Source organism: Vibrio sp. T3Y01 (genome assembly GCF_013114525.1).
In the GTDB taxonomy this organism is placed as follows: Bacteria; Pseudomonadota; Gammaproteobacteria; order Enterobacterales; family Vibrionaceae; genus Vibrio; species Vibrio chagasii_B.
In genome coordinates this window covers 1-57,671 of record NZ_VTXJ01000010.1, presented here as the reverse complement: position 1 = coordinate 57,671, position 57,671 = coordinate 1, and the positions used below count along the sequence as shown (strand labels likewise).

Here is a 57,671-nt window from a genome sequence, read left to right as displayed (position 1 = left end):
GATTCATATGTTAATCAATAAGTTATTTGAGAAGCGCACCCAAGCTTGGCGCAAGCGCTAGCGAACCATTGTAGATTGCAGTTGGCCAAGGAGTGGCTGACGACAAGAATAAGAATGAAGGAAATTAAGTGCAGTACGTAAAAATCAAAGATGTCATCGTAGAGCAGATAGAGTCTGGGATGTTAACACCGCGACAAAAGCTGCCTGCGGAACGTAAGCTTGCTGAGTCGTTTGATACAACACGCGTTACGTTACGTGAAGCGTTATCTTCGCTCGAAGCGGAAGGGCGCATTTATCGAGAAGATCGACGAGGTTGGTTTATCTCGCCAGCACCACTTCGTTACGATCCAACACAAACATTGAACTTCACTAATATGGCTCTGGCGCAGAATCGTAAGCCGAAAACTGAGCTGATCTCTGCCAAGGGAATGCTCGCCACGAAGGAGGCGACTAAGCTCCTTGAACTGCCTCCTTTCTCGGATGTTTATCGCGTAGATAGAGTTCGTTATCTTGAAGATAGGCCTGTTGTGTATGTGACAAACTACATTCGACCAGAGCTATTTCCTAACTTGCTCGATTATGACCTGTCTAAATCACTAACGGACATCTACCGTGAGCACTTTGGTGTGGTGTATCAGAAGATTCGTTACCGTGTGAGTACAACGTCTTTGCTGGGTGAAACCGCGCAAGCACTGCGTGCAACTTCTGGCTCTCCTGCAATGGTGGTAGAGCGTGTTAACTACAATCAAAACGGCGATTTGATTGACTGTGATATTGAGTATTGGCGTCATGATGCAATCAGTATTGAATCGATAGCTCAACTCGAACGCTAATCACTTTGACACTGTGTTAGTTAACTAACGGGTCCCTGATAATTCTGTAGGGGCGTCCGGTTTCAATGATTTAAGGTCTCTCATCCAGAGACCTTTTTTATCACTTCAATTAAGCTGTTGCTTTTATTTTATATTTACTAATGATTTAGGAACGAAATGGAATTCTCTGCCATCATCATCGTGATTATTTCGGCTCTACTGCATGCGGGCTGGAATGTTCTAGGTAAATCAAACCAAGGCTCTGGCTCATCCTTCTTCTTAGCGTCTGGCTTTGCCGCTGCTGCTATATTGACTCCTTATCTTATCTGGTATGTCGATAATGTTGGCTTTGCAAATATCTCTCTTCCATTTTGGCAATTAGTTTTGCTGAGTGGGATCTGCCAAATTATTTATCTAATTGGTTTAGGTGCTGCCTATAAACAAGCTGATATTGGTGTTATTTATCCAATGGCTCGAGCATTGCCTGTGTTGATGGTTGGTTTGGGAACCGTATTAATTGGCTACGATCTTTCCGTTAATCAATGGGTTGGATTTGCACTGATTACATTAGGTTGTTTGTTTGTTCCATTGAAACAGTTCTCTGAGCTGAGGCTGAAAGCTTACCTGAACCTTGGCGTGTTGTGGGCTCTCATCGCGGCTATTGGTACTACGGGTTACTCCATTATTGATAAAGAAGCGCTTTTGTTATTGGAGCCATTAAGCACGTCTAACATTACTAATAAACATACGGCGATTTTCTACCTAGGCATTCAATTTTGGGCGATCGTGATTCCGCTGAGTATTTGGTTATTGGTGACCAATCAAAGAGTCGAGTTTAACAACGCGTGGATACTACGTAAGAAAGCCACGGTTGCAGGCATTATGATGGCATCGACCTATGGCTTAGTGTTATTTGCGATGACCATGACAGAGAACGTCAGCCTGGTTGTGGCACTTAGGCAAGTCAGTATCATCTTCGGTGTCGTGATGGGGATCTACTTTTTAAAGGAAAAGTGGCACATGACTCGCGGTGTAGGCGTTGTTTTGATTCTTATAGGTCTAGTTACCTCACTGATTTAAAAAGCGCCTACTAGGCTATCTTGCTTTGAGAGATAGAAAATGCTCTCTGGCATTAGAAAGTAAAACGCCCTGAACGATGGATTGATCGTTAAGGGCGTTTTCTTATTTGGTCTTGAGGCAGGCTACGTGGTGATTGACCTAGTCTGCGAGAGCTTGAGCATCTTGTTGCTTGATTACCTTATGCCCATCTTCACTGACGCCACGTTTCCAGTAGCTACTGATGTAGATGTTCTCTTTTGCGACTTCTTTTTCGTTTCTGAAGTACTGTCTGAGTTCACGCATGCTTTCAAATTCACACGCTGTCCATACTGAAACCTGACCGTCTAACCACGTTAAGCTGCGAACCGTTTGGGATAGTGTTTCTGATGTTTCATCTTCAATTAGCCAAGTGATCTTGATGCCTTCAGGGGCTTCTAGCTCTTGCTTGTCTGCTGCTGAATTGATCTGGATAACAGCGTGCCCTGTTGCGTCTTCTGGCAGTGTTTTTACTTTTGCGGAGAGCGCAGGGAGTGAAGTCATATCTGCCACTAAGAAGAACCAATCTGACTCTAGGTTCAGCCCCTGAATTAAACCTGGGCCAGCCACTGAAATAGTATCACCAACTTGTGCGCTCATTGCCCATCTCGCAGCAAAGCCACATTGAAGATCTTTAGTGATATGGCGAACGAAATCGACTTCGATGAACTTCTCTACAGGATTGTAGTGGCGAATGGTGTAGGTGCGCATGGTTGGACGCTCACCTTCATTTAATTGACTCAAGTCGGTGGTGCCTAGTGGCGAGAATAGTAGCTTGATGTAGCCGCCTACACATTCAGCAGGGTACTTACTTAATCCCTCACCGCTAAACGTAATACGCTGCATGTTTGGAGTAATGGTTGAGGTTTGAGTAACGGTTAATGTGATAGGGCTAGGCTTGCTCATATAAGGCTCTCTTAGATTTTGATGCCCACATAATAATCTCGAACCAGAAAACACTCAATACTAATAATTATCATTTACTATAATTTACATAATGAAAATCCAAAGGTGAGATTTTTTATAAATCATTAAAAATATAGACAAAAAAGCCCTTCAGAAAACTGAAGGGCTTGATGGGTTAGGTCGGTTGAACGTGAGAGTAGTTAGCTGTTAGCTTGTTCTAGTTCAATCGTTTCATCAGCGGCTTTTGCTGCTTCTAGCATCTTACGAATAATGAAAGATGCACCCATTGCAATACCTACCATTACTACCGCAAGAACAGTCAGCATTTGGAAGTAGTCGCCGTAAACTGTTTGAACGATCTCTTGTGTGATCTCTTGACCTTTCTCTAGTGCAATTGACGTTGAGAATACCGCGCCAACGATACCTGATAGTGCGATTGCTACAGAGAATAAGCTTACAGAGAAGTTCTCGATGTGCTTAGGTGCCACAGACAGGATGAACGCCACTACCATAGAGCCCACAATTACTTCACCGAATGCTAGGAAGAAATGGATCGCTAGGAATACTTCAGGACGAATCAGAACGTCTTCACCAACGGTAGTCACTGCCATCGTCAGGATACCAAAAGCGATAGCCGTCAGGATGAAAGAGAAACCTACTTTCGTTGCTGTAGAGAAGTTGATGTTTTTCTTTTCTAGGCTAGAGAAGATACCGGCGATGATAGGGCCAGCCACCATACACCATAGTGGGTTCATTGCCATTGATGCTTCTGGTGCAACAGGAATGAAGCCAAATAGATCACCACGCATGGTGTTGATTGCCACCATTGTCATCGATGTCATCATTTGGCCGTAGTACACGAAGAAACATGTAGTCAGGAATGTGATGATTAAGATCGTGCCCATTTTCAGCATGTCTGATTTCTTTGATTTCACCATCAAAGAGACAAAGTAGATAATGGCTGCAGCACCGATCGCGTAAACGATGTTTTGGCCAATATCCATGTTAGAGAACATGAAAAATACTAAGCCGATCATTGCTGCAGATAAGCCTAGGAAAGCGGCCCAGTTTTTAGTGCTTACTGGTTGCTGGTCGATCTCAGCACTTGCTTCAACAAGGCCTTTACGGACAAACAACATCATCAGTAGTGCCGCGCCTGCTAGAACAGCAGACAGAAGGAAGCCACCGTGGAAGCCAACAACAAGCACTAGCATTGGGAACAGATATTGACCTAGTAGAGCACCAATATTGTTTACTGAGTAGTTGATAGGGTAGCAGTTTTCAAAATCTTCTTGTGTTTTGAACGTGCGTTTGTAGAGACTTGGGTAAGAAGGAGACATCAAACCACGTGCATAACTTGCTAACGCAATACCACACAATGCCATAGGAACATTGGTTGCTGCTGCGCCGAGTACCAGTAAAACGTAACCACTCGCGAATCCTAGGAAAGCGATAGTTAGAGATCGGTAAGCACCTAAGAATTTGTCGGCGATGAAACCACCAGCAATAGCAAACAGCGGTCCGATTGCAGAGAAAGCACCAACCACCATCATGGTGTCGGCTTCGTTGTAGTTCAGGTCCTCAAGGAAGAAACGAGTCAAGATCACCATGACGCCATAGAACGAAAGTCCAAACATCATTTGGCAGAACATCATTGATTTGTTTAATCTATTCCACATTATTTTATTCTCACATTAGTATTAATATGTAGTGTAATTACCCAATTATAATACCATTGATAGTAATACATAAACTGAAACATCTCTCCCAAACCGGACTTTGCTCGATATATCTTTTCTTATGAGTACATTCATATTTTTCATGAATGAAATTTGCAATGTTAGATTTTGCTAGTGGATGTATGATTGTGTGAAAATTAGTCGGTTTCATTTGTGGCTAAGTAATGAACTATTAAAGGAAAAATTAGCGAGATTCATTCGGTAAATGCTTTTAAGTGAGTATCACTTTCAATTGCCGGTTGGGTTCGAGCCAATAAAAAAGCCAGCTTGGTGGCTGGCTTTGTTTTGATATTGAAAACTAAGTTTACATGAATGACCCTTCTACAAGGGCATTGTGAACTCGTGTTCTTGTCTGCTATTCACACGGTGGCGCCATGTGTATCACCGCTAAGCCGCCTAACGACGTTTCTCGGTACTTCTTGTTCATGTCTTTACCTGTTTGGTACATGGTCTCGATAACTTTGTCTAACGAGATAAGACATTTACTCGTACGTTTTAGTGCCATACGTGATGCGTTGATCGCCTTCATTGCGCCCATCGCATTACGCTCAATGCATGGTACTTGAACCAGTCCGCCAATTGGGTCACAGGTCATACCCAGTGAGTGCTCCATCGCGATCTCAGCGGCAATACAGATTTGCTCGTTACTGCCACCACGAAGGGCCGTTAAGCCAGCCGCTGCCATTGAAGAAGATACGCCAACTTCACCTTGGCAGCCTACCTCTGCACCTGAAATAGACGCATTGGTTTTGTATAGAATACCGATGGCGCCAGATACCGCTAAAAAGTCTTTGAGCTGTTTGGTATCCAGTTCTTTGATGAAACGATGGTAGTACATTAATACTGCAGGAATAACGCCAGCCGCACCGTTGGTTGGCGATGTGACCACTTGGCCACCAGCTGCATTTTCTTCACTTACGGCAAAGGCAAATAGGTTAATCCAATCCATGATCTCCATTGGATCGTTCTCAATCGAGGCATTCGCTTCAAGTTTTTTCAAGAGAGCGGGTGCTCGACGTGTGACTTCAAGGCCACCATCTAGGATACCTTCAGTATCAAAACCACGCTGCATACACAGTGACATCACCTTCCAGATTTGATCTGCTTTTTGGTCAATGGCTTCCATATCTTGGAAGGATACTTCGTTGCGTAGGATTAATCCGCCAAGGCTCATTCCATTCTTATCAGCGAGCTCAAGGAGTTGGTCAGCAGATGAGAAAGGGAATTCAACTTGGGTTTCAGACTCTTGTTTGCCGTTTTGCAGCTCATCTGCAGTTGCGATGAAACCACCACCTATCGAGTAGTAGGTTTCCATATCCAAAAGTTTACCGCTCGCATCAAACGCAGAGATTGTCATACCGTTTTCATGAAGCGGCAGATTGGTTTTGTGAAAGAGCAAGTCGCTCTCTACATCGAAGTGAATCTCATGGTGACCACTCACCATAAGAGACTTGTCTTCAATCGCTTTGCGCATTGCTAGATTAGCACTGGTTATTTTGATGGTATCAGGGCGGTTGCCAAGTAGACCTAACAGGGTTGCTCGGTCAGTGTGGTGGCCGATACCTGTTAATGATAGTGAGCCGTATAAGTCGATTTGAATACGGGTAACTTGGTCAAGTACAGATTCAATCTTTTGGGTAAAATTAAACCCTGCGATCATTGGTCCATTTGTATGGGAGCTAGAAGGCCCAACCCCAATTTTATAGATATCAAAAATAGACAGCATAGTAACTTCCTGTGAAGACGGTTCGATGGACGAACTCTGTGTAAAATTTGTATTTTGTTCGTTTCACTTATATGTGTGAAAGCGTTCTCTGTTTAAAACTAAAACTAACGCTAACCAGCGTAGCCCTGTGGACCCTATGATCGTGCTATTGTGCTATTAAGCTGCACTTTGATTGTCGAGTCCTTATTGTGTTGCTCTGCAATAGTGAGCATTATTGCGAGTAACTTATAAGAATTTCAAAATACTTTTGTTCACAAGTATTGTATACATAATTCACTCCATCTAATCCCCAAAACGAGACTTGAACATAAAATGAGCATTAATAACCTCCTTATTGTGCTGGGTAAACGGCTTAATGAGAATGAATTGACTGAGGAAGGAATCAGTCGAGTTGATGCTTTGGTGAAGTATCTGGCGGAGTTCTTGAACGCAGAGCGTCGCTCGTCTACAGCGGTCGCTTTTTGTGGTGGGGTAACCAAAGGGCAGAGTGTTTCGGAAGCCGATGCGATGCACCGATACTTTCGAGAGTTGGAAAGCCTCCGCGAAGTCCCGTTTACTCTGGGAGCGATTTTATTAGAACAGCATTCAACCAATACTGTAGAAAACATCCAAAATTTAGCTGCTGAGATGATAGAGAGTGGTCTGTTTACTCGTGGGCAAGGTGTAAAGATAACGTTTGTGTCGAATGACTATCACTTGCAACGAATCTTTGAGATTCAAACGCTAATGGACGAGCAAGGTTTGCTCAAAGTTCTCATTGAAAAGTGTTCGGCGCTTGGCGTAGAACTGCAGATAGATCGCAAGTTGGAGGCTCATGTTGCAGTCCCATATCCTCACCAAACGACTCAAGGTCAGCTGTTTTTATTGATGGATGTGCTTACAACGTACCGAGTGTATCTCGAAGGAGTATGTGCCGGAGCGTTTAAGCGAGATTTGAAGATGGTGAGGTCGGAGCCAGAAAGGCTTTCCTTGGAAGCCTTGGCGAAAGCAAAAGGCTTAGTCGGAAGTTCACCTAAGTTTAGTATTGTGGAAAGTCTGCTTCCGGTATTGGAAGGCTGTATTCGAGGTACTCCAATAGGTACGGATATAAAAAAAGTCAGGGAGTACCTAGCGTTACTAGATACCAACCTAACTTTTCTGAATCGATTGTTAGACCCTGAATCGGATCATACGCATCGCTGGTGGCGATAAATCGTTATTTTTTTCTGGTGATGGCAAGAACTGTTTTTAGGCTAGCAAACGCAATTAAGCAGTAGGCGAGTAGTTCTGTGCCTTCTTCTGCAATGTTTTTAACGGCGCGAACGTAATCATCGCCCATCACATTGTGCCAAAAGCTACCCATACCGAATAGGCGGGAGAATACTAACAGTAACATTACGCCTGTCACTAACAGGTTCATGTGCGGAGAAGCCAAAATAAGGGCAAGTTGATCGATAGTGCGCTTGCCGTTTTTTACAGCATAAAAAATAGCGCTACCAGCAACTAGCGCAGCAGGAACAACCCATGCACCGTGTGCGATCTTATCGAACCAAAAATCCATTTCACGAATGAACAGTACAGCGAAGAAGGCGCTAATGAGAGCCGCAGCGTGTTTTACTTCACTTCTCTTTCTCGCTAGGTAAGCAAAAGAACCTGAACTTACGATAAGTAGCAGCTGCTGCAACATTTCTGTCACTGAGATCTCACCAACATTTCCGTTCAACAATACAAAATCAATTCTTAGCGCTAAGTTAGCAATAATACCAATAGCGAGAACGACTAAAGCGGTTTGGCAACGCTTGTAGATCACTTGAGAGGTCGATTGAGAAAGGGTGAACTCAGGGAGTTCAAAAGACATGTGAGTTTGCTCTTCCGTTTTAGAATGGTTCTTCATTTCAATTCAACCTGTAAATATTTGTAACAGGCCGGCATTCTATCCGCTTGGAATTTGACAATGTCAGGGAAATGTCAGCAATAAAACAGTGTACAATTGGTGTGTATATACGGTAAACCGCTGCCAATTGGCAGCCAGTTTACGTAATTGGTTGAATTAAAGAGGGGAAGGGATTGGTGGGTATCAGAGTGGAGCGCTATTCACTTTTAGCTTCTGAGTCTTGCTCATGATTATTTCGGTAATATTCCCATTGCTCAATACGTTCACCGTCATCAAAAACACAATAAGTGGTGCGTTGATTGTTTTCTGTGACCGTGTCTAATTCGCCATCCTGTTGAACACAATAAACGGCCGCTGGATTAGCGACTGAAACACGTTGGCCTTCGCTATACTCTGCATAGTCGTTTGCACAACCACCTAATACAACGGCAAATACAGCCATCAAACCAATTTTCTTCATGTTTATCTCCTACGTGATAACTCTATAGTTGAATACGTTAAGTTCTACAGAACCCAATTAGAAGCTCTATCAAATGAGTATATTTTAGATTTCAGAAAAGGTTGTTCTAATTTGGTCAAGATATTGAAATAGGTTGATATTTCGCCATGTTTAGCTGCTTTTTGAGGGCTAGATCAAGCTAAGCTAGTCGGGTTATAGAAGGGCATTAATTGTTGATTGAAGGCTTTTCAGAGGCTATGTGATGTTTTCTTGCTATATCGGCTATGAGGTACAAAGTTAGAAGGCGTGTTGATGTGAATCGCTATGAACCTCGAATCTATGATTGATTATGATATGATGCCGCCAAATTCAGTTGAGCAGTCAGAGCCATGAGACATCTAAAAACCACCATTCACCCAGATATCGATCACCTAGATAACAAAACAGTTTATAAGCGTAATGCCGCCAGAGCGATTGTCTTAGATGGTGAAGATATTCTGATGCTTTATACCGAGCGTTACCACGACTACACCATCCCTGGTGGTGGTTTAGATGAAGGCGAAGATGTGATTGCGGGCATGGTCCGAGAGCTTGAAGAAGAGACGGGTGCAAAGAACATTCATGGCATTAAGCCGTTTGGAATTTTTGAAGAGTTTCGCCCTTGGTACAAAGATGATGCAGATATCATGCATATGATTTCTTACTGCTATTCCTGCAAGATCGATCGTGAACTTGGTGAGACGGCTTACGAAGATTACGAAGTTAAAAACGGAATGAAGCCTGTGTGGATGAACATCCATGAAGCGATTGCTCATAATGAAAAGACGATGGCCGAAAGTCCTAAAAAGGGCATGAGCATTGAGCGCGAGACGTTTTTGTTGCATTTGATCGCAAAAGAAATGCTTTAATCTCACTCAAGCTTATATTGCAGTAATAGCACAGCAGTAATTGTTCAGCTGTAACTGCACTGCAGCCGACATTGATCTTTGAACTGTTTAATTTCACCCCGCATTTAAGCAGTTCATCGTTAGCGCTTTCAGTCCCCCCAACTTTGCTTACAGCCAATAGTCATTATTTCTCCAGTTTCACGCAGCTCCCTGCTGTTTGAGCGACATGTTTATTTGCTTGGAGTCTACTTATCACACTCCTTTCAATGACAAGTTGTCAAGTTGACTCATTCCCTCATCAAATTGATTCCTATTTTGAAGAAAGTGTTTGTTTATTTTTGATCTTAATAAGTCTACAGAAAAATAAAGACATATTTTCAATGGCTTAGGTTTATTTTCTAAGTGTTCAAAAACTTGGCTCTTCTCTTGCTTCTTTGTCTTATGCAGCTCGTTGTGTCGGCACCAAAATAAAAAAGTAGACATCCTTTGTCTCGTAGCATCAGATTTTAGGGAGACATTTATTTAGCTTTGCCGTTCAGAGTTTACGTACTTTTCAAGGAAATCGCCCAAGCGAAGAAGAAGTCGAGGTTTACTATGAAATACAAGCAAATTATCTATCTCATTGGCGCAATAGTTAGCGTCCCAGTCCACGCAACCATCGTGGATTTGGATTTTTCAAACCACATAGAGTCAACGAACGGAAGTAGTGGTTGGGCGGGGCCAACCTACGATGGCGCCTCCATGCACTTCCTCAATGTCGGTACACACAATGGAAAGACCATTGATGCTAAGGTATCCAGTAGCGTATTTGGTGATGCGACATTTGTGTTTCATGCACCTAATTACAAAGTCGGCGCAACACAACCGTCAGGCGATATTGGTTTCCTCTATCAAACTAACTCAGCCGGTTCTGCAGGTTTGATTTATACCTTTGAGTTCTTTGACGGAACAGATGGTCTATCAGGTACTTTCTCGGTCCCTTACACCATTCCTGAATTTGAAATGATCGGTTATGACATTGATGGTGAGCCCGTTCAGTCAGAGCAAGTTCGTGTATTTAAAAGCGAAGGTTTTTACAGTTATCAGCTAGGGAGCGCGAGTGCCAGTTTGACTGCTGAAGAGAGTGCTGATGGCAATTCAGTTCTCTTCACCGGACCAGGTACTAATTATTCTGAAACCGATACGTCAGGTGCGGTTAAATTTACCTACAAAAATACCTCTATAGTTACCCTCCAGTTTGAAACTGTTACTACCAGTGGCAGTGGTTTCCCTAATCCAATCTTTTCAGCGTTTGATGGTAACTGGGATTTAAGTGGTTTTACTAATCCGATAGAGAGTTCCGACGAGTCTGATTTCGGCGATGCGCCGGATACCTATGGAACATTACAAGCAAGCAACGGTGCGGAGCATGCTGTTTCTTCAACGCTCTATCTCGGGGCTAATATCGATGCTGATTCTGACGGACAACCGGGCGCCTTATCAAACGGTGATGACTTGGATGTTGACGGGAATGATGACGACGGTATTACGCTACTAACTAACTTAGAAATTGGGTTGGATAGTCTCATTAACGTTAACGTTGTGGGTAATGGTTACCTACAAGCTTGGGCTGACTGGGACTTGAGTGGTACTTTCGATGATGATGAACAAATCTTGAAAAACCATTCGGTTGTTGAAGGGGGCCAAGTGGTTCCAATTCGAGTGGCTGATGATGCGAGTGTGGGAACTGTACAAACACGTTTCCGTCTAGCGAGCAGCCCTAACATTCCAAGTGATGGTTACGTTGGTGACGGGGAAGTCGAGGATTACGTGTTCAACGTGACTGATCCGGGAACCACAATTCAACACTCTAACTACTACACTGCAGCGTTCGAAGATAACTGGCCTGAAGTGGGTGACTTCGATTTAAACGATGTTGTTGTTTATTACCGAACCACCATTCTGAGTAAAGACGATGCTGTATTGCGTATGGATATCAGCGGTAGCATCATGGCCTACGGTGCCTCTTATGGTAACGGCTTAGGTTGGAAATTGAGTGGCTTTGATGAGTCGGATGTCGACTTACAGACCGCCAGAGTGCAGAAAAACGGCGCAACTCGTGTGAATATCTCACCGTTTACGGGCGAAGATAAATCGGTTGCATCGCCAGGAGGTGACCTTGTTGTTGTCGCTTCGTTGAACTTGAAAAACGATATCCCGATTAACGATGAGTGTATGTTCCACCGTACGAATCCATCTTGTAATCCGTCTCTTGAGTCTGACCAAATGACGTTCAGTATCTCACTACCGTTTAACGACGACGATCAACCAACGGTAAGTTCACTTCTACCATTGAGTGGTTTCGACCCGTTCATCTTTGGTCCAGGTGAAGGCTATTACCATGGCTCTAGTTTTACTGGCTCTCCGGGTAAAGATCTTGAAATTCACACAGCGGATCTTCCACCAACGTCACGTGGTACGTTAGTAAGCGACTTTTACGGTGTGGCACAAGATGATTCAGACCCAAGTAGTGGAAAATACTACAGAACTACGCAAAACATGCCTTGGGGTATTTTGATTTCATCTCCTTGGAATCACCCATCCGAGTACATTGATATCAGTGAAGCGTTCCCAGACTTTGCAGAATGGGCGACGTCTGGCGGTTCTTCTAAACCGACTTGGTATCTAAACCCTAACTCAGACAAAACTTGGTCTACTGAAGATTAATCAAGGAGGATTTATGAAACTATCAAAACTAATGCTAAGTAGTGTGACTCTTGTCTTCCTTGCTGCGTGTGGCGGAGGCGGCGGTGGTGGTGGCTCTACCACATCAGCTCCAAGCTCTGTCCCACCAGCGGATGATTCTTCATCAGGCAACTCGTCATCTGCTAATAACACAGTGACGTCTAGCGTCGCGCCTGCGGCACAAGTGTTGAGATCGGTCGAGCTGACCATACCGGAAGACTTTGATTTCTCAACTGAGAGGGAAGTCGCTGTGACGGTCGATGTCGCAAGTTCACAAAGTTCGCGGGGCTTTATGAGCTTGTACACTGAGTTTGATGGGGACGTTGTCGACTACACCTCACAAGTGTTAAGAATGCCTATTAATGAAGACACTGACTTTTCAACAACGCTATTGTTGCCCAACCATGTTGATAAAGTTTGGGTCGAAGTGTGGTACCCATCAGCATTGGGTAGCGAGGTTAGAAACTCATATAGCATAGAAAATGACCAAGTCGATGTGATTCTCTAACATGGTATGAGTGTTAGTTAGCGCTTCATATTCGAACCATTAATATCTTTGCCGCCATATTGGCGGCAAAGTTGTTTCTGCAATACAAAAAATGAATAGGACTGACGAATAATGGAATGTGGTTGATATTGTCAACTAAGTGTTTTTGGTGTATCTTTACCATCGTGATACAACCCTAATTAAAGAGTATCACTATGTCGCTTTATGCCTGCCCTCAACAAAGAACGTTATGAATAAAAGACAGTTTATTGCCCATTACTTGCGCATGAATCGCACCTCGTACTTACTTGCGGTTGTGTTCATTTTTCTCGTTAACTGGTTACAAGTAGAAATCCCTCGTTATATTCAATTGGCAATAGATCTGATTGATGACGCCTCTTCAAGTGGACATCAACAGTTGCAGTCCTATGTGTGGATCGTTGTTGGTATGTCGGTTGCTATGGTCGTTGTTAGGATTCTGTCTCGCATTTACGCGCTTAACCCCGGGCGAATTACAGAAGCTTCACTTAAGACCACTCTTCTACAAAAACTGAATCGCTTGCCAAACAGCTTTCACGAGCGCTTTGCTTCTGGCCGTTTAATCTCAATCATTAACAATGACCTAAGTGGTATTCGTTTGATGTTTGGTGTTGGCTTTCTGCAATTCTTTAATGCGTTGCTCGCTCTATCGCTAACGCCGCTATACATGTGGCGTATATCGCCAGAACTAACCCTGTATTCGATCATTCCGATTTCAATCGCTTTCGTGATTTTCCGAGTGGGCTTTAAGCGCATGAAAACGCTCCATCTAGAGCATATGAAGCGACTGCAAAACTTGTCTGCACAACTGATGAGTTATCTGTCTGGGATTGATCTGATTAAAAGCCAGCAGATGTCACCTTGGGTAAAAGCGGAGACTGAGAAGCTGAATCAGTTGTTGCTTGAATGTCGCCTTAAAATCACGCGTATCCAAGTCTTCTTTATGCCGGTTCTCGATTACGCCAATGACCTAATGAAAATCATTATTTTAGGTTTAGGTGGTTTTATGTTGATGAGACAGGAACTGACCCTAGGTGAAATCACAGCATTCTTAACTTATTCAGTCTTGCTTGCCATGCCGCTGATGCAATTAGGACGAATCGCGACTATTTATCAGCGCGGTATGGTCGGTATTCAAAGCGCACAAACTATTCTTAATGCCCAAATCCCAGAGCTTGATGAGCAGAAGCTTTCTGAGCTCGATGTGAAATCGCTCAAAGGAAAAACGTTCTCCGTGCGTAACCTAAGCTTTAGCTACCTGGGGGAAGAGCGTCTGATTCTCGATGACATCAGTTTTGATATTCCAGCAGGGAAGAAAGTCGGAGTGTTAGGCGGAATCGGTGCGGGCAAAACGACGTTGGTGAACTGTTTGAACCATCACTTAGACACTCCACAAGGTTCAGTACTGCTTGGTGAGAGAGATATCACTAGCTTCTCGCGTAGCGATTTACGTCGTTACGTTAAAACCGTCACCCAAGACCCGTATTTGTTTTCTGCAACTGTTGAAGCGAATATTCGTTTTGGTAGCGCCGATACCGAGCTAGCAAAAAGCCAGGTTGATGAAGTGTTAGAGCTTAGCCAATTAGCCGGTGATGTGACACGCTTTGAGCAAGGTGACCAAACCTTAGTCGGTGAGAAGGGCATTATGTTGTCAGGGGGACAAAAACAGCGCCTGAGCATTGCTCGTGCTCTATTGCAACCAACCGATCTCATCATTATGGATAACGTTCTGTCTGCCGTTGACTACGAGACAGAGAGAAAAATCTTAGAAGGCCTATTCAAACGATTGGAAAATCAGTCGGTTCTTGTCGTCTCGCATCGTGTTAATGCACTTGAATATATGGATGAAGTTATCGTGTTGAATGAAGGAAAAGTGATTGCTAAGGGCGACCATAAAACCCTACTGAAAACTTGCGCTTACTACTACGAGACATGGCTACTACAGCAAAATGAAACGGAGGCAGCAGCATGTTAAAAGGTGTTGACCTCAAGTACCTCAAGCATTTCTTTAAGTTTGCTAAGAAATACAAAGGATCGGCGATTTTGGGCATTGCGATGCTTCCGCTTTCTGTCATCACAAGCTTGTTGTTCCCTTGGTTGATTATTCAAGTGATCGACGTTCAGTTGAGTCATGGTGATATGGACGGGCTATTAGAATACGTTTTCTACCTCGTTGCTGTACTAATCGTCAGTTATGTCGTGGATACCACTTACGCATATAACCTACGTAAAACAGGTCAATACACGATTACTGACATGCGCTCAGTTCTGTTTGCTCGTGTTTTGAAATTGCCACGCAGCTACTTTGACAATACACCAATCGGTGTCACGCTCTCGCGTCTAACCAGTGATTTAGAAACCATCGGTGAGACGTTTGTTCAGTCGGTTGTCGGTTTGGTAAAAGACAGTATTAACACCATTGCGCTGCTGGTCATGATGTTCTTAATTGATTGGAAGCTGACGCTGATCGTATTGATCATCATGCCTCCGGTCATGTATCTGACTGTACATGTTAGAAATCGACTTCGTGCTCTGTATAAGGTGACTCGTTCGTCACTGGCTCAAGGTATTGGCTTCTTGCAAGAAGTGCTGTTTGGTATGAAAACCGTACAGATGTACCGAGCAGAAGAGCAAGTCGAACAACGTTACCAAGGCTATACCGACGAGTTTTTGAGAGCGCAGAAAAAGATCAATAAATACGACGCTATTCTGTTCTCATTCATTTCTGGTATCACATCCATCACCATCGCGGTAATGATTTGGTACGGTTCTGAGCAAGTGATAGAAGGGGCGCTCACCTTGGGTGTGCTGATTGCGTTCATCAACACCTTAGAAAAAGTGTTCGTGCCGATCCGAGATTTTACTTCGCAAATTGCATCAATTCAGAGCTCATTTGCCGCGTTCGACCATATCGAAGAGTTGTTTGTTGAACCGACCGAAGAAGAGGGGCGTAACTTACTGCCATCAGAGCAGGTTGCTAAACCGTTAGAGCAGTTTGAAAGCCTTGAGTTTAAGAACGTAAGCTTCCGCTACAAAGGCGATGCTCCGCACGTTCTAAAGAACGTCTCATTTGTATTGGAGAAAGGGCATCAAATCGCACTGGTGGGCTCTACAGGCTCAGGTAAGTCAACGATTCTGCGTTTGATCTCGAAAACCTACCAAGACTATGAAGGCAGTATACTGCTGAATGGCATTGAGCTGTCGCAGATCTCTAGTGAAGACTCGGCACATTTGTTCTCGATGATGATGCAAGATGTGCATTTATTCGAAGAGACGATTGCTTTCAATATAGCACTAGGTAAAGAACATCTATCAAGTTCCGAGATTGAGCAGGCGGCGCGTTATGTTTATGCCGATAAATTTATTGAACAGCTGCCTCAAGGCTATGGCTTCCAACTAGATAAGAACGGGGCAAATCTATCGGTTGGACAAACTCAGCTTATCTCGTTTGCAAGAGCCGTTGCTCAAGGGGGACAACTGATGATGCTGGATGAGGCAACCAGTTCGGTAGATTCGATTACCGAGGATCTCATTCAAAAAGCGATGCAGCGTCTGTTCAAAGAGAAAACCGTGATTGCGATTGCCCACCGTTTGAGTACTGTTCGTCACTCAGACACCATTTTGGTGTTGGAAAAGGGTGAAATTGTTGAGCAAGGTAATCATCAACAGCTGGTGGCGCACAATGGTATTTATGCTGGCTTGTTACAAGAATCGATTGTAGAAACGGGTGATTCTCAAGCTACGGTAGCCTAATTGCCTAAAATCAGGCTGTTGCTTTCAATAAGACGAATTGGTCTTGTCTATGCTTCACCAATTTGTTTTCTAATATTCCCAGTAGGTTAGGGAAATTAAACATATTTTTCGATTATTAATATGTTATGATCTCCCTACTACTAAAGGGGTGTCTTTGGGCATCGGGATGTATGCGAGCAAATTTACGTGCTTGTGTCAGTCACTTTCTGGCGAATATGGAATCGAAAATGTTGTTGGAAGAAGTTGTAGAAATCATTGAATTAACCGACTCAGACCATTTATCTCATGCAATGGACCTGTTTAACGAGCATGGCTTTGTTTCCGCAGAGCATTTACCTTTCATGTCGGTGGTTTTTGAAACCGCACCTGAGCATCTAGCGAAGAAACTGTCGCAAATTGGCTTCAAAGGTTTAGTACAAGTAGAGAAAAGTGAAGACGCAACTGGCTTCGTGATCGTTGACGCTGAACGAGCTCAGCTTAGCAAAAGCGCGTAATCAGAAACGCTCAATAATATCCGTTATGACAATTTGAGGTTAACACAGTGACAACAGCTACCGTTTCAGCAACAGAGCAACAGATCTCCAATGAACATGCACTTTTGGGTGCATCGTTACTAGCGGCCCAAAAAGTAGAGTTGGCGCTGTTTAATGTGATCTCTAAATTAGCGAAAACCTTGTCAAAAGATGCTCAGAAAGAGCTCGGTTTAGACCTAGATACTTTTTTGAGAGAGAAGGCGAGCCACCAAGAAGCAACGCTCAGCTTGTATGAGAAGACGTTCGGTGAACAACTACCGCTGAAAAAAAACGAACTTAGCGATTTTATTTATCATAGAAACGTAGTGACTCGCAGTTTCTGGCGAGTGACTGGTGCTGATGTTAAGGGCGGCGAGAAGCTAGCTAACCCTGAACTCTACCTAAAAGAGTTTCTTGCTAAATGTGAATACTGGCAAGTGATGCTGGATAACCAATCCAATTAATCACGCCGAAAAAGAAAGCCATAGCAGAAGTGCTATGGCTTTTTTGTTGGTCGAGCTTTAAGTCCAAAGTCTCACAGTATTATTTAAATCATCATTTTTAATACGTAGTTCTTAGAGACGAAGTGGTGTTTAAGTGCTGCGCTAATATGTAAAACAATCAAACAAGCTAGGGCAATACAACTGGCACGATGTAAATAAAAGAAGAAGCTGTTGATTACTGGGTTGCTAATTAGGTTTTCGACTGTGGTTAGCCAGAATAATGAGTATGGCTGTTCCAGCATCAAATAACCTGTACTGAACACCATAAACATGGCGAGGTACATTAAAGAGTGAGCTAGCTTAGCCACACACTTTTGCCCCTCTGGTATTGATGTCGGCATGCTTGGAGAAGAGCGAAAGTGGCTCCAGATATAACGAACCATGAGCAATGGTGTCGCAACGGTCGCCAATGACATGTTAAGCACAGATAAGAATGAAAACAGCTCTGGATGACTGGTCACATAGTGCATCACATAACCTGCGATTGTGGCATAAATGATTACAGAAGCCATTACCCAGTGCAGTACACGGCTTACTAAATCGTATCTTGGATTATTCAAATTAACCTCGCTCTGATCGTTATTAATATAAGTTTCATCTCGATGCAATAAATCAAATGACTCTATATTCGCATCGCGAATTAATTATATAGAACAGTATTACTTGGTATTTTTATAATTTAGAAATTAATGATGTTGCTTCAGGTGTTTTATAATTATCAATGATGTTTTAGAGTGTTAATTCCAATATAGATAAGGCAAACTTGCCGACTTCCTAGCTTGTATGCCTATAACGAGATACAGTTAGGTTAAAGCTAAATATATAAGGATTGTATAATGCTTCGAATCTTATTGATTGCAGTTATCTCAGTGTTCAGCACGATGAGTTTTGCAAGCGAAGAAAATAAATACTCGGATCAAGAGTATTTGGATAGACCCTTGATGGAACGTTATATCTTGGATGAGTTGAAGCAGCTGAGAATCGAACAGCAGGATCTTGAAAGACGTCTCACTATTCAGATGACCGATCGCGAGCTCGCAGTAGCAGATAAGTCGCTCAACTACGCCAATGTTACCGTAACGTATTTCTTCTATATCATTGCTGGTGTTGCTTCGTTAATTGCACTGGTTGGTTGGCAGTCGCTCAAAGAGTTAAAACACACCACTAAAGAGATGGCAGATCGACGACTCAACGACATTGCCCAAGACTATGAGAAGAAGTTTAATGTTCTAGAGAGGGATCTTAAACGCAAAACCAGAATCATTTCAGAGAACAACCGAGAAATCGAAATCATCAATGAGATCCACAATCTATGGTTAAGGGCGCAAAATGCGCAAACCGCGGAACAGAAAATTGAAATTTATGATGAGATTTTGAAGGTTCGTCCCGGGGATTTGGAAGCATTAACCTACAAAGCGGACGCAGCAATGGATATTCAAGAGTACCATTGGGCGATGAGCTTATGTAATCGCGTGTTAGAGGTGGATGACCAGAACGCTCATGCTCTGTATCAGCGGGCGTGTGCTTACGCAAGGTTAGGGGCGGAAGGACAAGCTATTGACGACCTAGAACGCTCTGTCGAAGCCAGTGGCTCAATGCGAGAGTTGTTGGCTGAAGAACCGGACTTCGAAATGCTTCGAGGCTTAGAGCGTTTTGAGGCGCTTCGTGAAGAATAAAGCTTTGATGCTATGGTGGGTTTCTTAAGCCCACCATATTTTTATGCTTCCAAAAGAACGGTTTCTTACATTTCGTTTGTTTTTTTGATTTGATTGTTATGTTATAACACTTTTTAAGTTCCTTGTTATAACTGCTAATTTTTATGAAGTACCTCCGCATTATCCTGATTGTTGTTGCGATCAGTGCATTTTCACTTGCCGCTTTGCTCTCTTTCCATCCGGAACCGGGAAAAGAAATTTCAATAAAAGTAACGCCTTATCAAGAACTACACACGGACGGTGAGGAACAGGCGCACCCACAAGCTAATTCGAGCTCATTGATCAAAATTCACTACTTTGTAAAAGTAGGGGACACACTGAGTAACATATTCGAATCGTGGAATCTGCCTTATGAAACGGTTCATAAAGTAATGGAAGCGGATCTTGAATCCTTGAAACTCGATACAATAAAACCCGGTGACCACTTAGAGTTGCTTTTAGATAGTGACTCCAAACAGCTTGTTGAGTTGGTGTTCCACGAAAGTCTGGTTGAGCAAGCTGCCTTTACTCGAAATGATGATGGGAGCTTCACCTATAAATTCCACGAGATACCAGGCGAATGGAAAGAAAAACTCTATGCGGGCAGTGTTCATGGTAGCTTTTCAACATCGGCATACAAAGCGGGGCTTACAACGGCTCAGATAGCCAATATTACTCGTACGCTGAAAGATAAAGTTAACTTCGCTCGTGAGCTTAGAGCCGGTGACAGCTTCAATGTATTGGTCAAAGAGCAGTACACAGACAATCACTTAACGGGAAAAACAGAAGTTCAAGGCATCTCCATTCAATTAAGAAACCGAGAAGTAGCAGCGTTTTTAGCGCCAGATGGCCTTTTTTATGACAGAGAGGGTAACAGTCTAGAGCAAGCCTTCGATAGATACCCTGTCGACAGAAAGTTCCGAAGAATTACCTCATCGTTCAACCCGAAACGAAGACACCCTGTGACAGGCCGAATCTCGCCGCACAATGGTACTGACTTTGCGACGCCAGTGGGCGCTCCGGTATATTCAACGGGTGACGGCCGGGTTGTAGCGCTTCGTGACCACCCTTATGCCGGGAAATACTTGGTGATTGAACACAACAGCGTATACACGACGCGTTATCTTCACTTGAGCCGCTTTTTAGTTAAGAAAGGGCAGCAAATTAAACGAGGTCAGAAAATTGCGCTATCGGGTGCAACGGGGCGTATCACTGGTCCTCACTTGCATTTTGAGGTGTTGGTTCGTGGTCGAGCCGTGGATGCGATGAAGGCGAATTTACCGATGGCAAGTTCGATTATGCCTAAAGATAGAAAAGAGTTTTTGGCTCGAATCGCTTCTTTTGATGCCATGATCTCTGAGCCAGCAGGCCGTGCGAGTTAGAGATATTCAAACCTAACCTAGCAACGCATACAAAAACGCCCTTTAGCTAGTGATTTAGCTAAGGGGCGTTTTTATAGGTAATCACGACTTAGCGAGTAATTAAGCCACTACTACCGCTGTGCCGCTGGCTGATACCATTAGCATGCCGTTACCTGTTCCAAGTACTTCGTAATCAATATCGACACCGACCACTGCATTTGCACCAGCTTCAATGGCTTTCTGTTCCAGCTCTTTGAATGCATAGTTACGGGCTTTTTCGAGTTCCTTTTCGTAGGTGCCAGAGCGCCCACCAACAAAATCACGAATGCCAGAAAACATATCCTTGAATACGTTCACCCCTAAGATAGCTTCTCCGGCAATAACTCCTTTGTAGTCGACAATGCGTTTACCTTCGACAGATTGTGTGGTGGTAATGATCATAATGGCCTCTTGTAAGTAACGGTTCTATTGGACGTTGTCGTTATTCTATTCTTGTGTTGTATCGCTAAGTGTCATGTCTGAATTGGCAAATTCATGCCTTAACCATGTTCTCAGTTGTAGCACACTTTCTTGTTTTAACTTGTTTTTTGGGCAAACAAAATAGAAATCTTGATGTGGGTTAGCAACGGGGGCACCAAGCTCAACCAGCATGCCGTGGCTAATGTCATCTTTTACAAACAAGCGATGGGTGACTAATACACCTAGTGAACGAATCGCGGCTTGTACCGCTTGAATCGACACATCAAACGTTAGGTTGCTGTGAAAATTTGGCATCGGGATTTGGTAATGATCACACCACACTTGCCAGTCGTGTTTTCGCCTCGGGTTAAAGACACCAATCGTGGAGTTTTGCTCAACAAGCTTTTTGACGCTTAAATTCTCATTACTTTTGAGGAGCGCAGGGCTACACACCAACACCAGATCATCATCGCCCAGTTTTTCGCTGTAATACCGCTCCCACTCATTGGGCTTGCCATGTACAAGAGCAATATCAACCCCTTCTTGTTCAATATCGAAAGGGCCTGTTAGTGTCGAAATTCGAATATCAAGTGATGGAGCAAAAGATTGAAAGTCAGAGACTCGAGGGATCCACCAGTGCATGGCGAGCGAATTTACCATGTTGAGTGTGATGCGATGGTCATTAGGCGTCTTTGCTAGCTCTTCAGTGGCTTCTATCACTTGCTCCAGTGCGGGAGCAACTTTGCGATAGTAGCGTTTACCTGCGGCATTTAGAACAACACGACGACCTACTCGCTGAAATAGAGGCTTATTGACCTGCTGTTCTAAGGACTTGATGGCTTGGCTTACCGCAGAGTGGCTGACATACAACACACGAGCGGCATCGGTCATGCTGCCTGTCTCTGCAACAGCAATGAAAGCGTAAACGGATTTTAGCGGAACGAGCTTTTTCATTGGTAAGTTTTCCTTACAGTTATGGTTAATATTACTCGCTATTTTTAATGACGTCACGCTTCTAAAATAGACAGCATAGGAGGTGATAATTATGTCTGATATTACCAAGGCGACGACTTTCATGTTGTTGTCGACATTCAGTTTGTCTTTAAGCGGTTTAGTGGCGAAGTATCTATCGGAAGCGATGCCTATTTCGTTACTGAGCTTTGTTCGTTTTTTGTTACCTAGCCTGCTCTTATTCTTGTTTCTTATCTTTTCTAAAATTAGTAGGCCGACGGGGCGTATGTGGAAGCCATTGGTGATGCGGGCGATATTTATGGTGGCATGTCAGTGGTGTTTTCTTACGTCGTTACAAACCTTAACGTTGGTAGAAGGTGTGGTGCTATTCAGTACTGGCCCTTTGTTTATACCGTTGTTAGAAAAGTTAATGTTTGGAACCAAAATTCATACAACAACCATATTTTGTTTAGCGATAACCTTTGTTGGTGTTGTGATGATGGCAGGGGATTGGTCGCAGTTTAAATTTGGCTCTGAGTTCTTGAGGCCTGAATTGCTGCTTGGTTTGCTGGCTGGAGTATTCAACTCAGCGTCACAGGTGAGTTTGTATCGTGCCTCTAAAACTAGTCTCACGCCGGCAGAACTTAACGCTTGGACGTTTTTAGTTGCAGCAATATTGGTTATCCCGATGTTGGTATTCACCTCAGTACAAGGCGTTTCTGGAGTGCAGGCTGACTCAGGCATTCTTAATACTTTAAAGGCGGTTGACCAAATCGGCTGGATTGGAATCGGGGCATTTGGATTAGCGCTATGTACTGTTAATACACAGATCTTCCGCTCAAAGGCTTATAAGCTTGCAGAGAGTGGCTCTCAACTGGCGCCACTAATTTTCACTAACATGTTGTTTAGCGCATTGTGGCAAGGTGTGTTCTTTGATGATGTATTTTCTACTCAGCAGTTGGTTGGTATTAACCTGATTGTTGCTGCGAGCATCACTAATACCTTGTTAGCTAAAAAGCGTAGTAAAGACGGGCAAGCAGCCAAGCCAACGAGCAACTCCAAAGAGAGCTCGGTGTTGGGTTTACAGCCAATAGTTAAGCGCTAAACCTTGTCAGTAACGGTTTAAAAAAGTGAGCGAATATACTCTTTTACTTTTTCGATGTGTTTCGTTTCATCGATATCGCATCGTTGGCTTAACTCAAGGAATCGCTCTGCGTATTTGTCATAGATTTTATTTTCTAAAAACAGTAAATAGAGTTTGGGATCAATATGACCGCTCGTCGCCATGTTGGTCATGATATTGAGCGATTCACTGAGCAGCTTTCCTTTTTTATACGGACGGTCGCTGGAAGTCAGGGCTTCAAACACGTCAGCAATCGCCATGGCTCGGGACGGCAAAGGTAATTGATCTTCACTCAACCCACGAGGGTAGCCCTTACCATCAATGCGTTCATGATGCCCACTGGCAATTTCGGGAATATTTTGCAGGTAAGGTGGGTATGGGAGCTTGTTTAACATGGTGAAGGTCTGAATGATATGGTCATTGATCATGAAGCGTTCTTCTTCGTTGAGAGTGCCACGATTGACTTTCAAATTGTGCAGCTCGCCTTGGTTGTATTTGACCTCTCCAGGCTTAAGGACGAACTCTTCTTGCCACAATTCTGCTGGGTTAAAGCCATTATCCCATGGGATCTTGTGCTCTGGCTTGTCCGCAAGGAGTGGTTCCATCACTGGTAATGTCTGTTCACTGTGATCTGGTTTAGCGCCGGCAGATTGCGACGATTTCTGCCACGAGTTGTACCTCTCTTTTTCAGCCCAAGATATTCCAAGTTGATCATCTAACGTTCGTTTCCATTGACGCTTGGCTATTTGGTCCAATCGTTCTAACTGTTCTTGTGTCATTGATTCTCCGCCAAGGTTGCACTGAGCAACAAAGGCAAACTCTTCATCGAGGTCGGAAAGGGTTTGTCCTAGGGTCTGTAGCTGCTCTTCTTGAAGTCCACCATTCGCCATCGCTTTCCAGTAGTCAGTTTCGGCTTGTTGTTTGAGTAGTTCAAATCGCATACGAACTTCGTGGATTCGGTCGTAAATGGTCTCAAGTTTGGTTGCTTTGTCTACCACATACTCTGGGGTGGTGACTTTCCCACAGTCATGTAGCCACGCGGCTAACATCAACTCTTCCCACTGTTTGTTGTCCAGAGAGAACTGAGGGTAATAACGGTCGTCATCGATAGTCGCTTGAGTTAACCATTTGGTCAGCTCGGGTACTCGTTGGCAGTGACCTCCAGTGTATGGGGATTTGGTATCAATCGCAGAGGCGATCAGTTCAATAAAGGCGTTGAGCATGTCTTTCTGTTGCTGCATTTGGTCGATGTTGTCTTTGGCTATTTCCGCGAAGCTCAATAACTCTCTTAAAAAGGCGTGTTTATCTGCTTGAGCTTTAGTAATCGGCCTTTCATAGCCAATCGCCACAATACCAACCAACAGCTTTTCGCGGTTCAATAATGGGAACAGGTACAGGTCTGAGTTGAAGATAGAGTCTTGATAGTAGTTGAGTACATTGTCTTCTCGATTTAAGTGGATGGTCTCTCCTGACTTGAGTTTGCACAGTAACCAAGGTGTATGTTTGATGAAGTCATTGATGTCTGCTTTAAAGGGAATGATCGCTAGGTTGGCGGCGGTATCAAATACATCTTTCTCTTCTGATTGAGTAAACAGCACAATGGTTTCGGCTTTGGTTATCAAATAGCTTTGGTGAGCGATGTTCTTGGCAAGTATCGAGAACTCCTGATTCCCTGCTGTGTCTCGCAGCAAGTTGATGAGGTCATGAAGCGTGTGTTCCATTAATTCAATGGAGTGGGCGAGGTTTGCGACCTCTTTAATCATGCTCTTCGGATAATGGGTACGACGGAAATCGAACCGAGCGATGTTATCGGTAAGCTGCATCAAGGTATTGAGTGGTTGGGATAGACGATTAGCAACCAACCACACGATACCAAAGCAGATAAACAACATCCCAATCGCGACGGCGACCTGTTTGTCACGCATTGAAATGAGGTCAGAAAGCAGTTCATTGTGTGGTGTAGCTTCAGCCAAATAGAGGGTCATGTTTTGGGTGAGCTCAACCGGAGTTAAGGTCAGTGCCCATGTGTTCAGGTTGTACTCGACGTTTTTGAGATTGAGGTTAAACTTTTCCTCATCTGAGATTAGCGGCCCCAATACTGAAGATTTTAACGCTTCCATTTGCTCTCGTTTGGGGATGTTGAAAAAGCTCTGCTCCTGCTCACTACCAGAGAGTTTTCCTGCGCCATTTACATTATTAGTACCGTCATGGTTAGCTTGGAAGGTGAGGTTAGAGGTCGTTAAATCCAGTTGATGCTGACCCAGAAGGTTAAAGTGTTGGTCAAATAGAGCCAGTCTGGTCTGCGGAGAGTAGGCCAGCTCACTGATCTGAGAAGAGAGAGAACTCAGCGTGAAGTCGGCGCCTACCACGTGCTTGCCATCAGCTGAACGCCTAGACAGTGTAATGCCATTGGTTTTAAGGAAATAAAAAAGATAGGGCTCGGATAGGTGGATTGAACCATCGGGCTTTGCATTGCGATACCAAGTACGAGTCGTTGGGTTAAATTTACTCTCGCTTTGCACCGTGCTGATGACCTGATGCGCACCATCGAGGTAGGTAATAAAGTTCTCACCATCCAAATTAGTGCTACTGACCATCATGGTCGCTTTGGCAGGGGCATTATTTTCGGCCCTTTGTTTATTGGTGCTCAAGGGGCGGAATATTCTAAAGTCGCCATCCTCCGAGCCATAGAAGAGCGCGACTAAATTAGCATTCTGTTTGAAGATGATATCGACTGATGCTAGCCAAGACTCCTTCTCGGTAGAGGAGCTTTGTTGATTAACAAACGGACTGACCGCCATCACATTCAATGTGGTAATGACCGGGGCTATCGCTTGTTTGAACACCGACTCTAGCTTGTCACGGTGCTCATTACTAACCTCACGAACGGTTCCCAGTAGCAACTCTTGAGAATGCCGATAGCTTATTGATATCAAAACTGCACCGACAAACGTTGTCAAAATTAGGAAAAGGCTAGTGATGTGGATACTCAGCGGATAACGTCTTCGTCTCATCTAACACTCCAGCGTGTGAACTGGTTTAAGTATTGACGAACTTGGGTAGGTTGCAAAAAAATTGGCTCAATTACCAGGCTTGCACGTAGCCATGATTATGAAGCCGACCGATAGAAAATTGGGTGAAGGTAGAGGTGACATATGCCCTATAGCAACTGGGCAATTAGTTACAAGAAAGCGTTAGGTTAAGGTGCTAATTGTCACTTTGTGCTGATAAACTGGTTCTATTGATAACATAAGGTACTCAATTCCAAGCAGAGGCTTTAGGTTTATTTTCTGGAAAGTTTAGATATCAAGAGAGGGCATTGATTTATGGAATTAAAGGTAGACACTCACACCCATACATACGCCAGTGGCCATGCCTACAGTACATTGATTGAAAACGCTAAATCGGCAAAACAAAACGGCCTTGCTATGTTCTGTACCACTGACCATTCAGAGTCAATGCCGGGCGCGCCACACTACTGGTTCTTTAGCAATCAGCGTGTACTTCCTCGTTTTATCGAAGGCGTTGCGATTATTCGCGGTGTTGAATCAAACATTATGAACACTCAGGGGGAAATCGATATACACCCTAGTGTTGATAAGAACTTAGATTGGGTGATTGCGAGCTTTCATGAGCCTGTATTTCGCCCGTTAGACTCCGAAGCTCATACTGAGGCTCTTTTAAATGTCATCAAAGGTGGACGAGTCGATGCACTCGGTCATTTGGGGAATCCTAATTTTGATTTCGACTTTGAAGCGGTCATCCAATGTGCGGTAGAACACAATGTCGCCATCGAGATTAATAACACGACACTTAAAGGCAATAGCCGCGTGGGCAGTGTTGATCGTTGCTACGAAATAGCAAGAATTGCGAGAGAAAAAGGGGCATTTATTACCACAGGGAGTGATGCACATTTCTGCCAAGATGTAGGCGGTTTAAATCTTGTTGCTTCATTACTTGATGAGGTGGGCGTAGATTCGAGTAAGGTGATCACCCATTCACCGCAGCAATTCTTGTCATTTTTGGCACTACGTGGTCGCAACGAGATCCCAGAATACTCTGCACTTGTTTAAGAGAATGTCGGCAGGTTTGCATTTCGACACAATCAATTTTTGTGCCTGACGGATTTTTGTATACACTAGCCGGAAAATAATAAAGTCGAAGCGCTGCAATAATGACGGCGCTATCTTCAAAGTCACAGTTTCACTTGGAGAAACAATGAAAACTCGCTCAATCCTTTTATCTGGCCTAATCGCTGCAGCAGTAATGTCTGGCAACGCATTTGCTAACGTTGACCTTAAGAAAAACATGCAAGAAATGAAGCTTGCATTCAAACAAGCGGCAGAAGCTCAAAGCATTGAAGAGATGCAAAAACCTATCGTTCGTTTAGATACGCTAGTGGCAGAACTAAAAACGGGTGTGTACCCAGTAGAGAAAGAAGAAAACTTCATGGAAGGCTTCAAGAAGATCAGTCTATCGATCGATAGCATTGAACAGAAGCTAGACCAAGGTGATTTCGAGGCAGCAAAACAAGAGCTGCGCACGATTGATGGCCTTCGTGAAGAGTACCACGACAAGCGTAACCCAAGTATCTGGAGCAAGATCTTCGGTTAATGGGTTAATCAGGAGCGTTTGCATGTTAGACGTTTAACAAAGCCCAAACCTCAAGATTCGATTTCTAAAACGCCGCCTATATTTACCTTTATTGGAAAATGTAGGCGGCGTTTTTTATTGGTGGCTTTCTGACCGGGATCTGTGCGCGTAGATGAATAATATGGGTTATGTTCTATTCGCGTAACCAGTTTTTAACTAAAAAGAGTGTGCGTTGGCTTCAACTTTTTAACCTGATGTTAATCTTTACGTTTACCTATATAACAAGTGCCTCATAATAAGGGAAATTTATAAAGATTTGGAATAATGCGCCGAACCTCGTTCAACCTCTCTATGTTACTTGCCACAGCGTTAAGCTGGGCTTTAGTGACATTAATGCCTGTTATCAATGCTCATGGTAATAGTGCGGGAGTGTGGGCGTCGTTGTGTACGGTCAATGGCTTTGAACTGGTTCAAATCGAAGAGGGTGAACCGAATACTCATAAAGGTAAGCCGTGCCCGTTTAGCCATTTTTCCACATTTCACCAAGATGAACTTCCAACTACACTACTCACAACTCGACTGAGTTTTATTGTCTCAGACAGCTACGCTTTTTTGGCTCTAAGCGAACGCTATTCGAGGCAAGCCCCCCGCGGCCCTCCCTTTGTTACTGCTTAAACCTAACTCATTAAAATAATTAAAAAATATAGTATTAAGTAAAGTTAAACATGCCTTAGCGACTTTCTGATTTTCAGAAGGTTCGTTTGCGCATGTCAAAGGAAATAATAATGTTGAGAAATGAATCTCAAACTACTGCGAAGGCACAAGCGACTTCGCAGTCTACAAGCAGTGCAACAAGCGGTTCGAGAACCAATATTAAAACCAAAGAGCGCAATAAAACTCTCTACTTCCTCACCTGGCGCTGGCACTTTTACGCTGGTCTATTCGTTATCCCATTCATGCTGATGCTAAGTATTACTGGCTTAGTGATGTTGTTTGACGATGAGATCGAACTGGCTTTTCATCAAGAGGCGATTGAAATTGCAGCATCCGGTGAACCAATCAAGGTTTCGCAGCAGTTAGCTGCAGTGCAAAATCACTATCCACAAGGTTCAGTGACACAGTTCGTACCGAGCAAATTGCCTGATATGGCCAACCGATTTTCAGTATCACTGGAAGATGGCACATCTGTTTTCGCCACCGTGAATCAATACACAGGTAAAGTCGTCGGTGAAGTACCACGCAGCGACAGCCTGTACCAGTTGGCAAACGACATCCACGGCACGTTATTAATTGGTGATTGGGGGGACTATCTGATTGAAGTCGCAATCAGCTTGTCGATTCTGTTGCTCGTCAGTGGAATTTACCTATGGTTGCCACGAGACAACGCGAGCCGCGCAGGCTTTCTTAAGCTGAGAGTGTCATCTGGCCCACGCGTACTGATGCGTGATCTGCATGCGAACATCGGTGGCACGCTATCTCTTATTCTGCTGCTCTTTATCCTGTCTGGTTTGGCGTGGACAGGTTTCTGGGGCGGTAAGCTCGTCCAAGCATGGAGCACTTTCCCTGCTCAAATGTGGGATGATATTCCGCTGTCTGATAAGACACACGCATCGCTTAACCATGGCTCAGAAGAAGAACTGCCATGGAATCTGGAACAGACACCACTGCCGTTGTCTCAAGATAAGCCAGCAGAACACGTTCATCATGTGGAAGAGGCGTCCGAACCTCATGATCATTCTAAGATGGGTGATGACCACTCTATGCATGTCATGTCTGTGAGTAGCTTTGCCATTGATGATGTCATTGAGAAAGCACGAGCTCTTGGCTTCACGCAGTACAAGGTGAATTTCCCACGTTCTGAGACGGGTGTTTACACCGTGACAGCAAACACGATGGGCGGCGATATCATCGATCCCACTCAAGATCGTACCACGCACCTCGACCAGTATTCAGGTCGTATCCTTGGTGAAGTGACCTGGCAAGATTATAACTTTATCGCCAAGACATTAGCGGTCGGTATCTCTCTGCACCAAGGTGATATAAGTATTATCAACAAGCTTTTAAATGCCTTGTTCTGCTTGGCGTTCATCGTGGTGTCAGTCACGGGCGGTGTGATGTGGTGGATGCGTAGACCATCAGGTCAACGTAAGCTTGGCGCGCCACCTAAGTTTGGTGATGCTGGCTTATGGAAAGCTGGTTTGGTGAGTGTTGTGCTGATTTCAGTACTATTCCCTCTCGCAGGAGCAACGATTGTGACGGCCATGATATTGGATTGGCTACTGTTCTCACGTGTTGAGAAGTTCAAAATGGCGTTGAGCTAATTGAACCAAAAACGGACATTTTCGGCTTGAGAAGGTCCGTTTTTTATTCTGGCGGGAAGCTGATTTTTCAAGAAAGTTTAGATTTGATAAAGCCTATTTTTGATAAAGCTCTATATTTGATAAAGCTCTAGCGGCAGGCCGTCTGGGTCTGCGAAAAACGTGAATGACTTCCCTGTAAACTCATCAACTCGAATCGGTTCAACGTCGATTCCTTGTCCTTCTAAATAGCTTTTTACTTGTTGAACGTCCTCAACACAAAAGGCTAAGTGTCTCAATCCTTGAGCTTCTGGAAAGCTCGGTCTTTCAGGTGCATCAGGGAAACTAAACAACTCTATTTGAGCACCATTAGGGAGTGCTAGGTCAAGTTTGTAAGACTGGCGCGCTGCTCGGTAATTCTCTGCAATAATTTCTAGCTTTAAAATCTCAGTGTAAAAGCGTTTTGAGGCTTTGTAGTCTGAGCAAATAATGGCGGCGTGGTGGATTCCTTTTAGCATCAGTTTATTTCTCCTGCCAACTTTTCACCCAAGTGTTCCATCGCGTAGTCAATGAACACGCGTAGGCGAGCGGGCATATACTTGGTTTGTGCAAACTGCATAGCGATGGCACCGTGGTAGTTACTCTTGATGGTCCAGTCATTCAGTACTTGAACAACGCTGCCTTCTGTTAACGCATCTTGAATCACAAAGTCATGGAAGATGCCAATCCCCAAACCTTCTTTCACACCTTTTAGTCGCATTTGAGAGTGGTTCACGGCGTATCGACCACTGACGGAAACGGTGTGAAACTCATCATCTTTGAGAAAGTCCCAAATGTGGTCTTTGTCCGTTTCTGCAAGGTACAGGCAATCGTGCTGACTAAGATCGGTCGGGTGAGAAGGGATGCCTTTGTGACTCAAATAATCAGGGCTCGCACACAGTACTAAGTTAGTCTTGCCTAACTCTTTTAGCACTAAGCTCTCATCGGGCTTATCGGTAAGGCGAAACGCAATATCGATGCCTTGGCGTAGTATGTCGATATCACCATCAGCAGCGCGTAACTTAAGTTGGATCTCTGGATACTGATTGAGAAATGGCACCACAAAAGGCTGAAGTACAGAGTTCAAAAACGCTTCTGGCGCGGCTACAGTAAGTGAGCCAGAGGGCTCGGTATGATCAGACGTCGATAACTCAACCGCTTGCTGTGCTGCGTTAATCATGACAACGCTCTGATCGTAAACCAGTTGACCTGCCTGAGTGATAATAAGCGTACGAGTAGTTCGCTCAAAAAGCTTTACTGACAGTGCCTTCTCTAAACGCGTAATGAGCTTACTGAGTGCAGAGGGCGTTACCCCTAATTGCTTGGCTGCCGCAGTAAAACTGCCTTCGTTTACCACTAGGATAAACGAGGCTAGATCTGGAAGTAGGGCGATGAGTTTGGGATTGACCATAAGTATCCATGAGAGTCAGCGATGAGCGTAATAGTAATTGTGAGTGATCTAACTTAATTTGTGAATCAGTTTCATTAATTGGCTAAAGTAAAATGAGTCGTGATGATGTTTAACCATCGATTGTTTAATTACCGATTTGCCTCTTCTTCAGCTCAATGCATTTGAGCAAACCATCCAACGCCGGCAATATTTAGACTCATGCTACTAAGTGGATTATCCATCTAACTTACTGTCAATAGCTATCTGACATAGCCATACCAAATATTACAAACTCGCGACATTAAAGCCGATATGATTCAAGAACTTTATGTTCATAAGATGGTCACAAGACTACACAAAAATAATCGGTATCAATAATGGCAAAAATTTGGCTAGTCTCTGCTGTGAGCGTTACATTGCTCGGCGGCGGTGCGTATTTTTATCTGCAATCTTCCACTCAACCAGAGGCGTTTCCAACGCTGGCGGTGGAAAAGGGAACCATTGAAAAACAAGCGGTAGCGGTCGGCAATATTGTTCCTGCGCACTCAGTGTCCATTAAGTCGCAAATCGATGGCATTGTGGGTGAGATGTACGTGCAGGTCGGTGAAAAGGTTAAGCAAGGCCAACCATTGATTAAGGTTCGTCCGAACCCGACGCCTCAAGCGCTTACTGATGCTTCAACAGACTTAATGCGCAGTGAAGCGGACCTCGAATCAGCCAAACAAAAGCTCGCCAACCTAGAAAGCTTGGTGAAGCAAGACATCATTCCAAAGAATTACGATGAATACGTTAGTGCGCGTTCAAGCGTGAAATCGGCTCAAGCGAACGTACTGCAAAAACGCCAAAACCTCGAATTAATTCGCAGCGGTGAAGCTTCCATTGGTGATGCCCGTTTAACCTCAACCATTTATGCACCAATTGATGGCACAGTATTAAACCGCAAAGTCGAAGTGGGTGAGCCAATCATCTCGACTGAATCTAGCCAAGCCGCGACAGAAATGATGTCTCTGGCGGACATGAACAGCCTGATCTTCAAAGGCAGCGTCAGTGAGCACGATGCCGCGCAGCTCTCTCCGGGCATGCCTGTATTACTTACCGTTGCGCCTTATCCTGATATGGAAATTTCCGGTGTGTTAACCAAAGTTGCAATCCAATCAGAGAACCTTAACTCGCCAGAAGGTAACGCGACGGCAAAAAGCTTTGATAACGGGTTTGAAGTGGAAGTTGGTGAACTGAAGATCCCGAAAGAGACCTTACTGCGTTCAGGCTTCTCATCCACTGCACAAATCACACTGAAGAAATCTGAGAATGTCTTAACCTTGCCAGAACGAGCACTGCAATTTGATGGCGATACACCAAACGTATTGATTCCAGATAGCTCAGAGCAAGGTTTCCACAAACAAAAAGTGCAGCTTGGTTTGTCGGATGGCATCAACGTAGAAGTATTAGACGGCGTTAAGCTAGACGAAGAAATCATCGATAACAGCATGATGATGGGAGCCGCGCATGGCTAAACGAAACCTATCTAAAATCGGATGCGCGATCCTGGCCGCCACACTCAGCTTACCCAGCTATGCTATCTCGATTGAACAAGCGTGGCAGCAGGCGAAACAAAGTGACCCAAACTACGAGAAAGCCAAAATTGGTGTTCAACTTGGCGAAGTGGGTGTGGATGCAAGCCGCAGTTCACTCTTACCCGATTTAAGTGCGACGGCTTCGGCGAATTGGAATGAATCCACTGACAATACCAACAGTTATGGTGCATCGCTTTCTCAAACTATTTGGGACAGCAGCTTGTGGTCAGATTTGGATCAAGCTAATGCCAACTACATCAAAGCTCAGCTCGAACTGGCTCAATCACATAATGAATTAGCACAAAGGTTGCTTTCATCGTATTTGGATGTCGCAAGTGCACAAGGTGATTTGCAGTTGGCGCAGTCCAAGTTGGAAGAAGGCAATAAACTGCTGAAGATCATCGAGAAGCGTTACCTCGCGGGTAAAGTGAAATCCGTTGACGTTGAAGAGATCCGTGCGACCCAAGTTGCTGATAAAGCCGGTATTTTGAATGCGCGCTCAGATTTAGAAGTCAAACGAGCAGAGCTGTCGGCCTTGATTAACCAAGTTCCACAAGACGTTGACCAAATTCGCACTGATTCCCTTGTTCAACCGCCAATGATGGTGGAATCGCAAGAACAATGGCTAAAGCTTGCTAAAGACAGCAGCCCAGAATTGCTGGTGGCAACACAGAACGTCAAAGCCAGCGAGTTTGCCAAAGATTCAGCCCAAGGCGGTTACTACCCAACGGTGAAAGGTAATGTTGGATATAACGATGATGACCGACGTAAAGACGGTGAGTTCAGCGCTGGCATCACACTAAGCGTACCGATTGACTTGAATGGCGCAACGCGTGCCAGAGTGGACGAAGCGTCACTCAATACTTTCAGCGCAAAACAAGACTTACGTAAAGTTGAAATCGACATCCAAAAGCGCGTGATCCAGCAATTTACTCAAGTAGACATCAACTGGAATCAAGTCTTAATGGCGAACGAGCTGGTGACTTCTCGTGAGAAAGTGTTGCGCAGCAAAGAGAAACTTTACGATGCGGGCTTGTTAGAAGTCTCGGAAGTGATTAGTGCGCACAACAGTTTGTTTGAAGCCAAAAACAGCCTGCAAAACAACCTGTATAACTACTGGCGTCAGCGTATCGGCTTGTTGCAAACCGCAGGTAAGTTAGATGACGACACCATGGTACTGATCTCCCGAGCATTTAATTCATGATCCGTCTATTGCAGCAAACTTTATTACAGCAAACCTTATTGCAGCAAACTTGGCAAACACTGATGGCGCATCGCATGAAGAGCATGCTGGCCATCGTGGCTATTGCTTGGGGTGTGATTTCGGTTGTGGTTTTGATTGCATTGGGTGAAGGTTTTTATCGCCATCAAACTCAGCAGTTGTCATTTATGGTCAACAATGTGCAAGTCGCCTTTCCGTCGAGCACCAGCAAACCTTGGCATGGCTTACCCCTGAGACGCCAGATCCAGATCCCACAGGATAAGGTCGATATGATCGAACAATCGGGTTTTGTGAAACAAGCATCTAGCGTTTATGCCAAGTGGGATGCGAACGTCACCAATGAAAAAGGGCAGAACCTGACAAGCTTCGTCAGTGGCATTGATTCCCATTACTTCTCGTTGATTCAACGTAAGTTGGAGTCGGGTTCGCGGAACCTTTCACCCAATGATATTGCCAACCATACCCGCGTTGCGATTTTGGGGGATCAAGTCGCAAGAATGGGGGGAATTCACGTTGGGCAAACCACCAAAGTCAATGGTATTCCATTTTTGGTAATCGGCATTATGAAAGATGAAGATGCGGGCATTTCATTTGGTGATAGCCGTAAAGTCTTCATCCCTCAAACTACCTACCTTGATTTGTGGGATGCCAAACCTTGGATGGTGCTACTCAAGCCTGCCGACGGTATGGATAGCAATGCATTCCGACAAGCCATCGTTAACTTTTACGCTAAACAATTGCACTTTGACCCGACCGATAAAGAAGCGATTAACTTGCCAGACTTTAGCGAGGGAGCGGCGGTAATCACGGGTATTTTCCGCGGCATTCAAATATTCCTGGGAGCAAGCGGCGCAATGACCATGGCCGTTGGTGCGCTTGGCGTTGCAAATATTATGTTCCTCTCTGTGACAGAGCGAACTCGAGAAATCGGCGTACGCTTGGCGATTGGTGCAACGCAAAAATCCATACTCAACCAGTTCATCCTTGAAGGACTTATTTTGGTGGCGGTCGGTACAGCTCTCGGCTTAATGGTTGCTTATTTAGTGGTCGCGTTGCTTGGTTCCATTACCTTACCGGAGTGGTTAGGTTTTCCTGTGATTACGGGAGATTCGATTACTTTGTCATTGTTGGTGACTCTCGTTCTAGCGCTGTTGGCGTCTTACTTTCCGGCAAGGCGAGCATCTCGTCTCCCCCCCGTAATAGCATTAAGTGCGAGGGCGTAAATATGTTGCTACCAATGAGACAAATCTTTCAAGAAATGGCAGCAGAAAAACTGCGTTTGGGATTGACCATTCTTGCCGTTGCATGGGCAACCCTATGTATCGCAGCCATGCTGGCGGTGGGCGAGGGCATTCGTCAAGGCGTATTAAGAACCGCGCAAGATGGCAACGGGAACCTGATTTACTTAACCGGGGGCATGGCGACCGTCGATTATGGCGTGTTCCACCAAGGTAAGTTTTTAACCTTAAAAGCCGACGATACCGAGGTAATTAAAGCCCTACCAGAGGTGAAAAGCGTTGCGCCAACCGCCGTTTGGGATGAGCGCATTACAGTCGGTGATCGAGGAATATGGCAAAAACCACTAGCCGTCACGACTGACTTTGCATCTATGACCAACTTAATCCCAATGGATGGCGGACGTTGGCTCAATCCACTTGATCAAAAAGAGATGCGTAAAGTCGTTGTGTTGGGCTATTCACTTGCTGCGGATCTGTTTAACCCTATTGAAGATTTCAGCTGGTTTACCCCTGTGACACTGCAGACCAACCCTGTCGGTGAAAAGGTCAAGATTGGCAGTGAAGAGTTCACCGTAATTGGTGTGTTGAAGAAGAACAGTGCTGAAATCGAACAGGGCGACCAAATCAACTACGCCAGCTTCGTGCCGTTAGCAACGTGGCAACGCTTTCATACTAACGGCGATATCGGAGGCATCAACGTCGAGCCGCAAGCTCATGCTGATCGTGAAAAACTGGCAAAGACCATTCGTCAGGTGATTGCTCGTAAACACGGCGCCAGTGTGAGTGATGAGCAGGTCGTCCAAGTGGAAGACATGTTCCTCAAACAGAAAAGCATGCAGCAGTTCTTGATTGGCTTACAAAGCTTTCTTGGCATCATCGGCTTCGTCACGCTGGCCGTAGCGGGCGTAGGGATTGCGAATGTCATGTACGCGACCGTAAAACGTTCCACCCGAGACATCGGCGTGCGTATGGCAGTTGGTGCCACGCCCACAGCCATTCGTCTTCACTACCTAGTGCAATCACTGATGACCATGATGCTCGGCGGTTTGTTGGGGCTAGGTGTGACTTACACGCTTGTATCGGCTATCAGCGCCATAAACCTAGAAGGCAACACCTTCTATGAACACCTTGGAAAACCGGTCCCTGAGCTGTCTTGGATCGTTGTTGCGATTGTGATTTCTACCTTGGTGTTTATTGGTGTCGCTTCTGCATGGCTGCCTGCAAACCGCGCCGCCAAAGTGAGCCCATTGGAGGCGCTGCAAAGTGAATAACAAAAACTCTGGAGATAAGATGTCGAACACGCCACTGGTTGATTTGACCAACATTTGTAAATACTACTCAAGCGGAGAGGCGGAAGTACGTGCGCTAGACGGTGTCGACTTGACCATCAACCAAGGTGAATTTCTTTCCATTCTTGGTCCGTCTGGCTCAGGTAAATCGACCCTGATGAACATGCTGGGCTGCTTAGATAAACCGACCGATGGTCAATACCAATTGGGTGGTCAAAACGTCGCAAGTTTAAGCCCGAATGAGCTAGCCGGTATTCGTAACCAAAAGATAGGCTTTGTTTTCCAAAGCTTTAACTTACTGGAATACGCGACAGCATTGGATAACGTGGCACTACCATTGGTTTACTCTGGCATCAAAGCCAAAGAACGTCGCCAGCGCGCCGCGAAGCTGCTTGAGCAAGTTGGGCTAGGGGATCGCCTCGACCACAAACCAAACCAGCTTTCTGGTGGTCAAAAGCAGAGAGTGGCAATTGCAAGAGCCCTAGTTAACGATCCGCAAATCATCTTAGCGGATGAACCAACGGGGGCATTGGATTCAAAATCTGGTGCAGAGATAGAGGCTTTGTTTAATCGTCTTCATGCGCAGGGACGAACATTGATTATCGTGACACATGATAATTCGCTTGCTGAACGAACCAAGCGAATCGTGACGATCAAAGACGGAAAGGTATTGTCTGACCGCAAAGGGCAACATTACTCAGCCTAGTGCGTTGATCTTTGACTAGAGGCTGCTCTATTACGTTAACTCTAGACCGCTCTTCGTTAATGGTATTTTGGCTGTGTGCATCTGCTAATGTGAAATAGGTATGGAGGTGCCATAATAGACACAGCTTTATTGAATACTCTGTATCTATTCTACTTACTCTATATACTGGCTGAATAATAACATTTAAATCAGTCAGTTATAGAGGCGTTATCTATGGATAGATCAGAAAGCTTGTTTCAAAAGCAGCGTATAAAACGGTTTAATTTTTCAGTATGGACAGTTCTTACTGGAACGTTACTCGCCCGAACAAGCTACTTTATGGCATGGCCTTTTCTGATCGTCTTTCTCTATGAAGATTACGGTGCGTCTGCGATAGAAGTCGGTACCATGCTAGCGGTATCCGCGGTTGTTGGTGCTGGAACTGGGCTCTACTCGGGTTACCTTTCGGATAAGCTAGGACGTAAATGGGTCATGGTGCTAGGCAGTTGGATTGCCTCGATATCCTACACTGGCATCGCATTAGCGAGTGAAGTGTGGCAGTTCTATGTGTTGATCATGATGACGGGTCTAATGCGCCCAATGATCGAAGCGCCAGCGAAGGCAGTCATAGGCGATAATCTCAAAGACTCCAAAGATCGTGAGTTAGCGCTGAACATTCGTTACTTCTTGCTTAATCTGGGTGGCGCACTTGGTCCATTGATTGGTATCACTTTGGCTCTTTCTCAGCCACAAAACCTGTTCTTTGTTGCTGGTGGTACTTATGTCGTTTACGGTTTCTGGCTGTTGTTAGGAATTGAACGAAAAGGTACTTTTACCAAGCCAGATCCCTCTCAACTGCTTAATTTCGCCGCGACGCTTAATGTGATTCGTAAAGACAATATTTTTGTAAAACTGATGGTCGCTAACTTCATCATGATGTTTGTCTACGCGCAGGTTGAGTCGTCAATTCCTCAAGTCATCGTGCGCTCTTCAATCGCTGATGCCGCTCAACTCATTGCTGGGTTAGTTTTGGTGAATACGCTGACGATTATCGTTTTCCAGTTCCCAATGCTTAAATGGCTTGAGCACGTACCGTTGTTTGTAAGAACTCGAATCGGCATGATTTTGATGGCGATTGCGCAAATTGGTTTTCTTTTTACACCAAATGATTGGCCACTAGGTTGGGGAATTGCTTGTTTTATATTAAGTTTAGGAGAAGTGATTGCTTTCCCAACCCTGAATGTACAAATCGATAGAATGGCACCGCCACATCTGAGAGGCTCTTACTTCGGTGCGGCGGCACTTTACTCTCTTGGCTTTGCTATTGCGCCATTGCTTGGTGGTGTGGTGATAGAGATGTTGAGCGCCTACTGGCTATTTGTGCTCTGTTTCATCCTATGCTTGGCGATGATTTGGTTGTACTGGTTGGCAGAGCATACTGAAGACAGTGTCGAAAGAGAGTCGATGACCCAGACTTAGCGAGATGAGCCTTGGGTGTTAAGCGACTGATAATAACTAAGGCAATGTGAGTTATGGATAAATCGAATTTTGCACAAAAGTTAAAGTATCTGCGTGAAGAGAAAGCTTTATCTCAGGAAGAGTTTGCTGAGCTACTTTCTCATTCTCACCGAGCATTTTCTGGTGTCAATCAGGTGATGGTGAGCCAGTGGGAAAGGGCGAAGACACTGCCCAGTTTTGTTCGTCGTCTGGGTATTGCGAGCTTCTTCCAGGTTGATTATGACTTCTCTGTTGAAGAAATGGTGCAAGTGAAAGCAGCAACCAAGAACGCTGAGCGCCCGTTCAGTGTTGATATTGGTTACGATTACGAGGTGACCAGTGTCGAATCACATAGCCTTTGCTCACTTCCTGTAAAAAGGCTTAAGTCGATTCAAGGAATGCATCAAAAAACTTACGGCAGAGATTTTATCGAAGTCGCGAGTCATTTGGGTGTGAAGAGAGAAGAGATGCAGGTGCTGTGTTTTCTTTATGAGGGCGTCATCATTGGGCATGTGGTTTACGACGGTGTCAGCAAGATGCTGTGCAGCGTTGGTGCCGTGAGTATTGTCATTCGCCGCAAGATCTTTGATTACATGGCCGACAACTTAGCTGATACTGAATTCTGTTTTCCTACTCTTGATCCAGATATGTGCCAGTTTCTTTATGATCTCTATTTAGAGCCATACATGAGCAAGCTTGGCATGCCTTTCTTTAAAGCTGATATTAAAAAAGTGGTGAAAAATCCCTTTTCTCAGAATATCCAAAACAAGCACGATATCTATTTCAAGTACATCCGTTACCATGACCTAAAACAGAAGAAAAAAAGCGTTGAGTTTGTTTTAAGCTAGCCCACTCCTTAGTAGAGCAGAGTCATTACATGACCAGTCTAAGATCCGTCAACGGAAGTGGCTTCGAGTATAGGAAACCCTGACAGCGATCGAAGCCAAGCTGGTGGACACGTTGATGTGTATCTACATCTTCAACGCCTTCGGCTACGGTTTTAATTCCAGACGCCTTACAGTAAGCCAAAGTTTGCTGGATTAGTTCAGAGCGAGAACTGTCTTGGCTATTTACAATCGACTTATCAAATTTCACTTCATCGACATCAAGGTTCATCACTTTATTCATGTCTGAGTAACCCACACCGAAATCATCGATAGAGATTTTAATACCAAGCGCTTTATAGCGTTTAATCTGTTCGCAGAGCTCTTCATCCCATTGATCGGCTTCACTGAGTTCGAACGTTAACTGTTTTGCTTTGAACGAGGTATTCCAAAGTAGTTCACGTACTTTTTCTACGTTGTCTGGGTTCGCTAGTACTTTCTTGCTGATATTAACGGCCAAGTTCAAGTGTGCTGATAGCGACTTCACTTCAGTTAAAGATTGCTCAAGAACACTAAAGAAGATCTCTTCTTCGTAACCTAGCGCGAACGCACGATCAATGAACACACCGGGTGAAAAGACACCTTCTTCGGGAATATTCAGACGAAACAGTGCTTCTACGCCTGTTACTTTCTCTGCACTCGATTCTACTTTTGGTTGATAAAAGCAGGTGTGCCAGTCGTTTTCGAAGGCTTCTTGAATGATGTGGTCGGATAGTGTCATCGGCTTGTTTCTCATCTCATCTTGGGCATCTGTGTAACGGCCGCACATTCTGAGAGAAACAGTAATTCACCACTATATCGTTTTGAGATTAAAAATTGAGATTTGATATGAAAGCGAAATTAGGTCGAATTTTCGGTGAACATGGCGTTAAAAAAGAACAAGATAAGGACGTTAATGTGCCCTGTGTCACTGGGATGAACTATTATTCGTGCCTCAGATTCATTAATGTTTTTCCAACTGGAGGGATAATCGAAAAGGCGATGTTCAACTAGAATATAGAGATTAGTTTTACAGTGTAAATGATCGTTTTAGGATCGTTTATATCCCTACATAATGCGGTGCTCGATGCTGCTGAATAATAACTAGGAAGGAATGAGACAATGTCTTCTGCATTTTACCAACAGATTCAAAATCAAATCGAAGAAGTTAAAGAAGAAGGTCTTTACAAGTCTGAGCGCATTATCACTTCTGCTCAAAAAGCAGCGGTTTCTATCTCGACTGGTGAAGAAGTACTAAACTTCTGTGCAAACAACTACTTAGGTCTTGCGAACCACCCTGAGCTTATCGAAGCTGCAAAAGGTGGTATGGATCAGCACGGTTTTGGTATGGCTTCAGTTCGTTTCATCTGTGGTACTCAAGATTCTCACAAAGAACTAGAGCAAAAGCTGTCTACGTTCTTAGGTAAAGAAGACACAATCCTATACACATCTTGTTTTGATGCTAACGCTGGCCTATTCGAAACGATTCTAGGCAAAGAAGACGCAATCATCTCTGACGCGCTAAACCACGCTTCAATCATCGATGGCGTTCGTCTATGTAAAGCGATGCGCTTCCGTTACGCGAACAACAACATGGAAGAGCTAGAGCAGCAACTTATCGCAGCTAAAGAAGCTGGCGCTCGCCACACGCTAATCGTAACTGACGGCGTATTCTCAATGGACGGCGTAGTAGCTAACCTTCCTGCTATCTGTGACCTTGCAGACAAGTACGATGCACTAGTAATGGTTGATGATTCTCACGCTGTGGGCTTCATGGGTGAAAACGGCGCTGGTACTCACGAGTTCCATAACGTCGTTGACCGCATCGACATCATCACTGGTACGCTAGGTAAAGCAATGGGTGGCGCTTCAGGCGGTTACACGTCTGGTAAGAAAGAAGTGATCGACTGGCTACGTCAGCGTTCTCGTCCATACCTATTCTCTAACTCTGTTGCACCTGCAATCGTATCCGCGTCTATCCGTGTTCTAGATCTTCTAGCTGAGTCTGGTGACCTACGTACTCAACTATGGGAAAACTCTGCTCACTTCCGTACTCGCATGGAAGAAGCGGGCTTCACTATGGGCGGTGCTGATCACGCAATCATCCCAATCATGCTTGGCGATGCAAAAGTAGCGGCTGAATTCGCAGAGCGCGCTCTAGAGAAAGGTATCTACGTTGTAGGTTTCTCTTTCCCTGTAGTACCAAAAGGTCAAGCTCGTATCCGTACGCAAATGTCTGCAGCACACTCTCGTGAGCAACTAGACCGCGCAATCGATGCGTTCATCCAAGTTGGTAAAGACATGGGCATCATCTAATTTTAAAGGGGTGCCACGAGCATCCTTTAATTAGATGGAACACCACCCAGTCGAACATATAGATTTTTGATTCTCGCCTTACAGTTAGGCGAGATGAACTAGGTAAAATTATGAAAATTAAAGCACTTTCTAAACTTAAGCCTGAAGAAGGCATTTGGATGACCGAGGTTGAAAAACCTGAAATGGGTCATAATGATCTTCTTATCCGTATTAAGAAAACCGCAATCTGTGGTACAGACGTACACATCTACAACTGGGATGAGTGGTCACAAAACACAATCCCAGTACCTATGGTTGTAGGTCACGAATACGTAGGTGAAGTTGTTGGTATCGGCCAAGAAGTTCGTGGTTTTGAAATCGGCGATCGCGTATCTGGCGAAGGTCACATCACATGTGGTCACTGTCGTAACTGTCGTGGCGGCCGTACTCACCTTTGTCGTAACACAACAGGTGTTGGTGTTAACCGCACTGGTGCATTCTCTGAATACCTTGTGATCCCTGCGTTCAACGCGTTTAAGATCCCTGCAGAGATTTCAGATGATCTAGCATCAATCTTTGACCCGTTTGGCAACGCAGTGCACACAGCGCTTTCTTTTGACCTAGTAGGTGAAGACGTGCTAATCACTGGTGCTGGCCCAATCGGTATCATGGCTGCTGCGGTTGCTAAGCACGTAGGTGCTCGTCACGTTGTAATTACTGACGTAAACGAATACCGCCTAGACCTTGCTAAGAAAATGGGTGTAACGCGCGCTGTAAACGTGATGGAAGAGAAGCTTGAAGACGTAATGGCTGATCTAGGTATGACAGAAGGCTTCGATGTAGGTCTTGAAATGTCTGGTGTACCATCTGCGTTCAACAGCATGCTGACTAACATGAACCACGGCGGTAAGATCTCTCTACTAGGTATTCCACCATCAGACATGGCAGTAGACTGGAATCAAGTAATCTTTAAAGGCTTGGTTATCAAAGGTATCTACGGTCGTGAGATGTTTGAAACTTGGTACAAGATGGCTTCTTTGATTCAATCTGGCCTAGATCTAACACCAATTATCACTCACCACTTCAAGGTTGATGACTTCCAAAAAGGCTTTGACGCTATGCGTAGCGGACTTTCAGGCAAGGTTATCCTTGATTGGGAATAGTCTAAATTAGGCTGTCATTAGAAAAAGGCGACAGGTTAAATTGTCGCCTTTTTTACGTCTAAAATCGCTAAATAACGCTCGATTACAGTGGCTGTCGCCATTTTGTCGCCATTAATTTTCTAAAGGGTTGAGCTGAACTGCCTGCATCAAATGCTCGGGAGCAAAATGAGAATACGCCATTGTCTGCTCAATTTTTGTGTGACCTAGAATCCGCTGTAACACCAAAATATCCCCTTTATTCATCATAAAATGCGAAGCAAATGTATGCCGTAGAACATGCGTTGCTTGCCCACTTGGAACATGATCAGGTAAAGCCCTTTTAATGTAGCGCCAGGCATCTTTATAAGTAGTGTCAAAAATCTTATGGTCGCTCACTGCGATATCTAAGATCTCATGATACAAAGCAGATGAGATGGGCACACTTCGATTTCTCTTACCTTTTGTCTCGGTGTAAGTTAGCTTGAATTCAGCTACTTGTGAACGGGTAAGAGTGAGAGCTTCACTTATACGAGCACCGGTGGCTAAGCAAATCTTAGAGATTACAATGAGCTGTGGAATCGAGACTGTAATTACGCGGTTGAAATTCTTCAGGTTAAATAGGAACTCTTCAATTTGTGGCTTGGTTAGATATGCCAGGTTCTTTTCACTGGTTCTGATAGGCTCGATTGCTTCAACTGGGTTGGGGTATTTCCACTGATTGTACTTAATCAGCTTCTTGAACATACCTTTTAGATAAATCAGTTCAAGGTTATGTGTGGTCGGGGATATCTCTTTAGATTTGTTTTTGCCACGATAGGGGATTCGAGCTGCCCGATACGCTAGGTAGTCTCGTTCTTTAAACTGGCAGGCAATTGGGTTACCCAACTCTTCAATTGTTTTGGCTATTAGATCCCGAGCTTGCTTACCTGATTTCAACGTATGACCGTGTATGCTCCACCAAGTGTCTAACAGCTCGCTCATTCTACGGTGATCCGGTTTAATACCCATCCAGGGCTTATCGTCGATCTCCTTCATTGTGTGAAGCTCAAAGGCTTTGGCTTCGCCTTTAGTCGCAAATTTCTTACGAACACGCTTCCCCGTTCGCCCGTTTGGGTAACATTCGCAGATCCAAGGTTTGGTAGAACCATCTTTTAAATTGCGGACAGACATAATAAAGCCTAATATAACTGTATATAAAAACAGTATAATTAAGCTGGAATGTAGAACAATGTTTTATTTAGGACAAAAAGCACAAGCTGGGCACCTATCTCAAAATGCTAAGAAAGTTAATAGGTTTTTGCCATGTATCAATCAATTCATGTGACTTCTGGATACAGTCACTTCAAGATTAACAGCAATGGTCCAATTGGGGTAAGCAAGAAGAACCAAGGGATGATTGATGCGCTTTTGAAGCTAGGTAATCGTTTTACTGCGCCATTTGGTGGGTTTATAGAGGCAAAGAATGTGATCGGTTTGAAATGGGTGAAGCTGGTTGATATTAAATATCTGTGCACCGATGAGGAAGCCGAAACTATCGAGTACGTCATACAAAAAGACCACTATGTAGTAGGGACGTACCAAGACCGGAAGTTGTATGTTTTATTGTTTGGTGGAGAGCCAAAGCACCATCAGATTAGAGGTTTTGAACAAGACGGGAAGAACAATGTGTTCGGGTTGTTTTAATGTTAGACGTTCAACCAGCGCATTCTTGCCCCATTATTGTTTTCACAAGGATGGTTGCTATCTTGGGTTCGGTGACATTATCCCTAATAAAACTAATCCCAATGGTATCGAAAGTGATTGAGTCGTTTTGGAACTACGCTGCAAAAGTTGTGGTGTACCGACCACATGACCTAGATTTATCTCTAATCCTTTCTGCTCCTCTCTATTCGGCTTTAATCAAGTTTACTTCACTGAGCGAATATGTGACTATTTGACAAAATCCTCAAGCTCATAACGTTAGGTACCTTTTGTGACTTCAGACCGTTGGTTATCTGTTGAAGAAATTGCCGAATATCTTGGCGTAAGCAAAGATACCGTGTACTCATGGATCAGTAAAAAGGAAATGCCAGCGCATAGAATTGGTCGGCCTTGGAAGTTTAAAGCTGATGAGGTGGATCAGTGGGTTAGGTCTGGTGGTGCATCAGATAACAGCAAGGAAGAAAAATAGTATGGCCTTAAACGAAGCGGATACTTGCCGAGTCTATGTGACGCCAAAACTTAAAGAGTCAGGTTGGGAAAGCAATCCTAGCGCCATAACTGAACAGTACACATTTACCGATGGTCGTGTTCAGTTTAAGGGCAGCAAAGTTCAGCGTGGCGAGCAAAAGCGAGCTGATTATTTACTTAAGTACACTCGCGATTTTCCCATTGCCGTTGTTGAGGCTAAACCTGAAAAAAGCCCTGTAGGTCAAGGGATGCAACAGGCAAAAGATTACGCAGAAATATTAGGGTTAAAGTTTGCTTATTCAACCAATGGTCATGAGATCCTAGAGTTTGATTACACCACTGGTGAAGAGCAGTTATTGTCGCGCTTTCCAACCCCTGAAGAGTTATTCACTCGGCTTTGTGGTGATGAAGGTTTAAAGGATGAAGACCTTGATACCTTACTGTCTCCTTACCACCATGTCTCGGGTTACTCACCGCGTTACTACCAACAAATTGCCATAAACCGCGCAGTCCAGTCGGTACTTCAAGGTAAAAAGCGCTCATTAATTACGATGGCAACGGGTACGGGTAAGACAGTTGTCGCTTTTCAAATTAGTTGGAAGCTGTGGAGTGCTCGCTGGAACCGCACGGGAGACTATAGAAAGCCTCGCATTCTATTTCTGGCAGATAGAAATGTGTTGGTAGATGATCCAAAGGATAAAACATTTACCCCGTTTGGTGATGCAAGGCATAAAATTGAAGGTGGTAAAGCCGTTAAAAGTCGTGAGATTTATTTTGCGATTTATCAATCCATTGCTAGTGATGAGCGCCGTCCAGGCTTGTATAAAGAATTTCCGCAAGACTTTTTTGATCTAATCATCATCGATGAGTGTCATAGAGGCAGTGCCCGCGACAACAGTAACTGGCGTGAAATTCTAGAGTATTTTGAGCCAGCCTTCCAAATCGGTATGACGGCGACTCCGCTGCGCGAAGATAACCGCGATACTTACCGTTATTTTGGCAACCCAATCTATACCTACAGTTTGCGCCAAGGTATTGATGACGGATTTCTTGCTCCATACCGCGTACACCGAGTCATTTCGGAAGTTGATGCGGCAGGCTGGCGACCAAGCAAAGGCGATGTAGATCGCTTTGGACGAGAAATCCCTGATGGAGAATACCAAACTAAGGACTTCGAGCGAGTTATTGCGTTAAAGGCACGAACAGATGCGTTTGCTAAGCACCTGACAGACTTTATGAAGCGAACCGATCGCTTTGCAAAAACGATCGTGTTTTGTGTCGATCAAGAGCACGCCGACGAAATGCGTCGGGCGCTTAATAATTTGAATTCTGACCTTACACGCAAGCATCCTGATTACGTAGCACGAGTGACATCAGAAGAAGGGAAAATTGGCAAAGGGCACCTCAGTCGTTTTCAAGAGCTGGAAACCAGTACCCCAGTGATACTGACCACTTCACAGTTATTAACAACGGGGGTAGATGCGCCAACCTGTAAAAATGTTGTGCTTGCGCGTGTTGTTAACTCAATGAGTGAGTTCAAGCAAATTGTCGGTCGTGGTACCCGCTTACGCGAAGATTACGGAAAGCTTTGGTTCAACATCATTGATTATACCGGCTCCGCTACACAAAACTTCGCTGATCCTGACTTTGACGGTTACCCAGAAATTGAAGATGAAGTGGTGATTGATGAAGATGGTGAAGAAGTGGTTGATGACACTTTAACACCAGATAGTGAAGAGTTAGAGGTTGCTGAAGAGGCGGGTGAACACGAAGTGAACACTGAAGCTGAAGGCGCTGATGATGAAGAAGAGCACGAACCGAGAAAATACTACGTAGACGGTGGGAGCGTTAAAATTACGTCTCATTTGGTTTATGAGCTAGACGAAGACGGTAAACAGCTTCGTGTCATCCAATATACCGACTACACCGCAGAAAAGGTAAAAACCCTCTTTTCCTCATTGGACGAACTAAAAGATAGCTGGGCTAATCCGTTAAAGAGAGAAGAGATCATTCTCGAACTACAAGAACGAGGGATCCAGTTTGATGATTTGGTTGCAGAGTCAGGCAAAACCGATGCTGATCCATTGGATTTACTTTGCCATATAGCATTTAACGTACCGCTGCGAACCAGAAAAGAGCGCGCTAACTACTTGAAGAAAAACAAACCTGATTTTTTTGATCAGTACGGTCCAGAGGCCCGTGCGATATTAACGTCTTTACTGGACAAATACACCGACCACGGCCCTAAGCAATTCAGTATTCCTGATTCGCTACAGGTACCACCCATTTCTGAATATGGCAATGTGATGGAAATAGCCCGCCTTTTTGGCGGTGCATTGCAAATGAAAACAGCCGTGGACCAATTACAAACGCTGCTCTATAGCCAGCAATAACAGAAGTAACGATACGATTTATGGCACGAACAAAGAAAGCAGATCAGCCGATGACCACCGCCCAGCAACTAGGCGCGATTGTTAAATCATCTCGGCAAATCATGCGTAAAGACAAAGGCTTAAATGGCGATCTCGATCGCCTACCAATGCTCACTTGGATCATGTTTTTGAAGTTTCTCGACGACTTAGAACAAATGCGAGAAACCGAAGCAGTGCTAGAAGGAAAAGGCTTTCAGCCAGCCATCGAAGCGCCATACCGCTGGCGAGATTGGGCTGCAATTGAGGGTGGTATCACTGGTGATGAGTTAATTGCCTTTATTAACAATGATGAAGCAATGCGACCAGATGGTACACGTGGTATTGGTTTGTTTGCCTATTTGCGCAGCCTGCAAGGTGACAACGGTGGTGATCGCCGAGATGTCATTGCGACCGTGTTTAAAGGCATGCAAAACCGCATGATCAACGGGTATTTGTTACGTGATGTTGTCGACAAAATAAACGGCATTCATTTCAACTCATCTGAAGAGATGCATACCTTAAGCCGCTTATACGAAACCATGTTGCGTGAAATGCGCGATGCTGCTGGTGACTCCGGCGAGTTCTACACCCCGCGTCCGGTGGTCCGCTTTATGGTTGAGGTGATGGACCCGCAACTAGGTGAGTCAGCACTGGACCCAGCCTGTGGCACGGGGGGCTTTTTGGTTGAAGCGTTCGAACACCTTGAACGGCAGTGTAAAACAGTTGAAGACCGTGAAGTATTGCAAGAAAGCAGTATCTTTGGCGGTGAGGCCAAATCGTTGCCTTACCTTTTGGTACAAATGAACCTGTTGCTGCATGGTTTGGAATACCCAAGAATTGACCCTGAAAATAGCCTCCGTTTTCCACTACGAGAGATGGGTGACAAAGATCGTGTGGATGTGATCTTAACCAATCCACCTTTTGGTGGTGAGGAAGAAAAAGGCATTCTTGGTAACTTCCCAGAAGACATGCAAACCGCCGAAACCGCAATGCTGTTCCTTCAGTTGATCATGCGTAAACTCAAGCGCCCTGGTCATGGTTCAGACAATGGCGGCCGTGCCGCGGTTGTTGTACCAAATGGTACGCTCTTTAGTGATGGTATCAGCGCACGTATAAAAGAAGAGCTGTTAAAGAACTTTAATCTGCATACCATTGTTCGTTTGCCGGAAGGCGTCTTTGCACCTTATACCGATATTGCAGGCAACTTACTCTTCTTCGATCGTTCTGGCCCAACTGACGATATTTGGTATTACCAAATATCGACACCAGAAGGCAGAAAAAAATACACCAAGACTAAACCAATGGAGTACTTCGAGTTCGAAGACTGCCTACAATGGTGGGCTAGCCGTGTGGAAAACACCCAAGCTTGGTCAGTGAAAGCAAAAGACGTTATCGAATATGACGCCAGCGGTAAGTTGGTTTCAGTTAACTTAGATATCAAGAACCCAAATAGTCTTGAGGCGATGGAATATAAAGACCCTCAAGAATTGTTAGCAAGTATGGCAAAAAAAGAGCGAAAAATTACTGATCTAATTGGTGAAATTAGTGATTTACTAGCACAAGGACCCAAACTATGAGCACTTGGCCCTTTGAGACATTAGGTTCAGTGCTCGATAAATCAGAAAACTGGATCGAAGTTCAGCCTGAAAAAGAGTATAGCGAGGTCACAGTTAGGCTTTGGGGTAAAGGCGTGAACTTGCGAGGAACCAAAATTGGTAATGAAATAGGGTCGTCTCGTCGACTTTCTGTTTCAGAAGGGCAATTCATTATTTCTCGTATTGATGCGAGACATGGTGCGTGTGGACTAATTCCAAAAAACCTTGATGGTGCAGTGGTTACAAATGATTTTCCTGTCTATACGCCCAAAGAGAATAAGATTTTACCTAGATATCTTGAACTGATTAGTAAAACCCACTTTTTTATTGATGCGTGTAAAAGGGCGAGTGAAGGAACGACAAATCGAGTGCGTCTTAAAGAACCACGGTTCTTTGATATTGAAATCCCCCTACCTGACATAGCGGTCCAAAAGGTAGTCGTTGATAAAGTTGACTACGCACTGGACAAGCTTGAAGAGATAAAGCTTCTTAGATCATCATTGTTAGATGATGCGCAAGCTATGCTGAACAGTGCCTTCCATAAATTAATTGAAGGGGCTGCTTACAAGCCAATGTCAGAAGTTGCGCCAATAGTAAAACGGAAAGTTGAAATTACATTTGAAGACGAATATCCAGAACTAGGAACAAGATCTTTTGGTAAAGGCGTTTTCCATAAACCGACGCTTAAAGGTGCAGACCTACCTGAGTGGCAAAAATTTTATCGAATTGAAAATGATGATTTAATCTTTAATGTTCGAAAATCTTGGGAAGGCTCAATAGGCGTCGCCAGTATTCAAGATCATGGACGAGTTGCTTCTCATAATAGTTATTTAACATGTGTGCCTATTAAAGGTTTAGTTACTAGTAAATTCCTCTGTTTTTACTTTTTATCACGTGAAGGACTAATGCAAATCGACAGTGGATCTCGCGGAAGCGCTGATAGGAACAGAGTGATATCAATGGCGAGGCTAAATAAATTCACTGTCCCCGTGCCAGACTATGCTAAACAGCTTTGGTTTAATCAATTGCAAAGCTATGTTGATAAAATTAAACAAGCTCAATCAGAAAATGAAACTGAGCTACAGGCCCTGATGTCTTCAATTTTAGATAAAGCCTTTAAGGGAGAATTGGTTTAATTACTACGCCTGCTCCGGCGCTTGTTTATGATGCTGGTACCCAGCCTGTAATTGCTCATGATTTGTCTTATCAGGACGAGCAAGTGAGCGAGATGTTAGCTGGCCCAGTAAACGATTCTGAACTACTTGAATGTTTTACTTTTTAGCGAAGTAAAAACGCCTGAAGAGAAAAAGTACTGCCACAGGGCATGTTATGGGCGGCTTGCTTAATATTTCAAGTAAGCTTTCCCATACTTTTAGTTATTAATGATTTGCTAATATTCGATTTTTCGAAACTAATAATTGTCCAGAGGCTTTATAGACCGGAAGTTTTACTCGTGGCACTTTTCTCAAAAAGTGCCAGCTAACACAGATCTGCCCCAAAACTTGTTAGAGCAAATACTCATTCACATCGAATTAATGTGATTTTAGATTAGTTTACCTAATCATTAGATCTGACTCAGGCTTGCTCATAGTGTGGACTTTTATGTCCACAATTCTGGCAGCAATTCAATCACTTTACTTTTTGATATAGAGTGTAAGCTGTTGTTTTAATTCGTCATACAACTGTTCCTGTACTTTTTCTAACTTATATTGATTACGATCGAGGCACAACCTAAGTTTTCCAAGGACCGGCAAACCATCCAACTTACTAATAGTATCCGGGTGACTGAAAGAAGAGCGAACCGTAACTCCTAAGCCGGCATCAACAGCGCTCCATAAGTTACTCAGACTTCGGCCAACAAAGGTAATTTTCCATGGAATCCCCTCGCGATCTAATGCTGCTATGGCTTGTTGTCTGATAATGCAAGAACCATCAAGCATGACTAGTGGTACAGGTTTAGAAATATTAATGGATTCTTTAAGATATTTATTTGCCGGCCCATACCAGTACAGTGGTAATTCTGCCAGAAGTTCACTATATGGCGCCGATTTTTCACCTCTCCATCCCAATGAAAAGTCTAACTCACCAGATTGAATGCCATCCATCAACTCCTGATGGCGCCCAACAATGGATTGCAATTGTAAATTTGGATGTGAGCGAGAGAATACACCTAGCAACTGAGGCAATAGTACGTCACTAAAATCTTCTTGTAGGCCAAAAACCACTTTCCCCGTCAATGAATTTTCCACTAACTGGTTTAGAGCTTCGTCATTTAACTGAAGCATGCGACGGGCATAAGCCAGAATAATTTCACCTGCTTCAGTCGGCTCTAGATGGCGGCCGATTTTGGTCACTAATGACGTGTTGCACTGCTGTTCGAGCTTTTTTAACTGGGCACTGGCCGCAGAGGGTGAACGATTAAGTCGTTCAGCTGCAGCTGCAAAGCTTCCTAACTCAATTCCTAAGACAAAACATCGTAAGGCATCTAAATCCAGACTCCGCATGTTCAACTATCCTGAAAATCAAAACTGTATATCAAAATAGTTTTGATTTTTCATATTAAAAAATCAACTTATTCTTTTCCAGTAGACGAAAAAACAGGGGAAATATATGGATACAAAAGAACAATACTTAATGAAACTGTTTGCTGAAATTGCTCCACAATTTCATAAAGTTACGGAAGATATCTTATTTGGACAGATATGGCGTGATGAGAGTCTGAGCACTCGTGATAGAAGTCTGATAACCATCACCGCATTAGTGGTCTTAAATCGTGTGGAACAACTACCGGGTCATTTAGCTCGGGCATTAAGTAACGGACTGACAGTAAAAGAACTGAGCGCAACAATGACTCATCTTGCTTTTTATGCCGGTTGGCCTGTAACGGCTTCTGCACTTGAGCGGTTAGATGAGATGGACCACGAGGGGAATGACTAATGCCAATGACACGAATTTCTATAGGTAATGAGTTATTTGAAAACTATAAGCATCAAATATCACATATTCTCCAGCAATGTTTAGAAGCTTATTTTGCAGTACCGAATGGAGACTGTTTTCAAATATTCGACATTCATGCCCCACAGCAAAAGGTTTTTAATTCGAATTATCCAAATCTGGCTCAAAGTCGTAGTGAATCTGGAATTTTGTTTCACATATTCGCTGGAAAATCACGTGACCATGAACAAAAGCGAGCCTTGTACAAAGCGTTGTGTGAGCAACTTCAGGCCCAAACCCCCATTCGTAAAGAAGATATTATGATCATTGTTCAATTCAATGGCCCAGAAGACTGGTCTTTTTCCTCTGGTCAGTCATGGAAAGATGAAATGGAGATAATACAATGATAGCAATGCAATATAAAATCGTTCTCCCATCTGATTATCCTATGGAAAAAATAGAAGCTCGTATCAAAGAAAAAGGTCACTTATTAGATGGGTTCCCAGGGTTAATTTTTAAAGCCTATCTTTATTCGCGTAAAGATGCGAAAAGTTATGAAAATCAGATGAATAGCTACGCCCCGTTTTATGTTTGGAGAGATCATCACGCAATGGTCTTATTTCTCCAAAGTGATGGATTCAAAGCTCTTTGCGAACAATTCGGTCGCCCAAAGGTTGATATTTGGTTCGTTGACGACGAGCCAAACGTTCCTGATTCGCACCATTCTCTTGCGTGTATTCATAATAAAGTCAGCCAACATACAGATGTACACGGCTTAGATTATATCTCGTGGGAAACGCTCGGTTTAACGTGGTTGAGTAGCTCAGAAGGTATTGATGATAGTAGCGGTGAAGTTTACTCTGTGGGGTATGTTGCTCATGGTCAAAATGATATTGAGTAATGAGATGCATTAGGTTTACTAACATAATTAAGTGTGTTCTGACCTAAGCCAAAACACACTTTTGTCCAGAAACGTTTTAGAACGCTTTTGACAGTATACGACTAGAATTTCGGGACCAAAGAAAAAGGCTGCCAAATGGCAGCCTTTTTTAGTTTGCAAGCAAAGGTGTTAACGTCCACCCCCCGATAAGATTGGGTGATAATAACCTAGTTAGATGTTAGCAATACCGTTAACCAGATTGACTGCGAGTGAGCTCAAAGAATGAGTTCTGCCGCTAGCACTTCTCCATTGTTAATGCGACTCGCCCTACAACTCTCACTTCATCTTCCTCGACGGTTAATGTCGAGCCGTTAAAGCTGATCGCTAGTTTTTTACCTGGTAGGCGCTGAATCTCATTAAGTGAGAGTAGGCCGTCCATATCCACTAGGTATGTACCGCTTACTGCCTGGCGAGATTCCTTATTTACGAGGAATGTATTCTTGCCATCTTTAATTGCCATCACGTTGATGACATCAAGTTCAATCAGGAAAGCTCTATCTAAAGTTAAAGTTCCTTGGTTCACTAACTTGCCATCTTCAATACGAAAGCAATCAGCATCAAAAATCTTTTTTGTTTCGTTTTTCTTTGAGAAATGAGTGTACTCAGCTGAGCTCACATACGGTTCACCTTCACCTAGTGTAAGCCACTTAATTGAGATTCCTGTTTCCAAATGCAATCGAATGACGATTTCGTATGGAACTAAGTTTCTATGCCTCCAAGTACCAACGGTTGATTTAGGTAAACCAAATGCATCGGCCAGTGCCTGATTAGAGTTGGTATTTGTGGCCAACATCAACCTTTCGATAACTTCTTTACCACCAACATACTCTGGCGGACGAATTGGGAATTGACATTTTTCCATATGCGATCAATAATTCCAAATGAAATCGGGCGTTCTGCAACTCTTTGACCCGAATAAATACAACTTATAACTGAATAGGATAGCACTATGCTCTCATATCAAGTAGTCCTAAATACGCCTTTCATGACGTACGACCAATACTCTCAATTCTCCGGTATGACAAAACGTACCATCACTGATTGGGTTAAAGACGGTCGCTTACCCATTAAAAAGAAAGACAATCCTAAAGATACTCCTTTGATCAATATGGTCATGCTCTTAGAAATGGCAACTCGTGAAACGATGGAGAGAATGGGTTAGTCGCTCATGCGTTTATCTTCCTTTATTTCGACCAAAGAGTGTTGCCCGTTGGGGGGCAATGTTCTTGGTTGGGCTTCTTTTTTCACTTTTCTTCAATTGAGTATTGGTTATGAATGGAATTGACTCAATAGGCGAATTTTCTCGCACAAAACAAGGAGCCTTTAATGAGGCGTGTTGCGTGTTCGCTAGATCAGAGAATATGGCTAGGCTGGCAGAGGTCATAGGGATGAGTCCGACCATGCTGCGGAATAAGCTTAATCCTGAGCAGCCTCATGTCCTGAGTTGTGTTGAAGCCATCATTCTCGCCAAAGTGAGCGGTAATCACACCATTGTAAACAGTTTACTTCTTGGGCTGGATGTGGTCACCGCTTATATACCACCCAAAACCATGGATGATGCCTTTGTTTTGTGCGCACTAGAGAGCTCGACCCACTCGGGTGAGTTGTCTCGGATGGCTTTGGAGTATGCGGGAAATCAGCGTCTTACTCGCGCTCAAAAACATAAGATTATTCATTCCGCCCACGCAAGTATCGGTGTTCAGGTAAAACTCCTCAGGAGCTTAGAAAAACTGAATCAAGGTGTTTGTCTGCTTAAAGCCATGGATGAAGGGGGGAGGCGCTAATGGTTTATCTGCCTCAAACATCAATTCGGAGAAATGATGTCTGTTACTCCGAGCGATAAGTCATGTCCTGAATCGTTTGGTCATGGATTGACGGAGGAAGATAAGCGTAGAGGCCTTAGGTATATCAGGCACATTCGACGCGAGTTATGCGCTCGTCAACTTTCTTCGTTATGGGTTGAGCAGGCGAGGTTAATGAACCAATTAAGGCGTTCGAATCATGTGTTTGAACAAGTACGACTGCGAATTCGTTTATTCAGCCTTAAAAAGCGAATACAAAGAATCAGACAACGTTGGCTTTAACGCGTTTCCTCTTCCAGAGGCGCGTTATTGGTTTCTCCGAAGGGGAGCGTTTTTAGCCGAGGTCAACTTTATGAATCATCATGTTTTTGCGGTCATTCAAACCAGTCTTGAAGTGGTCTCCGATTTAGTATTAAAAGGTAAAGAAGGGGGGCGTGATGCAGTCAATTGTCATCCGACAAGGTGCGCGACAAAAAATGACACCCGTGGCGACTCTGAAAGCTCGAAAGGAGTGGCTTTGACTGGCGCGCGAACCTTATCAGAAGGAGTCAAGAGTCCTGACTCAATAACGGCGTTCAACGCCCAAGACAATCTCTTTTACTTTGCTTTTTCTTTAGGTGAGAGTGAGCAAGGTGCCCCGAGGGGGAGGCGATGACGGCTCATCCTGAATACGCTGCGTCTTCATCTATGTCGTGTTTGAGTCGGCTACTTGAAGAAGCGCCTTATTTGTCGAGGTGCAGTGACAATAAAACCGCGATGCTCAACAGGCCTCGAAACTATGCGGTCAGATGGCCGTATATGCAGGTTAATCGTAAAGAGATGCTGGCGTGGATGGTGTTTGACATCGATCACGACCATCGCTCTGTCCCCAACCCCTATATTTGGCAAGATGAAGGCTTGCCACCCCCTAATCTAATCGTTCGAAATCGCACCAGCAATAAAGCCCACCTTTTTTACGCTATTGTGCCGGTTTGCACGAGCGATCAAGCTCGCTCTAAACCCATTCAGTATCTTAAAGCCATTTATCGCGCCTTAGCCTTGCGACTTGAGGCGGACTTGAGTTATTCCGGCCCAGTAGCCAAAACGCCCTTTCATCCGTGGTGGCAGACGACCGAACTCCATCGGAGTGTCTATGAACTCAACGAGTTAGCGGATTCAGTTGAGTTGGAGACAACAAGGCCATGGCTTCGTCAAGATATTGATGCCTCTTACTCTCGAAACTGTACTTTGTTTGAACACACTCGCCGATACGCGTATGACATCGTCGACGAAGAAAGGGAAAAGGGCAGTTATTCTAACTTTAAACGCCGTGTGGAGAGTTTCGCTCATTACAAAAATACCGACACTGCGGATAAGCCGCCTTTGCAGTGCAGTGAGGTGTTGGCTCTAGTGAAAAGTGTTTCTCGTTGGACTTGGGATAAATACTGTGCTCGCTCAGACTGCCAGCGAGGTGTGATGGGATTGGATAGTGGATTAAGTTTACAGGAAAGGCAGCGTAGAGCGGCCAGAAGAACCCATAACATTCGTCGGACGAAGACCACTCGTCGAATTATCCGCGCATGTCAGGTTCTGTTACGCAAAAATCAGGAGCTCACGATTGGTTTGGTGGCACGTAATGCGAACCTGTGTCGCCAGACCGTCAGTCGTTATGTCTATCTGTTTAAATGGATCAAGTCTGCTTTATCCGAAAGTAGGCGAAATGAGCCAGAGTATTGTGGTAATTATGCTGTTCATCAGATATCTGCCCCTGTAACGTTAAATTGGGTAGAGTATGAGGTAGGGGACAAGAAGGCGGTACTTGAGTCAGCTTTTCCTTGAGTCGAATAATAATGAGTAAAATATCGAGCCAATATGAGAGCTCTTGGTAAATTCAAGGAGGAAATGTTTGAGGAGGGTTGAGTCTATATGCCTCTCATTCATGTGATTAATGTCTCATTTCGTATAAATATGGACTCACTCGTCTTAGTTTGCTGTATATTTATACAGTTAATTAAGGGGGGAGTTATGGCTTTAAAAGATACAGAAACACTGTCAACAGGAATTGAATTCATTGTTGAAGCTGTGGCGGTGAAGACGAATGGCCAAGATCATTCAGCCTTAGGCTTATATTTGATCAGCTTACTGCTCGAAGATCAAAAGATTGACCTTGATTGTGATGATAAAAGGAAAAGGGTGGGAATACTGTTTGATAAATCGCGTACAACACGTCTTGATCTGGGCTGGAAGAGCCCTACATTTTAGATCTGGTTGCGTTAGCGAATTGGGTGAACTTGATAGTGATAGTTATTTAACTCTTCACTTGCTTGGCATAATTCAAATGTGAAATAAGGGTGGGTTGTTAAGCATTCAGTGAACCTGTCTAATTCATTCGTATGTATAAACAGTGAAATGGGGGCAATCTGACGGTTTTCATTATCGAAGCAGTTATCAATATGTGCTCTGTCGATATAAACAACGTCTATTTCCTGTTTAGGGGTCTCTTCAATAAGTTTTGTTTCTAATCCGCTCCTCTCAAAGCGTTCTAACAAGGCATAAAGCTTATCAACGTCGTTTTGACTTTCTATCGCTGAATATTGAGATAAAACGCTTTCTAAGTGTTTTTCGATTGAGCCA

At 44.1% G+C, this 57,671-nt stretch carries 56 protein-coding genes (1 of these 56 running past the window's edge); 40 read left to right on the top strand and 16 right to left on the bottom strand.

What is annotated here, in order from left to right; translation table 11 throughout:
- From F0232_RS12805 to F0232_RS12795, 3 genes are all read left to right on the top strand, one after another.
- A protein-coding gene (locus F0232_RS12805; protein WP_171750833.1) for a putative 2-aminoethylphosphonate ABC transporter permease subunit crosses the window boundary here: on the top strand, positions 1-61 show its final stretch. The gene continues 1,649 nt to the left of window position 1, outside the view; the window shows 61 of its 1,710 coding nt (coding positions 1,650-1,710); the start codon falls outside the window, past its left edge; it ends in the stop codon at positions 59-61.
- 67 nt (positions 62-128) lie between these two features.
- On the top strand, positions 129-833 hold the full coding sequence (gene phnR, locus F0232_RS12800) for a phosphonate utilization transcriptional regulator PhnR (RefSeq protein WP_061031211.1): 705 nt from the start codon (positions 129-131) through the stop codon (positions 831-833).
- Between the two features lie 156 nt (positions 834-989).
- On the top strand, positions 990-1,892 hold the full coding sequence (locus F0232_RS12795) for an EamA family transporter (RefSeq protein WP_061031210.1): 903 nt from the start codon (positions 990-992) through the stop codon (positions 1,890-1,892).
- Between the two features lie 138 nt (positions 1,893-2,030).
- Here the strand turns inward: F0232_RS12795 and F0232_RS12790 are convergent, their stop codons facing one another.
- The 3 genes from F0232_RS12790 to F0232_RS12780 all read right to left on the bottom strand — a co-directional run bounded on the left by F0232_RS12790 (position 2,031) and on the right by F0232_RS12780 (position 6,278).
- Positions 2,031-2,813 carry a siderophore-interacting protein gene (locus F0232_RS12790; protein ID WP_105058009.1) on the bottom strand — a complete coding sequence of 261 codons (783 nt, stop codon included), beginning with the start codon at positions 2,811-2,813 and terminating at the stop codon, positions 2,031-2,033.
- A 200-nt stretch (positions 2,814-3,013) separates the two neighbouring features.
- Positions 3,014-4,492: a peptide MFS transporter gene (locus F0232_RS12785; RefSeq protein WP_081090286.1), complete on the bottom strand. Its 1,479-nt coding sequence runs from the start codon at positions 4,490-4,492 to the stop codon at positions 3,014-3,016.
- 415 nt (positions 4,493-4,907) lie between these two features.
- On the bottom strand, positions 4,908-6,278 hold the full coding sequence (locus tag F0232_RS12780; RefSeq protein WP_019820442.1) for an L-serine ammonia-lyase: 1,371 nt from the start codon (positions 6,276-6,278) through the stop codon (positions 4,908-4,910).
- 312 nt (positions 6,279-6,590) lie between these two features.
- Between F0232_RS12780 and F0232_RS12775 the strand changes: the two genes are divergently transcribed.
- Entirely contained in the window at positions 6,591-7,469 is an 879-nt protein-coding gene (locus F0232_RS12775; RefSeq protein ID WP_105058010.1) for a YdcF family protein, read from the top strand.
- Between the two features lie 4 nt (positions 7,470-7,473).
- On the opposite strand, the gene F0232_RS12770 is transcribed toward F0232_RS12775, so the two are convergent.
- Together F0232_RS12770 and F0232_RS12765 are read right to left on the bottom strand one after the other, a co-directional pair.
- Entirely contained in the window at positions 7,474-8,151 is a 678-nt protein-coding gene (locus F0232_RS12770; RefSeq protein ID WP_061031206.1) for a hypothetical protein, read from the bottom strand.
- 196 nt (positions 8,152-8,347) lie between these two features.
- Complete coding sequence (locus F0232_RS12765; RefSeq protein ID WP_061031205.1) at positions 8,348-8,611, bottom strand: DUF333 domain-containing protein; 264 nt, start codon at positions 8,609-8,611, stop codon at positions 8,348-8,350.
- Between the two features lie 368 nt (positions 8,612-8,979).
- Here F0232_RS12765 and F0232_RS12760 point away from each other — a divergent pair, with 368 nt between their 5' ends.
- The 7 genes from F0232_RS12760 (at position 8,980) to F0232_RS12730 (ending at position 17,456) form a co-directional block, all read left to right on the top strand.
- The gene (locus F0232_RS12760; RefSeq protein ID WP_004742421.1) at positions 8,980-9,498 is read left to right on the top strand and encodes an NUDIX hydrolase; all 519 of its coding nucleotides are present in this window, start codon (positions 8,980-8,982) and stop codon (positions 9,496-9,498) included.
- Between the two features lie 573 nt (positions 9,499-10,071).
- Complete coding sequence (locus F0232_RS12755) at positions 10,072-12,183, top strand: LruC domain-containing protein (protein WP_105058011.1); 2,112 nt, start codon at positions 10,072-10,074, stop codon at positions 12,181-12,183.
- A 13-nt stretch (positions 12,184-12,196) separates the two neighbouring features.
- On the top strand, positions 12,197-12,709 hold the full coding sequence (locus tag F0232_RS12750) for a hypothetical protein (RefSeq protein ID WP_105058012.1): 513 nt from the start codon (positions 12,197-12,199) through the stop codon (positions 12,707-12,709).
- Positions 12,710-12,938: 229 nt separating this feature from the next.
- A complete protein-coding gene (locus F0232_RS12745) occupies positions 12,939-14,702 on the top strand; it encodes an ABC transporter ATP-binding protein (protein ID WP_105058013.1) in 1,764 nt (587 codons plus the stop codon).
- Positions 14,696-16,480: an ABC transporter ATP-binding protein gene (locus F0232_RS12740; protein ID WP_105058014.1), complete on the top strand. Its 1,785-nt coding sequence runs from the start codon at positions 14,696-14,698 to the stop codon at positions 16,478-16,480. The genes F0232_RS12745 and F0232_RS12740 overlap by 7 nt, the downstream gene beginning before the upstream one ends.
- A 227-nt stretch (positions 16,481-16,707) precedes the next feature.
- The gene (locus F0232_RS12735) at positions 16,708-16,974 is read left to right on the top strand and encodes a hypothetical protein (protein WP_061031198.1); all 267 of its coding nucleotides are present in this window, start codon (positions 16,708-16,710) and stop codon (positions 16,972-16,974) included.
- A gap of 47 nt (positions 16,975-17,021) precedes the next feature.
- On the top strand, positions 17,022-17,456 hold the full coding sequence (locus F0232_RS12730) for a hypothetical protein (RefSeq protein ID WP_061031197.1): 435 nt from the start codon (positions 17,022-17,024) through the stop codon (positions 17,454-17,456).
- Between the two features lie 83 nt (positions 17,457-17,539).
- Here F0232_RS12730 and F0232_RS12725 read toward each other — a convergent pair whose 3' ends face one another.
- A complete protein-coding gene (locus tag F0232_RS12725) occupies positions 17,540-18,055 on the bottom strand; it encodes a cytochrome b (RefSeq protein WP_105058833.1) in 516 nt (171 codons plus the stop codon).
- A 276-nt stretch (positions 18,056-18,331) separates the two neighbouring features.
- Between F0232_RS12725 and F0232_RS12720 the strand changes: the two genes are divergently transcribed.
- Positions 18,332-19,171, top strand: coding sequence for a tetratricopeptide repeat protein (locus tag F0232_RS12720; RefSeq protein WP_008217164.1), 840 nt, complete (start codon positions 18,332-18,334; stop codon positions 19,169-19,171).
- A 143-nt stretch (positions 19,172-19,314) separates the two neighbouring features.
- Entirely contained in the window at positions 19,315-20,571 is a 1,257-nt protein-coding gene (locus F0232_RS12715; RefSeq protein WP_105058016.1) for a peptidoglycan DD-metalloendopeptidase family protein, read from the top strand.
- A gap of 99 nt (positions 20,572-20,670) precedes the next feature.
- Here the strand turns inward: F0232_RS12715 and F0232_RS12710 are convergent, their stop codons facing one another.
- Both F0232_RS12710 and F0232_RS12705 read right to left on the bottom strand, forming a co-directional pair.
- Positions 20,671-20,991 carry a heavy metal-binding domain-containing protein gene (locus tag F0232_RS12710; RefSeq protein WP_004730185.1) on the bottom strand — a complete coding sequence of 107 codons (321 nt, stop codon included), beginning with the start codon at positions 20,989-20,991 and terminating at the stop codon, positions 20,671-20,673.
- A gap of 45 nt (positions 20,992-21,036) precedes the next feature.
- On the bottom strand, positions 21,037-21,963 hold the full coding sequence (locus tag F0232_RS12705) for a LysR substrate-binding domain-containing protein (protein WP_061031194.1): 927 nt from the start codon (positions 21,961-21,963) through the stop codon (positions 21,037-21,039).
- A 91-nt stretch (positions 21,964-22,054) separates the two neighbouring features.
- Between F0232_RS12705 and F0232_RS12700 the strand changes: the two genes are divergently transcribed.
- Positions 22,055-23,065 (top strand): DMT family transporter, encoded by a 1,011-nt coding sequence (locus F0232_RS12700; protein ID WP_105058017.1) that lies wholly within the window; start codon positions 22,055-22,057, stop codon positions 23,063-23,065.
- A 17-nt stretch (positions 23,066-23,082) separates the two neighbouring features.
- Here the strand turns inward: F0232_RS12700 and F0232_RS12695 are convergent, their stop codons facing one another.
- Positions 23,083-26,097, bottom strand: coding sequence for an HD domain-containing phosphohydrolase (locus F0232_RS12695; RefSeq protein WP_105058018.1), 3,015 nt, complete (start codon positions 26,095-26,097; stop codon positions 23,083-23,085).
- 312 nt (positions 26,098-26,409) lie between these two features.
- Here F0232_RS12695 and F0232_RS12690 point away from each other — a divergent pair, with 312 nt between their 5' ends.
- The 4 genes from F0232_RS12690 (at position 26,410) to F0232_RS12675 (ending at position 29,997) form a co-directional block, all read left to right on the top strand.
- Positions 26,410-27,156 (top strand): phosphatase, encoded by a 747-nt coding sequence (locus F0232_RS12690; protein WP_105058019.1) that lies wholly within the window; start codon positions 26,410-26,412, stop codon positions 27,154-27,156.
- 145 nt (positions 27,157-27,301) lie between these two features.
- On the top strand, positions 27,302-27,697 hold the full coding sequence (locus F0232_RS12685; protein ID WP_105058020.1) for a cytochrome b562: 396 nt from the start codon (positions 27,302-27,304) through the stop codon (positions 27,695-27,697).
- Between the two features lie 303 nt (positions 27,698-28,000).
- The gene (locus F0232_RS12680; protein ID WP_004742438.1) at positions 28,001-28,351 is read left to right on the top strand and encodes a hypothetical protein; all 351 of its coding nucleotides are present in this window, start codon (positions 28,001-28,003) and stop codon (positions 28,349-28,351) included.
- Between the two features lie 110 nt (positions 28,352-28,461).
- Positions 28,462-29,997: a PepSY domain-containing protein gene (locus tag F0232_RS12675; RefSeq protein ID WP_105058021.1), complete on the top strand. Its 1,536-nt coding sequence runs from the start codon at positions 28,462-28,464 to the stop codon at positions 29,995-29,997.
- A gap of 110 nt (positions 29,998-30,107) precedes the next feature.
- Here the strand turns inward: F0232_RS12675 and F0232_RS12670 are convergent, their stop codons facing one another.
- Together F0232_RS12670 and F0232_RS12665 are read right to left on the bottom strand one after the other, a co-directional pair.
- On the bottom strand, positions 30,108-30,491 hold the full coding sequence (locus F0232_RS12670; protein ID WP_105058022.1) for a VOC family protein: 384 nt from the start codon (positions 30,489-30,491) through the stop codon (positions 30,108-30,110).
- Positions 30,491-31,423, bottom strand: coding sequence for a LysR family transcriptional regulator (locus F0232_RS12665; protein ID WP_061031187.1), 933 nt, complete (start codon positions 31,421-31,423; stop codon positions 30,491-30,493). The genes F0232_RS12670 and F0232_RS12665 overlap by 1 nt, the downstream gene beginning before the upstream one ends.
- A 356-nt stretch (positions 31,424-31,779) precedes the next feature.
- Here F0232_RS12665 and F0232_RS12660 point away from each other — a divergent pair, with 356 nt between their 5' ends.
- From F0232_RS12660 to F0232_RS12630, 7 genes are all read left to right on the top strand, one after another.
- A complete protein-coding gene (locus F0232_RS12660; RefSeq protein ID WP_105058023.1) occupies positions 31,780-32,916 on the top strand; it encodes an efflux RND transporter periplasmic adaptor subunit in 1,137 nt (378 codons plus the stop codon).
- Positions 32,909-34,180, top strand: coding sequence for a TolC family protein (locus tag F0232_RS12655; protein WP_105058024.1), 1,272 nt, complete (start codon positions 32,909-32,911; stop codon positions 34,178-34,180). Before F0232_RS12660 ends, F0232_RS12655 begins: the two co-directional genes overlap by 8 nt.
- Entirely contained in the window at positions 34,177-35,421 is a 1,245-nt protein-coding gene (locus F0232_RS12650) for an ABC transporter permease (protein WP_105058025.1), read from the top strand. Before F0232_RS12655 ends, F0232_RS12650 begins: the two co-directional genes overlap by 4 nt.
- A 2-nt stretch (positions 35,422-35,423) precedes the next feature.
- Positions 35,424-36,707 (top strand): ABC transporter permease, encoded by a 1,284-nt coding sequence (locus tag F0232_RS12645; protein WP_105058026.1) that lies wholly within the window; start codon positions 35,424-35,426, stop codon positions 36,705-36,707.
- 19 nt (positions 36,708-36,726) lie between these two features.
- The gene (locus tag F0232_RS12640) at positions 36,727-37,431 is read left to right on the top strand and encodes an ABC transporter ATP-binding protein (RefSeq protein WP_171731835.1); all 705 of its coding nucleotides are present in this window, start codon (positions 36,727-36,729) and stop codon (positions 37,429-37,431) included.
- Positions 37,432-37,644: 213 nt separating this feature from the next.
- On the top strand, positions 37,645-38,889 hold the full coding sequence (locus tag F0232_RS12635; protein ID WP_105058028.1) for an MFS transporter: 1,245 nt from the start codon (positions 37,645-37,647) through the stop codon (positions 38,887-38,889).
- Positions 38,890-38,942: 53 nt separating this feature from the next.
- Positions 38,943-39,755, top strand: coding sequence for a helix-turn-helix transcriptional regulator (locus F0232_RS12630; protein WP_105058029.1), 813 nt, complete (start codon positions 38,943-38,945; stop codon positions 39,753-39,755).
- A gap of 25 nt (positions 39,756-39,780) precedes the next feature.
- On the opposite strand, the gene F0232_RS12625 is transcribed toward F0232_RS12630, so the two are convergent.
- Positions 39,781-40,512, bottom strand: a complete 732-nt coding sequence (locus F0232_RS12625; protein ID WP_105058834.1) for an EAL domain-containing protein — start codon at positions 40,510-40,512, stop codon at positions 39,781-39,783.
- Positions 40,513-40,892: 380 nt separating this feature from the next.
- On the opposite strand from F0232_RS12625, the gene F0232_RS12620 reads away from it, so the two are divergent.
- Together F0232_RS12620 and tdh are read left to right on the top strand one after the other, a co-directional pair.
- Positions 40,893-42,086 carry a glycine C-acetyltransferase gene (locus F0232_RS12620; protein WP_061031178.1) on the top strand — a complete coding sequence of 398 codons (1,194 nt, stop codon included), beginning with the start codon at positions 40,893-40,895 and terminating at the stop codon, positions 42,084-42,086.
- A 110-nt stretch (positions 42,087-42,196) separates the two neighbouring features.
- Positions 42,197-43,228 carry an L-threonine 3-dehydrogenase gene (gene tdh / locus F0232_RS12615; RefSeq protein ID WP_004742453.1) on the top strand — a complete coding sequence of 344 codons (1,032 nt, stop codon included), beginning with the start codon at positions 42,197-42,199 and terminating at the stop codon, positions 43,226-43,228.
- A 111-nt stretch (positions 43,229-43,339) separates the two neighbouring features.
- Here tdh and F0232_RS12610 read toward each other — a convergent pair whose 3' ends face one another.
- The gene (locus F0232_RS12610; protein ID WP_171750832.1) at positions 43,340-44,377 is read right to left on the bottom strand and encodes a tyrosine-type recombinase/integrase; all 1,038 of its coding nucleotides are present in this window, start codon (positions 44,375-44,377) and stop codon (positions 43,340-43,342) included.
- 132 nt (positions 44,378-44,509) lie between these two features.
- On the opposite strand from F0232_RS12610, the gene F0232_RS12605 reads away from it, so the two are divergent.
- The 5 genes from F0232_RS12605 (at position 44,510) to F0232_RS12585 (ending at position 50,518) form a co-directional block, all read left to right on the top strand.
- Positions 44,510-44,890 carry a hypothetical protein gene (locus tag F0232_RS12605; protein ID WP_171750831.1) on the top strand — a complete coding sequence of 127 codons (381 nt, stop codon included), beginning with the start codon at positions 44,510-44,512 and terminating at the stop codon, positions 44,888-44,890.
- A gap of 289 nt (positions 44,891-45,179) precedes the next feature.
- Entirely contained in the window at positions 45,180-45,377 is a 198-nt protein-coding gene (locus F0232_RS12600) for a helix-turn-helix domain-containing protein (RefSeq protein WP_078558835.1), read from the top strand.
- Position 45,378: 1 nt separating this feature from the next.
- Positions 45,379-47,769 (top strand): EcoAI/FtnUII family type I restriction enzme subunit R, encoded by a 2,391-nt coding sequence (gene hsdR / locus F0232_RS12595; RefSeq protein WP_171750830.1) that lies wholly within the window; start codon positions 45,379-45,381, stop codon positions 47,767-47,769.
- Positions 47,770-47,789: 20 nt separating this feature from the next.
- Positions 47,790-49,364, top strand: coding sequence for an N-6 DNA methylase (locus F0232_RS12590; RefSeq protein WP_216608272.1), 1,575 nt, complete (start codon positions 47,790-47,792; stop codon positions 49,362-49,364).
- On the top strand, positions 49,361-50,518 hold the full coding sequence (locus tag F0232_RS12585) for a restriction endonuclease subunit S (RefSeq protein WP_171750829.1): 1,158 nt from the start codon (positions 49,361-49,363) through the stop codon (positions 50,516-50,518). The genes F0232_RS12590 and F0232_RS12585 overlap by 4 nt, the downstream gene beginning before the upstream one ends.
- A 498-nt stretch (positions 50,519-51,016) precedes the next feature.
- On the opposite strand, the gene F0232_RS12580 is transcribed toward F0232_RS12585, so the two are convergent.
- On the bottom strand, positions 51,017-51,886 hold the full coding sequence (locus tag F0232_RS12580) for a LysR substrate-binding domain-containing protein (protein ID WP_103414466.1): 870 nt from the start codon (positions 51,884-51,886) through the stop codon (positions 51,017-51,019).
- A 106-nt stretch (positions 51,887-51,992) separates the two neighbouring features.
- Here F0232_RS12580 and F0232_RS12575 point away from each other — a divergent pair, with 106 nt between their 5' ends.
- Genes F0232_RS12575 through F0232_RS12565 form a run of 3 tightly spaced genes read left to right on the top strand, consistent with a single transcriptional unit; the run spans position 51,993 to position 53,217 of the window.
- Positions 51,993-52,319 carry a carboxymuconolactone decarboxylase family protein gene (locus tag F0232_RS12575; RefSeq protein ID WP_103414465.1) on the top strand — a complete coding sequence of 109 codons (327 nt, stop codon included), beginning with the start codon at positions 51,993-51,995 and terminating at the stop codon, positions 52,317-52,319.
- Entirely contained in the window at positions 52,319-52,723 is a 405-nt protein-coding gene (locus F0232_RS12570) for a tautomerase family protein (protein WP_004739426.1), read from the top strand. Before F0232_RS12575 ends, F0232_RS12570 begins: the two co-directional genes overlap by 1 nt.
- A complete protein-coding gene (locus F0232_RS12565) occupies positions 52,720-53,217 on the top strand; it encodes a DUF4865 family protein (RefSeq protein ID WP_132970182.1) in 498 nt (165 codons plus the stop codon). The genes F0232_RS12570 and F0232_RS12565 overlap by 4 nt, the downstream gene beginning before the upstream one ends.
- A gap of 274 nt (positions 53,218-53,491) precedes the next feature.
- Here F0232_RS12565 and F0232_RS12560 read toward each other — a convergent pair whose 3' ends face one another.
- Positions 53,492-54,118, bottom strand: a complete 627-nt coding sequence (locus tag F0232_RS12560) for a phage repressor protein CI (protein ID WP_171750828.1) — start codon at positions 54,116-54,118, stop codon at positions 53,492-53,494.
- A gap of 87 nt (positions 54,119-54,205) precedes the next feature.
- Here F0232_RS12560 and F0232_RS12555 point away from each other — a divergent pair, with 87 nt between their 5' ends.
- From F0232_RS12555 to F0232_RS12535, 5 genes are all read left to right on the top strand, one after another.
- The gene (locus F0232_RS12555) at positions 54,206-54,418 is read left to right on the top strand and encodes a hypothetical protein (protein WP_171750827.1); all 213 of its coding nucleotides are present in this window, start codon (positions 54,206-54,208) and stop codon (positions 54,416-54,418) included.
- 109 nt (positions 54,419-54,527) lie between these two features.
- Positions 54,528-55,040, top strand: a complete 513-nt coding sequence (locus F0232_RS12550; RefSeq protein WP_171750826.1) for a phage regulatory CII family protein — start codon at positions 54,528-54,530, stop codon at positions 55,038-55,040.
- Positions 55,041-55,257: 217 nt separating this feature from the next.
- On the top strand, positions 55,258-55,713 hold the full coding sequence (locus F0232_RS12545) for a hypothetical protein (RefSeq protein WP_253821953.1): 456 nt from the start codon (positions 55,258-55,260) through the stop codon (positions 55,711-55,713).
- On the top strand, positions 55,710-56,876 hold the full coding sequence (locus tag F0232_RS12540; protein ID WP_171750825.1) for a replication initiation protein: 1,167 nt from the start codon (positions 55,710-55,712) through the stop codon (positions 56,874-56,876). The genes F0232_RS12545 and F0232_RS12540 overlap by 4 nt, the downstream gene beginning before the upstream one ends.
- Before the next feature lie 186 nt (positions 56,877-57,062).
- Complete coding sequence (locus tag F0232_RS12535; RefSeq protein ID WP_171750824.1) at positions 57,063-57,299, top strand: hypothetical protein; 237 nt, start codon at positions 57,063-57,065, stop codon at positions 57,297-57,299.
- An 11-nt stretch (positions 57,300-57,310) separates the two neighbouring features.
- On the opposite strand, the gene F0232_RS12530 is transcribed toward F0232_RS12535, so the two are convergent.
- The coding region (locus tag F0232_RS12530) for a DUF2913 family protein (protein ID WP_171750823.1) at positions 57,311-57,671 on the bottom strand (361 nt) is incomplete at its 5' end.

Coding starts and splice junctions, on each gene's coding strand:
- F0232_RS12795 (WP_061031210.1), top strand. CDS start 990: ATGGAATTCTCTGCCATCATCATCGTGATTATTTCGGCTCTACTGCAT.
- F0232_RS12790 (WP_105058009.1), bottom strand. CDS start 2,813: ATGAGCAAGCCTAGCCCTATCACATTAACCGTTACTCAAACCTCAACC.
- F0232_RS12785 (WP_081090286.1), bottom strand. CDS start 4,492: ATGTGGAATAGATTAAACAAATCAATGATGTTCTGCCAAATGATGTTT.
- F0232_RS12780 (WP_019820442.1), bottom strand. CDS start 6,278: ATGCTGTCTATTTTTGATATCTATAAAATTGGGGTTGGGCCTTCTAGC.
- F0232_RS12775 (WP_105058010.1), top strand. CDS start 6,591: ATGAGCATTAATAACCTCCTTATTGTGCTGGGTAAACGGCTTAATGAG.
- F0232_RS12770 (WP_061031206.1), bottom strand. CDS start 8,151: ATGAAGAACCATTCTAAAACGGAAGAGCAAACTCACATGTCTTTTGAA.
- F0232_RS12765 (WP_061031205.1), bottom strand. CDS start 8,611: ATGAAGAAAATTGGTTTGATGGCTGTATTTGCCGTTGTATTAGGTGGT.
- F0232_RS12760 (WP_004742421.1), top strand. CDS start 8,980: ATGAGACATCTAAAAACCACCATTCACCCAGATATCGATCACCTAGAT.
- F0232_RS12755 (WP_105058011.1), top strand. CDS start 10,072: ATGAAATACAAGCAAATTATCTATCTCATTGGCGCAATAGTTAGCGTC.
- F0232_RS12750 (WP_105058012.1), top strand. CDS start 12,197: ATGAAACTATCAAAACTAATGCTAAGTAGTGTGACTCTTGTCTTCCTT.
- F0232_RS12745 (WP_105058013.1), top strand. CDS start 12,939: ATGAATAAAAGACAGTTTATTGCCCATTACTTGCGCATGAATCGCACC.
- F0232_RS12740 (WP_105058014.1), top strand. CDS start 14,696: ATGTTAAAAGGTGTTGACCTCAAGTACCTCAAGCATTTCTTTAAGTTT.
- F0232_RS12735 (WP_061031198.1), top strand. CDS start 16,708: ATGTTGTTGGAAGAAGTTGTAGAAATCATTGAATTAACCGACTCAGAC.
- F0232_RS12720 (WP_008217164.1), top strand. CDS start 18,332: ATGCTTCGAATCTTATTGATTGCAGTTATCTCAGTGTTCAGCACGATG.
- F0232_RS12715 (WP_105058016.1), top strand. CDS start 19,315: ATGAAGTACCTCCGCATTATCCTGATTGTTGTTGCGATCAGTGCATTT.
- F0232_RS12710 (WP_004730185.1), bottom strand. CDS start 20,991: ATGATCATTACCACCACACAATCTGTCGAAGGTAAACGCATTGTCGAC.
- F0232_RS12705 (WP_061031194.1), bottom strand. CDS start 21,963: ATGAAAAAGCTCGTTCCGCTAAAATCCGTTTACGCTTTCATTGCTGTT.
- F0232_RS12700 (WP_105058017.1), top strand. CDS start 22,055: ATGTCTGATATTACCAAGGCGACGACTTTCATGTTGTTGTCGACATTC.
- F0232_RS12695 (WP_105058018.1), bottom strand. CDS start 26,097: ATGAGACGAAGACGTTATCCGCTGAGTATCCACATCACTAGCCTTTTC.
- F0232_RS12690 (WP_105058019.1), top strand. CDS start 26,410: ATGGAATTAAAGGTAGACACTCACACCCATACATACGCCAGTGGCCAT.
- F0232_RS12685 (WP_105058020.1), top strand. CDS start 27,302: ATGAAAACTCGCTCAATCCTTTTATCTGGCCTAATCGCTGCAGCAGTA.
- F0232_RS12680 (WP_004742438.1), top strand. CDS start 28,001: ATGCGCCGAACCTCGTTCAACCTCTCTATGTTACTTGCCACAGCGTTA.
- F0232_RS12675 (WP_105058021.1), top strand. CDS start 28,462: ATGTTGAGAAATGAATCTCAAACTACTGCGAAGGCACAAGCGACTTCG.
- F0232_RS12670 (WP_105058022.1), bottom strand. CDS start 30,491: ATGCTAAAAGGAATCCACCACGCCGCCATTATTTGCTCAGACTACAAA.
- F0232_RS12665 (WP_061031187.1), bottom strand. CDS start 31,423: ATGGTCAATCCCAAACTCATCGCCCTACTTCCAGATCTAGCCTCGTTT.
- F0232_RS12660 (WP_105058023.1), top strand. CDS start 31,780: ATGGCAAAAATTTGGCTAGTCTCTGCTGTGAGCGTTACATTGCTCGGC.
- F0232_RS12655 (WP_105058024.1), top strand. CDS start 32,909: ATGGCTAAACGAAACCTATCTAAAATCGGATGCGCGATCCTGGCCGCC.
- F0232_RS12650 (WP_105058025.1), top strand. CDS start 34,177: ATGATCCGTCTATTGCAGCAAACTTTATTACAGCAAACCTTATTGCAG.
- F0232_RS12645 (WP_105058026.1), top strand. CDS start 35,424: ATGTTGCTACCAATGAGACAAATCTTTCAAGAAATGGCAGCAGAAAAA.
- F0232_RS12640 (WP_171731835.1), top strand. CDS start 36,727: ATGTCGAACACGCCACTGGTTGATTTGACCAACATTTGTAAATACTAC.
- F0232_RS12635 (WP_105058028.1), top strand. CDS start 37,645: ATGGATAGATCAGAAAGCTTGTTTCAAAAGCAGCGTATAAAACGGTTT.
- F0232_RS12630 (WP_105058029.1), top strand. CDS start 38,943: ATGGATAAATCGAATTTTGCACAAAAGTTAAAGTATCTGCGTGAAGAG.
- F0232_RS12625 (WP_105058834.1), bottom strand. CDS start 40,512: ATGACACTATCCGACCACATCATTCAAGAAGCCTTCGAAAACGACTGG.
- F0232_RS12620 (WP_061031178.1), top strand. CDS start 40,893: ATGTCTTCTGCATTTTACCAACAGATTCAAAATCAAATCGAAGAAGTT.
- tdh (WP_004742453.1), top strand. CDS start 42,197: ATGAAAATTAAAGCACTTTCTAAACTTAAGCCTGAAGAAGGCATTTGG.
- F0232_RS12610 (WP_171750832.1), bottom strand. CDS start 44,377: ATGTCTGTCCGCAATTTAAAAGATGGTTCTACCAAACCTTGGATCTGC.
- F0232_RS12605 (WP_171750831.1), top strand. CDS start 44,510: ATGTATCAATCAATTCATGTGACTTCTGGATACAGTCACTTCAAGATT.
- hsdR (WP_171750830.1), top strand. CDS start 45,379: ATGGCCTTAAACGAAGCGGATACTTGCCGAGTCTATGTGACGCCAAAA.
- F0232_RS12590 (WP_216608272.1), top strand. CDS start 47,790: ATGGCACGAACAAAGAAAGCAGATCAGCCGATGACCACCGCCCAGCAA.
- F0232_RS12585 (WP_171750829.1), top strand. CDS start 49,361: ATGAGCACTTGGCCCTTTGAGACATTAGGTTCAGTGCTCGATAAATCA.
- F0232_RS12580 (WP_103414466.1), bottom strand. CDS start 51,886: ATGCGGAGTCTGGATTTAGATGCCTTACGATGTTTTGTCTTAGGAATT.
- F0232_RS12575 (WP_103414465.1), top strand. CDS start 51,993: ATGGATACAAAAGAACAATACTTAATGAAACTGTTTGCTGAAATTGCT.
- F0232_RS12570 (WP_004739426.1), top strand. CDS start 52,319: ATGCCAATGACACGAATTTCTATAGGTAATGAGTTATTTGAAAACTAT.
- F0232_RS12565 (WP_132970182.1), top strand. CDS start 52,720: ATGATAGCAATGCAATATAAAATCGTTCTCCCATCTGATTATCCTATG.
- F0232_RS12560 (WP_171750828.1), bottom strand. CDS start 54,118: ATGGAAAAATGTCAATTCCCAATTCGTCCGCCAGAGTATGTTGGTGGT.
- F0232_RS12555 (WP_171750827.1), top strand. CDS start 54,206: ATGCTCTCATATCAAGTAGTCCTAAATACGCCTTTCATGACGTACGAC.
- F0232_RS12550 (WP_171750826.1), top strand. CDS start 54,528: ATGAATGGAATTGACTCAATAGGCGAATTTTCTCGCACAAAACAAGGA.
- F0232_RS12545 (WP_253821953.1), top strand. CDS start 55,258: ATGTGTTTGAACAAGTACGACTGCGAATTCGTTTATTCAGCCTTAAAA.
- F0232_RS12540 (WP_171750825.1), top strand. CDS start 55,710: ATGACGGCTCATCCTGAATACGCTGCGTCTTCATCTATGTCGTGTTTG.
- F0232_RS12535 (WP_171750824.1), top strand. CDS start 57,063: ATGGCTTTAAAAGATACAGAAACACTGTCAACAGGAATTGAATTCATT.